Origin of the sequence: Putridiphycobacter roseus (assembly GCF_003234935.1) — a bacterium.
In the GTDB taxonomy this organism is placed as follows: Bacteria; Bacteroidota; Bacteroidia; order Flavobacteriales_D; family Crocinitomicaceae; genus Putridiphycobacter; species Putridiphycobacter roseus.
Map to the genome: position 1 here is coordinate 57,672 of NZ_QKSB01000008.1, position 57,671 is coordinate 115,342.

A 57,671-nucleotide genomic window follows, 5' to 3' on the forward strand; every position below is an offset into this window, starting at 1 on the left:
GGAACAATTCACTAAGCTTCCGGGTGAAATACATAATCCAAAGGGTATCCCCTCATTAAAAGAAGCCGAAAACTTGTTTTCGGTGATGGGAAGAAAGGAGAATCTAGAATCAAATTATCGTTCCTCAGCGGAAATTGTCAATTTTAACAATACATTTTTCACCGAGTTAAGTCAACAAATTTCAGCACCCTTGGCTTATATATACGACGGGTTAAATCAAGCCGTGACTAAAAAATTTAAAGGTTATGTTGAAGCTACTTTTTTTACCGATAATGATGAAGATGCACAATTAGAAAATGTGTTGAATACTGTAAAGAAAGCGGTAAACGCTGGCTTCTCTTTTAGTGACATTTGCATCATTACCCGAAACAATAGGAATGGGGCAAATATTGCCAATTACTTAACCGATCATGACTATCCTGTAATTTCACCGGATAGTTTATTTATTGGCAAGGATAAGTACGTTCAGTTTTTACATTATCTAATGCAATCGCTTACGAATTTTAACGATAAGAATGCCCAAGTAAAAACAATAGAGCATTATTGTGAGATTACAGCGGCAGTGGTTCCTGATTTTATTATTGACAAATCACTTCCATTCCCTAGTTTAGAAAATTATTTTGAAGCTTTCGGCATACATGTATTAGCGCCCGAGCACTTTCAAAACATATATGAATACGTAGAGTTTTTACTAGAAACATTTGATATTGATGCAACCGATAATGTTTATTTACAATTCTTCATGGAGTCTATTCATCAATTTGAGGTGAATAAAAACGTAAATATCCGTGCATTTTTAGATTGGTTCAAAGACAAGGGAAAGGAAAAATCAATCATCAGTCCAGAAGGTTCAAATGCCATTAGCATCATGACCATTCACAAATCAAAAGGCCTGCAGTTCCCTGTGGTTATCTGTCCTCTGTTTAATTGGAGTCCAAAATTAGACCGACAACAAATTTGGGTGATAGCACCTGGTGAAAGACTGCCTGCTTATTTTGTGAAAACGACAAAATATTTAGCTGAAACACCTTTAAAAGACTTGTATGAAATAGAAAAAGCTAAGTTTGAACTCGACACCATCAATATGCTATACGTGGCATTTACAAGACCAGAAATTGCCTTATTCATCACTGGTGACATGAGTAGTACCGTAGTGAAAAATCAAATTGAACCACTGGTCAAAAACATGCCTGACTTTAGTTTAATAGGCGACACCTATCGTTATGGAGAATTAATAAATTATAAGCCTGCAAAAAAAGTAAGCAAAGAAAAATTTGAAATTCAATTTTTAAAACAAAAAATGAATAAGCCAAGTTTAAGTTATAAAAGTGCATTAGAATGGGACATTGAATCCTTAGATGAGAAAAGAAATTTTGGCACCATGGTTCATCATGTTTTATCTATCTTAAAAACGCCACAAGAACTTCCTTCAAAATTAAAAGAATTAGCCATTAAACAGGGGCTCACCAACAAAGAAGTCATTGCTTTAGAACAATACATTAGTCCACTGTTTAAAAACGAAAGGTTTGCCGCTTATTTTACACCCGAAGCCATGAATGAAACGGCATTAATAGATAACCATGGCATGAAATTTATACCAGACAAAATCATACAAACAGCGACAGAAGTGTTGGTGGTTGATTTTAAAACAGGTCAAAATTCACCTGCACATCTCAAACAAGTAGGACAATACATTAAACTACTAAAAGACATGGGGCATGATAATGTAAATGGTGAATTATGCTATACGGAAGGTATGACATTTATAACAGTATAATTAAGCTGTTTTATCTAGCAACCACAACTATCCCCACCACAGGATTTTTTTGCTTTTTTCTTTCCAAAAAAACGCACACCTAGGTAAGTTAATGCTAAGGCGAAAAGACTATATACAATTATAGTTTGTATCATCAGGCAAGTAATTGGTAAACGATTAAAGACACTAGGTAAGCAAACACACTCATATAAGAAAACTGTACTACCGTCCATTTTAAAGACTTCGTCTCTTTGTAGGTCACAGCTACGGTACTAAAACACTGTAAAGCAAACGCATAAAACATCAACAAAGAAACCGAAGTCGCTAGGCTAAAAGTAGCCATACCAGTATTTGCATTTACTTCTCTTTGCATTTTTTCTTTGATCGTTAAAGGTTCTTCTGAATCAATGTTATAAATAATGGCCATGGTACTAATAAATACTTCTCTAGCGGCTAAAGAAGAAATTAATGCAATTCCTATTTTCCAGTCATAACCTAAAGGTTTAATTACGGGTTCAATTTTTTTTCCAATCCAACCTAAATAAGAATTCTCCAACTTAAAATGAGCCAATTCGCTATCAAAAGCGTCTCCCACCAATTTCACATCTTGGGCAGCCACCAATGTTTCTGCGTTTTCAAATTTATCGCCTCCATTGGTTGCAAGTACAAATAATATAATCGAGGTGGCTACGATAATTTTACCTGCATTAGTCACAAAAGAACTCACACTTTTCCATACTGAAATACCTATATTACGCATACTAGGCACCAAATACCGTGGCATTTCAAGTATTAAATTACTCTTATGTTTCGATTTAAGGATCATTTTAAATACCCAAGCCGATAGTAAGGCAGAAACTATCCCTAACAAATACATGCCTAGCATTGCTAGCCCTTGCAGTCCAAAAGGACCAATATAAGTGTTGGGTACTATTAAGGCGATTAAAATAACATACACAGGAATTCGAGCAGAGCAAGTCAATAAAGGGGCGACTAAAATGGTAATCAATCGCTCTTTTCTATTCTCAATCGTCCTAGTGGCCATTATACTTGGTATCGCACAAGCCATTCCTGAAATTAATGGCACTACACTTTTTCCTGACATACCAAAACGCTGCATTATTCGGTCCATCAAGAACACTATTCTGGTCATGTACCCCGTTTCTTCGAGAATGGCAAAAAAGAAAAATAGAATAGAAATTTGCGGAATAAAAATAACAACTCCGCCAATTCCAGGTATTAAACCTTCCGTTACTAAATCACTCAAATAACCTTCTGGAAGTAGATCTTTTAAAAAACTGCCAATAGCGGTGGTTCCCTCATCAATCCAATCCATAGGAAATGCTGCCAGGGTAAAAATGGCTTGAAAAACCAAAAACATAATCCCTAAAAAAATGGCATACCCCCAAATTGGATGCATTAAAATACGATCTAGTCTGGTTGAAAAATCGGAAGCCTTTGTTTTGTCTTCCCGGTAAACTTCCGTAAAGTAGGAGTTTATTAACTTATACCGAAGAATAGATTCGTTTACCCTTAATTTATGTGGTGTTGTATTTCCGTTAGAAAGTGCATGCACCAATTCTTTTTCTTCTTTAAATATTAATTGTAAAAAACCTGCATAGGTAGATGTTAAACCAGAATTTTGTGCAAAAGCTTTTAATTTTTCTTTATCTAAACTAAGGTTATAATTGCTAATTTCAGACTTTGATTCAGGTACTTTTTCAAGCATCATTTTCTTCAAATCTTCAATCCCTTCTCCCGTTTTAGCGGATACCCCCAGTACTGGACAACCAACTAATTTCCCAAGTTTTTCTAAATCAATAAAAATACCTTGTTTTTTAGCAGCATCTAACATATTGACCACTAAAACTACGGGCATTTCCAAATCTTTTATTTGGTGAAATAAGTATAAATTTCTTTTAAAGTTTAAAGCAGAAACAACTACCAGTATTTTTTCAGGTTTATTTACTGTATCTGTATTGGTTAAAAAATCATATACTACTCTTTCGTCCTCTGAAGTAGGAAAAATACTATTAATTCCTGGTAAGTCGATTAATTCTACCTCTTGACCTGCTACCTTAACAAAACCTTTTACTTGATCAACCGTAACCCCAGGATAATTCCCTGTTTTTTGATTCAGTCCGCAAAGTTTGTTAAACAAGGTAGTTTTTCCAATATTCGGATTTCCGATTAATGCAATTTGATGACGTTCTTCTTTCATTAATTTACGCTTCTAATAGAATGAAATATGCGTCTTTTTTTCTGATAATTATTTTAGTGCCATTTACCAGAACAGCTAAAGGACCATTAAAAGGCGCCTTGTTTTGAACCGACAAAAAAACACCTGGCATTATCCCTAACTCGACCAATCTAGCAAGCACCTCTTCACTTTCAATAGCAGTAATTTTAGCGGCAACTCTTTGCTTTAGTTTTGTCAGTCGAATGTTCATTTTGTTTATTTAGAACAAATATAAATAATAATTTACAACTGGTGAATTTAGAACAACTGATATTTATCAATTATTAAGAAATTGTGAAATTTTTAAGACCTTTAGTCTTTCGAAAAGAACAATAACTCATGTTGTACAATCCTTCAAAAAATAAAAACCCACTCTTTATTACAAGCCCAATTCCTTTCTAAGGACCGTATCTTTCACACTATTTTTATTCCAATAATCACTTCTTATACTTTTGATTCGTGTTGCGGTTGTCGTTTGTTTCTTGTAAGTTTCTTCCCAACCTTCAATTGCAAATGGAAAGATTTTTTCAAATTTAATAATGAGTACCCGATTTAATTCAGGATATGACAATTGGTAATAATTTAAGCTGTCTTTTTCTACTAATGTTGCATTGACCTGAAAAACTTTCACTTGCTGATGATTCATACCGAAAAATTCCAAAGAAGGAATCATTTTCAAGCTACCCAATGGTAAACTTTTTGGATCCATTCGAATATTCGTCCATATGTCATTTTCTAAGTAACTTTTTTTAATCTTGAATTTATCGTCTCCATTGCCTTCAAAGTAGGAATGAGAATTTACTTCGAATTTTTTTCGATTATTCAATTGAATATAAGTCTGACCGCACCATTCTTGGCTAGAAAAAGTGGCTTTAATCGCATGATCATTTTTATCTATAGGGGTAAAAACGCTCCCCATAACGGAATATGGATAAATGCCTGTCAAATACTTTTTTGTACTATTTAATTTCAAGACAGTAATATTTTCAGGACTGCTTTGGTCGGCTTTCACTTGTTTTTTTGGCAAAAACTGTTCCGTTACAAATATTAAAACGGCTTTACCTTCATGTATTTCACCATAACGGGCTTGACTCAACTCATATGCTGTCAGTTCAGCTGTGCCATTATACCAGTAATCGCTAAACTGTTTTTGGTTCTCTTTAGAAAAATCACTTTTGTTTAAATTGAAATCAACCAAAGCCTCGGAATTACTGCTACTTACGCCTAAGCAGGAACTCAAACTTATTGACAATAAAATAATATTTACAATTGTTTTCATAATTAACATTTATAAGGTGGGGTAAGCGACAACAAGCCCTTGATGCAGTGTTGACCAGTAATGCTGTACTGTTCTTCCAAATGCTGTACTGTTCTTCCAAAGGTAAACAATCGCCTGTTTCCACACCAAAGAATTAAAGAAAGAAAAGCCCACATTCTTGTATTCGGAACGTGGGCTTAACAAAATATAAGTAGGGTTTAGTTTGTCGTGATCTGAGCCATTTGTTATACCAAATTTCTTTCCATACTCCAATAAAACATGTACTTCCAAAGAGGTAGACATTTTCAATTCATGAAAATAGCAGCTTAATTTTTAACCATTTTTTTGATGATTGAGTTTCCTAACTGGTCTGTGATCTTGATAAAATACATGCCCTTAGATAGCATTTGTGTGTCTATCAAGTAATTTTGTACATCAATAGGGGAAAATTCAATAATTATCTTGCCTAATTCATCCATTACTACAATTTCTAAGTGGCTTTGATCCGTGGCTACCACCTCTATTAAGTCATTAAAGGGATTTGGAAAAATAAACATTTCATCCTTTTCATTTGCAGGCAGGCTTAAATAATCAATCTGGTAGGTAGCAGTAGCCTCACAATTGTATTGGTCAATAATAATTACGGTATAAATTCCATTTTTATCTACCAATAATTCAGCACTATTTTCCCCTACAATAAGAGTATCGTTGAAATACCATTGATAGGTATAATCGTTGTTGTCTAATACCTGAAGAAAACCGTTTACATGGTTAATGTTTGGATTTGGCGTATTGTAACAATCAATAATATTAAAGGTGTTATTGGTGAGAATTGGCGCATTGTAATCAAAATATATGTTGGCATTATTGACGATCTCTGTATGCGGCACTAGGGCAGGATATGGTTTAATTTTAAACTTTACAAAGCCTTTACTTCCTATTGGACTATTTGAACTATCGGGCAAATGAATACCATTAAAGTAAAAAGTAACCACATTACTATTTTGATTAATAAGGTAATGCATGTCATGACTTTTCCCTAGAACGGACAAGGTCGACAAATCAAGATGTGACGAAATACTATCACTTATCCTCACATTAACCGCTTCTGCATTGCCTGTATTTTGAAAATTGACAACATAAGTTAACGCGTCAGTAGGTAACACTTCAGCCGGTCCTTGTTTACCATTTGGAAAAACTAATTTATTATTTGGATCATAAGAGCAAGAAACAACAACATTGGATGTGTCAGATACTATGGTGGTAATACCAGAGCCGTCTGTGCCTGAATAATGCGCTACAAAAGTCAAGGTGTCATTTGCCACTACAGTAGTATCTAATAACAATTTATACCCTACAAATTGCGTTTGAAAGAGATTTAAATTATCTAGGGTAAAATACACATTATTATCTACAATAGAGTCAGCTAAAAGCGAGGAAGATACTAAGTTTTTAATATAATAAGCCATATTAAAGTTGGCATTCGTATCTAGCTCTAAACGCATATTTGTAGTTGTAAATTCTGATGTTCCCGTATTTTGAATTTCGACAAATAGTTGCCCCCCATATATGCAATGCATAGCTGTCCAAGGATTCACATGTTGTAAGTTAGCACTTGCCGCAGTTGTATTTGGGTAGATTCCAAAATCTAATGTATCCGAATGGTTATTAACAGAGTCTAAGGTTACCATAAAAGTACTGGCTGTACTGTGTGAAAATATAGGTGGAATTGGATGATCGATTGTATAATTTACAGCAGTATTAGAATAATGATGGTAATGAAAATCGTTACTTAAGTTTACTTGTGTATAAGTAGTATTTCCAAAATTTGAAATGGGGCTTATATTCACCTGAGAAAGGGGACTATTGATACTATACTCATTAGCATCTTTAATTCCGTTCAAATTCTGATCATAAAATACTTTTCCAGATAAATTATGAAAATGTTTCTGTAAAGTAGTATCTAGAGATCCAGTACTACTACTATCCACATTCAAGGAAATTAAAGTGTTCCATCCATAAGAATTCGTTACTAATATCAAGTAATGTTGTCCAGGCTGGGTTGGATTTAACACCACATTTAAATCACTAGCATTGGTCATACAATCCACAATTGGAGCCGAAGGCGAACCGAGCATTCCGCAACTCCCTAACATATCATTATAATCATTAAATGGTCCATACAGAATATAGGAGAATCCAGTGACCGAATAAATAATTTCTAAATCTATTAAGCCAGCGGAGTCTACTTTAATATATTGCCAAAATGGACTTTCTGTTTGAATAGAATCGTTTGGACTTATTAAACATCCATAGTTGTTATTTGGTGCCGATATTAACGCATTTCCTGCAGGTGGCAACAAAAAAGATGTAGTTAAACCCGGAATAAGTGGTAAAGGGTTAAAACAAGTTGAACCCGTATTTTGGGCATGCGAAACTAAAGTATAAAATAAAAAAGTTAATAACAGATTAATTTTTTTCATGGCAATATTTTTTCGTAAAAAAAATGGCATTATAAATTCTAGGTTAAAATACAAAATTAAATACTATTTCATCAAAAAAAATCCTTTATTCACTGTATTTTAAAACTATGGCATCAAAAAAGCCACTTTTCCCTGCGAAAAGTGGCCTAAATAAAATTTAGATCTCCAAACTATCTAGGTGATTTAATTTAGCATAACACTGCCTTAGAGATATACTTCCTCAACCCCTGCACCTATCCGTTGTTTTTAAGCACGCATGAGCTTTAGTTTAGTCCTGTTTATTATCTATTATTTTTTCCACTCAAAAGGTTGAAATGGAGCGTCTACTGGTGTATTTGCAATGTGGTTCGTATAGTTACTGATTATCTTTTGAGACAATCCTAAAATCACATCCAACACTTGTCTTTCTTCATACCCTGCAGCATAAAAAATATCCAAATCTGCTTGTGATACCTGTCCACGATTACGCACAATTTTTAATGTGAATTCATGTAGTATTTGTAGTTTTTCTGTTGGTAATGCAGTGCCATTTCTTAAAGCTTCTGTAATTGCATTATCCACTTTCATCATGTTCGCAATTGCTGTATGTGCAGGTACACAATAATGACATTCGTGTTCTACATTAATGGTTTGCCATACTACTGTTACTTCTTCCTTATTAAATGAAGAGGCTAAAAACAAGCGGTGAATCGTTTGGTAAGTCTCAAATAATCCTGGAGAACCAGCCAAAACACCATGTAAATTTGGTATCATACCATTGGCTTTAATTGATTTTTCTAAAAGTGCTTTGCTTTCTTCTGGTGCTGATTCAAGGGTGTTAATTTTTAATGTTGTCATGTTGTTTGTTAATTTATATGTTATTACTATTTGTTTATTCGTTCTTATTCAATCTAAACAATCGTTTAGTTTTAGGGTAAAAAAAAGCTATATGCTTTCAAAGGTCATTTCAATATAATCTTCCATTTCTTTTCTTGTATTTACACGGGACGCTGCAGCCAGTCCGTGTTTTGCTAACAATAAAAAATTCGCCTGTTTCAGCACAGTATCTTCATCCTTACTGCCATCCATTTTTAACTTTTCAATGATAATTTCTTTCAAGTTATCCATAAATGAATTCATTTCTGCTTTCACCATTTCGTCCTCTTTTACCGCAAACTCATTGTAAGTACTGGTCACCAAGCAACCCTTTTGACTACCTGGCTCATCATTTATAGCAACAGAATCGTAGAAAAATTGTTTGATGTCAGCCACGCCATTTTTTGCACTTTTAAACTTATCAAAAATGCTATTTATCTTTACTTTATAAGCATTTAGACTAGCGATAAACACACCGTGCTTATTTCCGAAACTAGAATAAATAGAAAATTTATTGATGCCCATTTCTTTTTCTAGCATTTGCATGGATGTGTTCTCATACCCATTTCGCCAAAACAAATTCATTGCTTTAGCAATCACTTCTTCTTCTATATATTGCTTTTTTCTAGCCATTGGTATTTAAATACCCGACAAAGCTAACCAATCGTTTAGTAATAAAAAAATATTTAGGCTAATTTATTTTCAATAAAAACACATAGCTCAGTAAATCAACCTGTTTACGTTTACTTATCCGCCAAGGCTTTAATAATTTCATCACTACTCCAAAGGTTATCGTATTCCACAATTCCCCTTTTAAAGTCTTCATTTAAAACCCTTTCTTGTTGTTCTAAACCTTTTCTTGCTTGAGAGATATAATTATCGTCTTCCCCTTTAGCTTCCTTGAATTTGCGGAGCATTTCTTCATCATACTTAATAAAGTTCTTCACTTGACGACTCAGCGTATATTTTCTAAAACCCATTTTACTTAATACATCACTAGCCAGCACCAAAGAGGTGTCTAAGGTTTCTCTATAAGTATTTTCTAAACCTAAATTAATTAATTCACGTGCTGAAGATCGATCCTTTGCTCGGAGCATTAACTCCACATGGGGATATTTTTCTTTTACCATGGAGGCAATATGTTTTGTAACATTTGGGTTATCTACAGTACAAATCAACATTTTTGCTTCCGCAATTCCAGCTGACTCCAATAAATCTAAACGAGTAGCATCACCGTAATAAGCTTCAAACCCCATCTTTCTTAAAAAATCAACATGGTTAGAATCATTGTCTAAAATAGTAGCCTCTACCCCATGCGACCTTAAAAACCGACCTACGGTACTACCAAACTGGCCAAAGCCGACTAGAATAATATTTTGAGCTTTTGCAATATGGTCCATTGGTCTTTCAATAGATTCCAAAGTTCCGATTTTAGGTAAAATAAATCTTTCATTAATCAAACTAATTATTGGCGTTACAGACATTGATAAAGCGGTTACCACCAACATCAAATCCATTTGTTCTTGTGTTAAGATATTCAAGCTAAAAGCAAATGAAAGTAAGACAAATGCAAACTCTCCAATTTGCGCCAGACTAAAAGTAAGCAACAGTTTTTGATCTAATTTGAGTTTGAAAACTTGACCAGTAAAAAAAAGCACCAACGCTTTTATGGCAATTATTGCGAGCAAGACCCCTAAAACGATAAGTGGATCGTTTGCAATAACAATAAAATTAATAGAGGCGCCTACTGCCATAAAAAACAAACCAAGAAATAAGTTTTTGAAAGGTTCGAGCGTACTTTCAAGCTCGTGTTTAAACTCACTATTAGAAAGGACTACACCACCTAAAAAGGCACCTAAAGCAGGACTCAAACCTACATATTCCATTAAAAAAGAAATGGCAAATACGATTAAAAACGCAGCAGCAATCAATAATTCTCTTACACCAGACTTAGCTACTTTTCGCAACATAGGTACAATTAAGTACCTACCTGTAATCACAATCAAAACCACCGAGAAAATAATGGCTAAGGTTTGAAATCCAATCGGTAAATTATCTAATAAATTCACCCGTTCATTAGGCGCATTTGCAAGTGTTTCTTCATTTGAATTAGACAACAATGGCAACGCACCGAGCATAAAAATCACGATAATATCTTGAAATAATAAAATTGAAAATGAAGCATTACCAAAGGAGGTCTCCATCAGACCTTTTTCCTTAATGGTTTGTAAAGCAATGGCTGTTGACGACAATGCTACAGCCATGGAAATTACCAATGCTATTTTCCAATCGAAACCTAAAAAAGTAAACAGCAAATACGAAAGCAACATGGTTCCACCTACTTGTAATCCACCCATACCGACAATGCTTTTACGCATGTTCCAAAAGTTTTTCGGCTCAATCTCTAAACCAATTAAAAACAACATCATTACCACACCAAATTCCGCAAAATGAAGAATATCAGACCCCTCTTCTCCGATAAAACCCAATACATATGGTCCAATTAACACCCCTGCTAATAGATAACCAATTACAGAACTCAAACCTAAACGCTTGGCAATGGAAACACATAAAATAGCACCCGCTAAAAAAACGATTGCTTCAAATAGTAAACCTCCTGTCATATTATTGTGTTTTTAATTGTGGTATATCATTTAAGAATGCACACTTTTTAAAGTCTCCAAGGCTTAATCCCTGCTGCAGTAAATCGATCAACTTAACATATTCCAAAGCATATTCCTTGACCTCGGCCTTACTTAAACTGTGCGTACCCATCACGGCAAAAGGCGGAAAATAATTCATCCCACATAAATTTGCCGATTGCTCGAAAGGTCTTAAAAATTCATTCACCGTATAACTATTAGATCCAGCTGAACAATAAACTTCCCTTGCCCCTCCAGTGGTGATCACATTCAACCATGTTTTATTTTTTAATGCTACGCCATTCGGACCATAAGCCCAGCCAAACTCGAGTACCATATCCATCCACTGTTTCATTATGGGCGGACAACTATACCAATAAAATGGGTGTTGCCATATGATAACATCATGTGCAGAAAGTAATTCTTTTTCCGCTTCAACGTCAATATGAAAATCGGGATAACACTCGTATAAATCTCTAAATGTTACACCAGGAATATCTTTAATATGATCGACCATCACAGAATTGGTACGAGACTTTTCAAACTTAGGGTGCGAAAACAGAATTAAAATTCTTTTCATTATAAAACAAAGATTTACTATTGAACCTATTTTTTACTATCGAATCTTCACTTGGTTTGTATTGCTATTTACATGTTTTCCAAGTTCAATTTCTCCCCCTAAAAATACAAGAAATTTTCATTTTATTTTATGGAAGAAGTTTTTAAGTACCAAAACTTATCATCCTACAAAAAAAATAGCCCCTTTCTTCAAGAAGAAAGGGGCTATTAATAAAAAAACTACTACTTATACTGTTTCACCAGACCAGCCCATCATACCACCTTCTAGGTTGTATATTTTCTGAAATCCAGCACCCATCATTTGCATACAAGCTTGTCCACTACGGGCACCGCTTCTACAAATCATCACATAAGCCTTATTAGGGTCATATGCTTCAATTTCTGACATAAAATCAGGACTAAACACATTATGGTGCTTAGCGTTTGGGATCATTCCTTCTGCTATCTCTTCATCTGTTCTCACATCAATAATAGTAATATCAGCATTTTCCTGAATCATTTTCTCTAATGTGTTTGCGCTTATAATTTCCATATTCTTTCTTTTTATTTCGACTACAAAGATCGATACATTTTTAATTTTAAATTGTAATCTTTATCACTTATGCTTCCAACGCGGCACTAGCGGTAGGGAATTTACGGTCTATTTTTTTAAATAATCCTTGCAATACCTTACCAGGTCCTACTTCCACTACTTCCGAACAACCATCTGCAATCATTTGATTCATGGTTTGTGTCCAACGAACAGGTGCTGTTAATTGCGCGATTAAATTCTTTTTAATCTCCGCTGGATCCGTCACCGCGCTTGCCGTTACATTCTGATAAATTGGACAACTTGGCACTCCAAAAGTTGTCGCCTCAATGGCTGCAGCTAATTCCGCTCTCGCAGGTTCCATTAACGGAGAATGAAATGCACCACCAACTGGTAATTTCAATGCTCTTCTCGCACCTTTTTCAGTCAACACTTCACAAGCTTCATCTATTGCACTTACACTTCCTGAAATCACTAATTGACCTGGACAGTTGTAATTTGCTGCTACTACTACCCCATCAATTGCTGCGCAAGCCTCTTCTACAATTGCGTCATCTAATCCTAAAATTGCAGCCATAGTAGAAGGCTCAGCTTCACATGCTTTTTGCATGGCTAAAGCTCTTTTAGAGACCAATTTTAAACCGTCTTCAAAATTCAGAACACCATTTGCAACCAAGGCAGACAACTCACCTAAAGAGTGACCTGCAACCATTTCAGGTTTAAAATCATCTCCCAATACTTTTGCTAAAATTACAGAGTGTAAAAATATAGCCGGTTGCGTTACTTTAGTCTCCTTCAATTGCTCATCTGTTCCATGGAACATGATGTCAGTAATATTGAATCCTAAAATTGAATTTGCTTGATCGAATAAAGACTTTGCCAACGGAGATTGGTCATATAAATCTTTACCCATTCCTATAAATTGAGCCCCTTGGCCTGGAAAAACGTATGCTTTCATTTGTTAAGTTTTGAAGTACAAAAGTAATATTAATTCTAAATCTTTGGAAAACATTTTAAAATCAAGAAAAGTAAGGTGAAATTAATTTAAAATGTCCCTTAAATTATTTACTTTTAAGCAAAGAAGAAAAATGATGAATCAAGAAGATATGTTAGTGTATATTTTAGGTGGCCTATTGTTAGTGGTCTTACTTTTTAAATCAATTATTTTAGTAGAAGAAAGAACTTATTTTGTGATTCAACGACTAGGTAAGTTTCAAAAGATGGCAGGACCGGGTCTTGGATTTATCATTCCTTTTATCGATTCCAAAGCAGGGGTGATTAATATGCGGGTACAACAATTAGATGTAGAGGTAGAAACAAAAACCAGAGATGATGTTTTTGTTCATTTAACCGTTTCCGTTCAGTTCCAAGTGATGAATGAAAAATTATGGGATGCTTATTACTCATTAGACAATGCGAGGCACCAAATTTCTTCTTACATTTTTGATGATGTAAGGGCAGAAGTTCCTAAAATGGAATTAGATGATGTATTTGCTAAAAAGGATGATATTGCTGTCGCAGTACGTCAAAACTTAGCAGAATCAATGGATAAATATGGTTACAATATTGTAAAAGCTTTAATCACCGACATTGATCCAGATGCAAGGGTAAAAGACTCTATGAATAAGATTAACGCGGCAAAAAGAGATAAAGAAGCCACTTTAGAAGAAGCCGAAGCAGCAAAAATCAGGGTAGTAAAAGCTGCCGAAGCAGATGCAGAATCCAAAAGATTATCTGGTGAAGGTATTGCACAGCAAAGATTAGAAATTGTACGTGGGTTTAAAGAATCCGTTGAAGATTTCCAAAAATCATTGAAATCCATTACACATGAAGAGGTGATGCAATTTGTATTGTTAACCCAATATTTTGACACCTTGAATAACATAGGCGCCAACGGTAAAAACTCTTCCATATTAATCCCACACTCTCCAAGTGCCATGGCAGATTTTCAGCAACAAATAGTAAATGGAACATTGGTGGGGGCAAAGCTAAAAGACGCATCTGAAGATAAGTCGAACACTGCCTCTACGGAAACATTCTAATTTTTGAAAAAATATAAATGTCTACAGCTAAAACCATATTATGCCTGACGGTTTTTATTGGTCAAGTATTTTTTATGCATGGTCAAAATCCACAAGCTTCAAAATCGGGTATTAGAATAATGTTTTATAATGTGGAGAATCTTTTTCATCCAAGCGACGACCCTTTAAAAAAAGATGAAGAATTTACACCAGATGGCACACGATACTGGACCAACTATAGGTATTGGACAAAGTTGAAACAAATTGCACAAAACATTATTGCTATTGGAGAATGGGAGCCGCCAGCAATTGTTGGATTATGTGAAGTGGAGAACATACAATGCTTAAACGATTTAGTACATAATACGCCTTTAAAAGCATTTGACTACAAAATCATTCACCAAGAGAGCAAAGACAATAGAGGCATTGATGTTGCTTTTATTTACCGACCAGCATTTTTCCCCCTAATTAATTTTCATTCTTTTGTATTAAACTTTCCAGACCAAAGTAGATCTAGCAGGGATATTTTAATGCTAAGCGGATTAGTAGGTAAAGACACCCTACATTGCTTTGTTAACCATTGGCCTTCCCGATATGGTGGACAATTAGCTACAGCGCCAAAAAGAGGGTATGCAGCTTTGGTTTTAAAATCCAAAATTGACTCCATACAACGCGGAAATCCAAATGCAAACATTTTGGCAATGGGCGACTTTAACGACTACCCAAATGATGTCAGTTTATCGGAAATTTTAGCAGCACATAAAGACAGTACAAGCCTAAAATATAATGAATTGATTAATTTAAGCTGGCAATTCGTCAGTAAGACTGGCACGAATAAATACCAGCACGAATGGCACGTTTTAGATCAATTTATCATCAATAAAAAGTTAATGACTGCAGGCAACAGTTTACATACTGACTTTGAACTAATCAAAATATTCTCCCCTGAATGGCTCCTAGAGCCCGAAAAAGATGGCTTTGGCAAAAAACCTTATAGAACTTATATGGGATATAAATACCAAGGTGGCTTCTCCGATCATCTCCCTATTTACTTGGATATTATGATTAATAAGTAAAGATTTTTCATAACTTAGTATGAATCGTTTAATTTCACTTTTGGCACGCTGTTTGTTTAAAGGAGAAATAGAATTTAAAATTTATACTATGAAAAAATTTACATTGTCATTATCAATGCTTATGTTGTCCTTAGGAACTGTGTTCGGACAAACGAGTGATCAAAAAATTGGACTTACCGTTGGTGTTGGACTTTCTGATTATTATGGAGATTGGAACACTTCTTTCTTTAATACAAACAAAGCATACAGAACCCAAGTAGGAATTGCTGGGGCTTATTACCTTAACCCATGGTTCAATCTTGGACTTGGTTTAAATTATGGTGCATATGGTTTCCACGTACCTGGTGTACCTGGAGATGGAACAAACCCAATTCCAGCGACTGGATTTAATTCGGATATGTTTACTGGAACTTTACAATTAAGAATGAAATTTAACAATGGTGTTATCTTAGCAGAAGACGCTATGGTTCGCCCATTCATTTTTGGTGGTGGTGGTGTTGCAAATTTTGCAAACAACGGTGCCCCAGGACTTGATTTTTCAGGAAATGCTGGTTTAGGCGTAGACGTCATGTTAAATGACAACCTTGGTATTAACTACACTGGAAATTATGGTTATACTACAGGAGACGATAGAGATTTAAAAGCAGATATTGCTGGTGGTCATGATCAATACATTATTCATACTATAGGTTTAACTTACTTATTTGGAAAAACAGTAGATACAGATGGTGATGGTGTTTCTGATAAAAAAGATAAATGTCCAACTACCCCTAAAGGAGTTAAAGTTGACCAATACGGCTGTGCATTAGATACAGATGGTGATGGTATTGCTGATCATTTAGATGATTGTCCAAAAATTAAAGGAATAGAAAAATTCAAAGGTTGTCCGGATACGGATGGTGATGGCATTAAAGATTCAGAAGATGCTTGTCCTACAGTTAAAGGTATTGCTTCTGCAAATGGTTGTCCAGATGCTGATGGTGATGGAATTGTAGATAGTTTAGATGCTTGTCCTGACGTAGCTGGAATTGAAAAATTCAAAGGTTGTCCAGATACAGATGGTGATGGAATTCAAGATTCAGAAGATGAATGTCCAACAGTTAAAGGTCCTGCAACATTAAAAGGTTGTCCGGATACAGATGGAGATGGTATTTTAGACAAAGCGGATAAATGTCCAACAATTGCAGGTGTTGCAGCTAACAATGGTTGTCCTGAAATTAAAGAATCTACAAAAGAAGTATTCAGAAAAGCGTTAAAAGGAATTCAATTTGAATCTGGAAAAGATATCATTAAAAGATCTTCGAATGGAATTTTAAATAATGTTGCTGAAATTATGAAAGAAAACCCAACTTATAAATTAAAAATTGACGGGCATACAGATGCACAAGGTAATGATGATAAAAACATGGAATTATCTAAAAAACGTGCTACTGCAGTTAAGAATTACTTGGTAAGTAAAGGTGTTGAAGCTTCAAGATTGACTTCTTTTGGATATGGTGAAACTGTACCAAAAGCAACAAATGATACTTCAGCTGGTAGAGCTGAAAATAGAAGAGTTGAATTTACTGTTGAATTTTAAGAAAAAATTCTCACTTATGAATCCCTTGGCAATTTGTCAAGGGATTTTTTTTGCGCTAAACTTTACCAGATTTCAAACAGGGAACAATGGTTTGGTACACCGAAATATCTTTCCCATTGTCTAATGCTTGAAAATAAGCACGGGCTACATCCCCTTGTTGTTCTAAATTAAAAGATTTAAGCGGTGATTTAAGCCAAAGTTCATCATAACTATATCCACCATTTTTTTGCGCCCTGAGCGCCATTGGAATATAAACAATTCCAAATTGATTGTATTGAATAATATGTATGTATTCGTGTACTAACCAGGCCATGTCTTGATCATTATCTAATGCCGTATATATGTTCCTACTAAAGTGAATGGTATTACAGAAAACAAATCCTAAATGGGGGGAACGAATAAATTTTGTGCCAAAAATGGCTAAACGGGAACACTCCAAAACCCTTACTTTATAATACCAGGGAGAAACGCCATACACCCTTTCTAACTTCCTAACCTCCTCTTTATTCAGCTTACGAGTTGGATAAATAAGACGAACCAGAAAATGTACAGCATTAAAAAGACCAAGACTATTGCACACGGAAAGGGGTACAAAAAGAAGCCAAAGTAAAAAAGAAACAATTGGATAATACCAGGCATGTAATTTTCGATTTAATTGATTACGGTCACGCACCAACAATTCGAGTCCCAGTATTTTTTTAATTAACGCCATTGCCTATACAAATATGCAAAAAAAAAGAGCAACTCAAAAAGTTGCTCTTTAGATCGGAATAATAATTCCTTTTATTTTTGAAGACTTTTGATCAAGTTCAATGCAGAACCATATCTAAACCATTCGATTTGTGCTGCGTTATAAGTGTGGTTCAATTTTACCACATCTTTTGAACTATCTGCATGTTCAATTTCAACAGTTAATTCTTTTCCCGGTGCAAACTCCATCAAATCAATAAAGTTAAATTTATCTTTTTCTTGAATTAAATCATAATCTGCTTCGTTAGCAAAAGTCAACCCTAACATTCCTTGTTTTTTCAAGTTTGTTTCGTGAATTCTAGCAAAAGATTTAACGATTACTGCAATTACATTTAAGTGACGTGGCTCCATAGCTGCGTGCTCTCTAGAAGAACCTTCTCCATAATTATGATCACCAACAACAACACTTTGAATGTTTTTTGCTTTGTAAGCTCTTGCAACAGCAGGAACTGCATCATACTCACCAGTCAATTGGTTTAACACTTTGTTGGTTTCTTTACCAAAAGCATTTACTGCACCAATTAAACAGTTATTAGAAATATTGTCTAAGTGTCCTCTATATTTTAACCAAGGTCCAGCCATTGAAATATGATCGGTAGTACATTTACCAAAAGCTTTAATCAATAATGGTGCGCCTAAGATATTTTTACCATCCCATGGTTTAAAAGGTGTCAATAATTGAATACGGTCTGAAGTTTCACTTACAGAGATATTAATTCCTGAACCATCCGCTATAGGTGCTTCAAAACCATTATCCTTCACATCAAACCCTTTTGGTGGTAATTCCCAACCAGTAGGTTCGTCTAATTTTACTTGTTCTCCGTTTTTGTTTGTCAAAGTATCCGTTAAAGGATTAAAATCTAAACGTCCTGAAATTGCAATTGCTGCCACCATTTCAGGAGAAGTTACAAAGGCATGTGTATTTGGGTTACCATCTGCTCTTTTAGAAAAGTTTCTATTAAAAGAATGCACGATACTATTTTTAGGTGCATTTTTAGGATCGTTATATCTTGCCCATTGTCCGATACATGGTCCACATGCATTGGTAAAGATCGTTGCATCCAAATCTTCAAATGCTTTTAATATACCATCTCTTTCTGCAGTAAATCTTACTTGTTCTGATCCTGGGTTAATACCAAATTCAGCTTTAGTCACTAAACCTTTATCGGTAGCTTGTTTTGCAATGGAAGCCGCTCTTGATAAATCTTCGTAAGAAGAGTTTGTACAAGAACCAATCAATCCCCATTCCACATCTAATGGCCAACCATTTTTAGTTGCTTTCTCATTCATTTCACCAACTGTAGTTGCTAAATCTGGAGAAAAAGGGCCATTAATTTGTGGTTTTAATTCTGACAAGTTAATTTCAATTACTTGGTCGAAGTATTTTTCTGGATTAGCGTAAACTTCAGCATCACCAGTTAAATAATCTTTTACTTCATTAGCTGCTTCTGCAACATCTGCTCTATCTGTAGCCTTTAAATAACGCTCCATAGAAGCATCATATCCAAAAGTAGAAGTAGTTGCACCAATTTCAGCTCCCATATTACAAATGGTCCCTTTACCAGTACAAGACATAGATTGTGCTCCTTCACCAAAGTATTCTACAATGGCACCAGTCCCACCTTTAACGGTTAAGATTCCAGCTACTTTTAAGATTACATCTTTAGGCGCTGTCCAACCTGATAATTTTCCTGTTAATTTTATTCCGATTAGTTTTGGAAACTTTAATTCCCAAGCCATACCTGCCATTACATCCACAGCATCAGCACCACCAACTCCAATGGCAACCATTCCTAATCCACCTGCATTCACCGTATGAGAATCGGTTCCAATCATCATTCCGCCAGGAAATGCATAATTTTCTAAAACTACTTGGTGAATGATACCAGCTCCTGGCTTCCAAAAACCAATACCATACTTATTTGAAACTGAACCTAAAAAATCGAATACTTCGCTTGAAGTATCTAAGGCACTTTTTAAATCGGTTGCTGCACCTGATTTTGCTTGAATTAAATGATCACAGTGCACTGTAGTAGGAACTGCTACCTTTAACTTACCAGCTTGCATAAACTGAAGTAAAGCCATTTGTGCAGTTGCATCTTGACAGGCAATCCTATCTGGGGCAAAATCAACATAGTCTTTACCGCGGGTAAATGCTTTTGTTGCGTTTCCCTCCCAAAGGTGAGAATACAATATTTTTTCAGATAAGGTAAGTGGTTTACCTGTAATTTCTCTTGCTTTATCAACACGTTCTACCATGTTTTGATAAACCTTCTTGATCATTCCAATATCAAATGCCATAAAAATAGTTTTCAAATTTGTCGCGAATATAGGCATTAACAAGCATATTTTAAAGTATTTTAAACGATAAAATTGGTGTTTAAGTTTATTTATACTTGATAAAAATAGCGGCAAAAATGAAATTAATACCAACGTACATTTACAGAAGACAACTTGTAATCTTGAGAAGGATAAAAGTTAAAACGCACTTTTGTACCTCCATCCTTAGATAAATATAAAATAGTTCTCACAGGAGTTTTTTCATGTGCATCCTGCAGGTTATCCATCTTTGGTGTTCCAAAAATCTCTAAAATTTCTTTTGGCTGTTTGCCAAACAATTGCAGATGACAATTATCGATTAAATAATTAGCGTTTGCCGCTTCCACATCTATTAGAAAGTTGTCCTTTAAACCTAGCACCTCCATTAAAATAGATTTTACTTCTCCAGATGCAGCGTTTACATTTACAACAATGGGTACTCGTGAGATCTGCTTAAATTCGTAAATAAATGTTTTTTTGTCTGCCGAATAATTACCACCAGTTGACTTTCCCAATTTGTCCTTCAATAAAACTTCAGGCGTATTTTTTGAAATATCCAAAAACTGATCAAAAGAGGAGATAGTTTGCTGCTCGCAAATTCCACTTAAAGCATCTCGCTTTGTTTGGCAACCCGACAAGATAAAGAGTAAGAGTCCAGAAAATAAGAATAGTTGCTTTTTCATAAAATAATGCATCTGAAAAGTTTCATTTACTAGCCACTTATATATGTTAAGCAAAATTAGAAAATATTTCCTTAAGCAGATAAAATGGCTCTCTCTAAAAATAATCCTTCATCCGCAAATAGATTCAATCAATAGGTGTCATACACAATAGCTCGTACATAAGCCAATCCAATGAAGTCCTCAAGACCTTTAAATAATCAATAACATGAACAGTTAAAATATAATTGTTGATTCGGCACATATTTTGAAGTACCTTGAAATAAAACTACAATTATGAAAAATTTAAACGCCACAAAAGTAAAAGACGAGAGAAAGTTAAAAGGAATTGATTTAGGATTACTAATGATTGGATACAAGCATTTAGTTCCCAAAAAAAAGACCGTAAAAACAGCTTAGCTTAAAGGAGGCATGATATCCATCTTGTCTGCAAAATGCAAGCAATAGTCACGTAAATCTTCCGTGATATTTTTTTCTCCCGTAGCGCGCTCAAAAGAATCGGCCATGGTCAATAAGGTTTGGTGAAAAAATTGCTTCATTTCATCTACCGTCATTTCTTCGGTCCACAAATCGATTCGCATGGCATTTTGTTGTTTTTTATCCCATAGCGATAAAATCATAGCTTTTGCTTCTGCCCCTTCAACACCGCCATCTTCGGCACTCCAATGCATTGTTTTGGGAACATTATTTTCATTTGTATTGATGTCTATTTTTATTTGTGAAGATTTGTCCATTACTTTTTCGGTTTATATGTTTTTAATATTTTAGTGGTGTTTTTTTCAGCAATCAATGACTTTAAGGTCGTTTCCGGATATTTTTCCATGTAATTTTCAATAATTTTAAAACCAATAAACTGCCCGATTCTATCAGGAGAACCATCTAAACCAGAAGTATTTGGTCCTTCTTTAAAAAAGCGCATATTTAATTTTAATTCTGAAGCATACACCCAGTTTTCTTGAACTATGTATTGCCACACATCATACTCACTGGCTACAGCCCATTCGTAATCCGATTTTGAATAACGCATAATAATATTGTTTTCAGCATTTGGCATCATGGCTTTAATCAAGTACAACATTTTTCCGTTATAGATTAAATTGGCTAAAAAAGTATCATCCAAAACCCCTTCTATCACATTAGAAACAATCCAATTTTGTGCGATATCAGCCATTAAAAATTCCGCATTCATTCGTTTTTTTAAATAAAGGGGAAAAGGTACTTCTTTGACAATTTCATCTTCAGACCCCAAATACATTTCCAAGCCAATCCCTATCCTACTTGGGGTAGAAATTACACCATTGGTAAATGTAGAATTATAAGTCATCACGCTTACAGGAAGTAAAGCGTTTGGTATATGGTACTTCAAATGTTTAAACATGTCACTTATCTCTTCCATTTCTGTATGAAAATCACCAAATTTACTTTCTATTTTATGATGGACAATTTGCATGATGGAATCGGCCAAAAAAAGTTTTAAGAATGCCACAGTAGAATCTTGCATTGGCATACCTACACGCAACATTTCTTTGGTGTAATAATCATATAATTCGCCACCTTTTGAAGAAAGGGTTTTATTGACGGTTGACAAATCACCATTTTTCCATCCATTTTTATAAGCCTCCACCACATTTTCATGTGTTATTTCGACGGAAACATTACTTACATCTACCGCCAATGGATTTTGATTACAAGCAATAAAAAGGACTGGAAATAGCATTAAATAGATAAATCTATTTTTCATTTGGTATTATTTAAGTATAATTGTAGTACAAAGATAAAAGCATAAACTATGAAAAAAATATTTTCTTTAATTTTAATTGCAGGTATAGCTTTTGGTGCTGAGGCCCAAGATAAAAAAATACGCGCTGGATTAGTGATGGGAACAACTGCGAGTTGGATAAAAGTGCAAACTACCAAAATTGAACGAAACGGTATTGGTTCTGGTTTTACCATTGGCATGGTGGGAGATTATCGCATTAATAATAATATTGCTTTTTCAACGGGTGTACAGTTTGACTTAGAATCATTTAAATTAAATTACGGTAGTGCTTCAAACACCAACTTAGGAAATGTGTTTTACGGATTCAATGATACGGAAATCTACAAATACAAAGATGGTTTAGTAGAAGACTATACAGACACAGCTGCTTTCGAGTTAAGCACAAGAAACTTTAAAGGAAAGTACATTACCATTCCTTTATTCTTAAAATTTCAAACCAACATGATTGGTACCATGAGTTATTACGGGAAATTTGGATTTAGAACTAGCTTTTTAGCTGGTGTAAGATATACAGACGAAGGGTATGCTGCAAAATACAATCCAACAACCGGGGCTTTTGATCGTGATGCTAACACGATCAGTACTAAAGAAAACATGAAGCCAACCACCTTTAAAAAAGGATTGTCTTTTGTAAGATCAACAATTGGCATTTATGGTGGAGCAGAATGGAACTTTACAGGAAATACTTTTTTATTCGGAGAAGTAGGCTTCAATTATGGTGTAACGCCTATTGTTTACCAAAAATCTGAGCATTTAGCAGACAAAATTGCTGACGGTACGACTTACCGTTATGAGAATTTAAATGTAAAAAGTAACCCACAACACATGTTTGAATTAAAAGTGGGCTTATTGTTTTAAGATGCAGACAGTTAAAGTAATTGATTATATTTCAGATTGGCTTAAAACTTATGCCAACAATGCTGGTGTCAAAGGATTCATCATAGGCATTAGTGGTGGTATTGACTCTGCGGTAACCTCCACCCTTTGTGCTAGAACAGGACTGAAATTAATTTGTCTTGAAATGGATATCCATCAAAACGACAATGAAGTGGATAGAGGGCTAGCACACATTAATTGGTTAGAAAAAAAATACGCAAATGTAAGTCACCATAGGGTAAACCTTACCGATTCATTTGAAACCATAAAAGCAAGTTTTCCAGAAGGGGTAGAAAACCATGGGCTATCTATGGCAAACACCCGTGCCAGACTTAGAATGACAACTTTATATGCCGTTGGACAAGCCAATGGATTATTAGTCGCTGGGACAGGGAATAAAGTGGAAGATTTTGGCGTAGGGTTTTACACCAAATATGGTGATGGCGGCGTAGATTTAAGTCCGATTGCCGACCTGTTTAAAAGCGAAGTATTTGCCATAGCTAAGGAACTTGACATTGTTCAGTCTATTCAAAATGCTGCACCAACAGACGGCTTATGGAAAGATGAACGCACTGACGAAGGACAAATTGGTGCTACTTATCCAGAACTGGAATGGGCCATGACATTTGAAGGTAATCCTAAAGATTTAACAGATCGTCAAAAAGAAGTCATTAAAATTTACCATAGTTTTCACCGAGCCAATAAACATAAAATGGTTCCTATTCCTATTTGTGAGATTCCAGAAAATTTAAAATAAAAAAAAGCCTAACACTATCTTTAGTTTAGGCTTTTTTTATGCATTAAAGCCAATTAAAACTGCTCTCTTTCAACAATCAGCTCCAGTAAAAACAATTCTCGCACAATAGACATGCCTTTTTTATCACTATTGGCAATGGTATTTTTATTGTGCTGAATGGCATCATGAATATTTACCCAAACTGCACGCATGCCATTTTTTGTTTCGTAGTCCTCCATTTTAGCAACACCTAATTCCTTGTCAATCTCACAAGTATAGCAATAAGAAATCATGTGCTGTATGTCGAAATCCGGTTTATGCCATGGACGATACTCTTCGTAAGTGCCAAAAGGCTGAATATTTCTAATGGACTTAGCACCTGTCTCTTCTTCCAATTCCCGCACCATCCCCGTCAGCTTATCTTCTCCCAAATCTAAACCTCCACCAGGCAAGCTATAATCTTCATACCTTTCGGTGTAGAGCAATAAAATATCCTCTCCTTGAATGGCAATACTTCGGGTAGCATGCCTAGTAAAAACAGTTTTATTCGTCAATGTTTTTACTTCGGGGTGGTAGTGCGTTTTTAAATTTTGCATGAAGGCAGTCCTGTATTTATTGCAAAAGTAGCTTAATTATTTAAAATGGAGAATGGTGTTTGGCTCGATTATTTTAACTGATTTTATTAAAAATAAACCAATCTGTACCTCGAAAATGATTTTTTTTAGAACATATTTAAACAGCTTAAATAAGTATAATTATTGAATGGTTTTTTAATGGTGAAAGGTGTAATCTCACTCAATTTTGAATGCTTTTAAATTTTATACACTTAGCTCATTCGAAGGAGATAAATCCTTGCTGATAAAATTTACACTTGTAACTTTTTAAGCATTCCAAATGTTCTACTAATGAACCTAAGTCATTTAAAGTGATTGAAAGTGAATCATTAATCTATTTTATTATGAAAAAATTAGTCCTATCCTTCTTCGTCCTTTGCCTGTCAACTACAACGACTTTTGCCCAATCAGACCCGAATTTTGCAAGTGATGGCTTTTCTCCATTTTGGAACAATCCCGCCGCTACTGGAAGCGCAAACTCCTTTTCGACAAATCTAATTTATCAAAATTTATGGCCATCTATACCAAGTAATTTTCAAAATTTTGCTTTCAACATTGAAGCAGACACTAAATTTGGATTAAAAAATTCCATGGAAAAATTAAATCTACCCATAGGTTTGAATGTGGTCCATCAACAAATGGGTCTTCTAGACATGCAGACAATTAACATACCCATTAGTTATCCTATAAAACTAAAAAACTCCACATTAGCCATTGGAGTCTCGGCAGGTATAAAGCGAATTACATATAAATTAGAAGGCACATCATACTTTGGTGAACAGTTCAATTATGTAGATGGTAGCCGTTTTGATTTAAATGCAGGTCTTTTCTGGACAGGTAAAAATCATTACTTAGGACTATCTTCTACCAACTTGACGCAACCAACTTTTGATGGCTATCAAGCAAGTCGACATTACAACCTGCAGGCAGGCTATCGCTTTAAGGTAGGAAAACATCACATCTATCCTATGCTAAACAGCGTTACTGACTTGGTGATTATAAACACTAGGATCATGACCTACTTTCAGTTTAAAGAAGACATTTTTTCCATTGGTGCGGGAATCAGTTCCCATAAAAATTATTATTTAGGTGCCACTATAAAGATTATGAAGTTCAAATTAGCTTATTTATATTATGAAAATCACAGCACATTAAGTAACTATAGCGCAGGCTCTCATGAAGTAAGACTTTCTTTTGCTATTGCGAAGTAGTTTTCAAGTCAGGGATGGATTTAACAGACTTTTTCTAATCGTTCACCGTTAAAACCACCTTACCTTCTACTTTATAATTTTCGACAAGACTATGCGCTTCAGCTGCTTGATCTAAGCTCATTACTTTTCCAATAACAGGTTTTATCTTTTTGGCTGACAATAGTTCAAATAATAACTTTAAATCTTCTTTGAACCAATCTGGATGTTTTTTACGGAAGGAAGTGATGATATAAAATTTTGCAGATGGCTTGGTTGGCATTAAGTTCCAGAATAAAATCTTAAAAAAATCGAGTACTACATGACCATCTTTTCCACTTGCCGCGTTTTGATAACCGTATGCAACCAAGGTTCCTTTCTTTTTCAATACACTTAAAGAGCGTGGAAAATAACTACCTCCAATAGGGTCAAAAACAAAATCAATTCCATCAGGTTCACTCCTTTTAATAACCGCAGCGAAATCTTCCTTATTATAATCAATTGGAATGGCACCCATTGCTTTAATAAACTGGTGTTTGCTTTTAGAAGCTGTACCATACATTTTAAGGTTCATTAATTTACCCAATTGCAACAGTGCAGTACCCACAGCACCCGAACAGGCGTGAATCAAAATGACATCCCCTTCTTTTACCTGTATAAAGCGGTGTAGCATTTGGTAGGCAGTTACGTAAGTCAAAACCAAACTAACTGCTTCTACAGGGGGTATATCTTCCGGCACCACAACTACAGAATTTGAGTCAAGACAAATGTATTCTGTATATGCACCAATCACCGTTAAGTCAGCTACCTTCTGTCCAATGGTTAAATTATCTACCCCTTCACCAAGAGCATCTACCACACCTACCAAGTCGTAACCAGGCGAAAAAGGCGGCTTATCTCTCACAGCTGGATAAATTCCACGGCGAATAAGTGTATCAGTATAGCATGCACTTGTGGCTAAAACTTTAATTCTTACCTCCCCTTTTTTAGGAACGGGCAGCTCCTTTTCTCTTACTTTTTTTAATTGTTCAGGAGCTCCGAACTTTGATATCACAATTCTATTGTACGCCATTATATTATTTTAAATTGCTGACTAGACCCATAAATAATTCAAGTTTAAAAATAGGTAAAACATTGCAATTGCTACAATTGTTTTTTTAAAATATTTCAACCTAATTGTAAACAAACGCCATCTTTTACTATAGACTTGAAAGGAAAAACGCTCTAGAAAGAAAATGCTACGTTAAAATTCGAAACATAGCCATATTGGAAATTCCAAATCACCTATGCTAAGATTAACTCTCCCTCCCCATATTTCAAAACCATATTTGTAACGCCTAAGCCGCAAGGCAAGTTTTGATGGGTTTATTTTTTTTCCGCATTATTCTCCAACCAATTCATGGCATACTTAAGCACATCTGTTGCCACTTCAATATCGGGATAAACGGGAGCCATTATCGAATCATTTCCATTTGCTCCAATATCATAAGTTGAGCTAATATTAACTTCACTTTTAGTGTTTTTTAAGACAAAGCTTATTTGCTCACCAAAGTCATTCGTGTACTCTCCGGTTGGACTGCCGATTAAGGTTGTAATTTGATATGTTTTTACAGCATCAGCTAAAAAATTAGCACTAGAGAAAGTACTCGGACCTATTAACAAACAAGTTTTTCCTGTAAAATAATAAGGAGGTTTTTCTGGCTGAACAAGCCCTGTTGAGTCCAAATCAACAATCACTGTTTGGTTTGGGGTTTTCATGTATTTAACCATAAAATCTTTACCAAATAGCTTTGTGTAGACTTTGTTATTAGCGTAAGCTTTTTTTGATTCCTCACTCACCTTCCAATACCTACCACTCGCCTGCTGGTATGGCTTGGTGGTGATATACGACAAAAGCAAATCGTTTAAACTTGAATTCCCGCCTCCGTTCGCTCGAATATCAATGATCAATTTATCAATATGCTTTGCTTGTATCGTCTTGAAAGTCGCCTTCAAAAATTGATTAAATTTCTTGTAATTATTACTACTATTGTATGCCATTAAACCAATATTATTATCTAGTATATCGAATGAATAATCAACCTGTTTTACACTTGAATTTAAAATTTTTGCGAGTTCGGCAATTCTTATACCATCTGTTGTAAATAGCTCGTCTGAGTCAGCAATCGCAATAGAATAAGGCGCTTTTAAACTGTCGTTAAAGAATAAGTAAACGGGGAATGCCCTTTCAACATTAGCAATTTTATAAGCATCAATCCCGCCGCTATACGCCATACATTCTTTAAATAATTTGACGACACTGATACCATTAATCGATTTAATTTTCATGCCAGGCACGATAACAGAAAGACCAGACTTTGTCACTATAAAAATCCCATCCTCTTCAACCAGCTTACCTGTAAAAGGAAGATAAACATGTGCCTTTATTTCAGGAATCAATTTAGCATGTTGCCAATTCATCCCAGAATGACCGCCACTCATCATAGCCGTTAACTTCATACAAATCCCAATAAATTGTCGCATAGGAACTGAGTCATTTTTCCAACTGCTCAACTGCTCATCTTTTATGGTATTGATTACTTTTTTTGAAGTTTTGAAGTAAGGATTGTAGTGCACATTTTCAAATGTAGCAATCAGCTGTTCAATATCCGCAATGGCTTTATCGGTTGTAATATAAGCAGGAGACTGTGTAAACGCATGGTTAAAAACCATCAATAAAAATAAGCTCAATAAATGTTTCATAAATGTAATGGGTTTCAACTTTGGAATAACAATATTACTGAGTCCAGCATCATTTAAAAACACTAATCAAATCAATGCTAACGCCTTACTTAAGCTAAAGTAATTATTTTTTGTAAAAGACTATCTATTTACTTCTTTTTTAAGCTTCGAATTCATTGACTGCTATTCATAATATAAAAAGACGCCACTTTATTACACCAACAGTGATAAAGTCATCATTCAAGTCAATAAAATAACACAGTGCGTTGAAAAGTTTATAAAACTGTATAGATTTCTCCCTTTATTTCAACGCATGGTTAACTGAAAATTACACCTTAAAACACTTCAAAATAACACACATAATGTCAACTAATTAAACCCATACCACTTCAAAAATAACTCATTACTTTTTTATAAATAAATAGATAAATAGTTGCCGCCCCAAAAGAGATTAAGGTACCTAAATAAATACCAAATAAAGGATATACTATAGACACGGTTAAAGAGTAAATTATTAAGGAGAACATACCAATAGGAACATTTTTTATTATTGTATGCACGTGTTCTTTTGAATAGGTAAAATGAATAATTAACATTAACGGAAACAAAGTTGTGGGAAAAGCTGAGAAAAGACCAGACAATGTTGGCCCAAAAAATCTTGGGGCACTTGTTATTAACAATATGATAAAAGCTGCAAAAATTGCCCTTAAAAAAAGTGTTTTGTAGTTGAGCTTAGCTTTAGTTTGGATGCTAATATTTTTTATTTTTCTAAAAAGAAATATGCACAAAAAAGAACATACAATAGGGATTAAAACGGCAATGAATTTGTTAATCTCTATAAAGTGTAACAGCCAAACAACGACAAGGTATCCTAAGAGAGAAATGAGAGATGAAAAAATAATATTGTATCGGGTAAAATACTTAGAACATATATAATAGATATAAACAAATGATAAAGCCGCCGTCAACCCAATCATGTTATAAACCGCGCTTTTTGCAGCAAACTCTGGACTAGCTTCTAACCCAAAGAAAAATAATGTTATTGCAGAACCTGTTGGATAACCGGATAAAACTCCTGCAACTTTTGGACTGACATTTTCAGCAAGCAGTGACAAACCAATCACAAATGAAATGGCTACAATTAATTTTACTAAGAACAATAATTCAGTCATCTATTTGCCAAATATTTTACGCAAAGAAAGTAGAATTCAATAAGATTACTATCCTAAAATTCAAAAAATATTCCCCTTTAAACTATATGGCTTCAAAACGGGCTCATAATAAATGACATGTGATTATCTATTCATTACAATAAAGTAATTACCAAGGGAAAATGTATATGTAAATTAGTCTTGCCCATTTAAAATTGAGCTTTGCAAACAACACTAAGGTCATGGTTATTATGCCTAGCAGTAATGCAATAGAAATGGAAGGCCATAACATATTGGTAAGCAAGTAAGCTACAATTGCTTGAAAGGTAGACAATCCATAACTGATATACATGGCGCCAATAAAGTAACCAGGCTCTCTTTCAAATTTATACTGACAGGCATCACAAGCCACATTCATTTCGGGAACAGCAAAAAGTTTAGTCCCTTTTTTAAAAGCATACCCTTGTTTACAACTAGGACATTTCTCAGAATAAACATTATTGACAAACTGGAATATTTTTCTCACACTTTTCATGTGTCAAAGGTCGTGGAATTATCTTATTTAGGAATATACTACTTACGCATACAATAGCACAATTAAGACATTTTTTGTATATTTGATCATGAACAGTGCATTTCCAATATACAGTATTAAGGAATTTCAATCTACCCAGCATGACAATGATTTTTATGCGAATTATGCCAACGTACACATTAAAGGACATCATTTCACCAAATTACCTCATAAGCATGACTTTTACTTAATTATTTTATTTACAAAAGGCAGTGGAAAGCACGAAATAGATTTTGAAACCTACCAAGTGAAACCTGGCACATTATTTATACTTAAACCAGGAGAAATGCATTACTGGGAACTTTCTGATGATATTGATGGTTTTGTATTTTTTCACACCAAAGATTTTTACGATAAAAGGTATGTCACTTCTAGTTTGAAAGATTTTGCCTTTTTTGCTTCTTTTCAAAGTTCACCAATCATCCATGTGAGTGAAGCGACACAGTTACAATTAGAAGGATTAATGTTAGAGCTGGTACTTGAAAGTCAAAAAAACGAATTACTCAAATGGGAAAAAATTCATGCCTTAATTACCATGGTTTACATTAGTATCTCACGAGAATATATCCCCACCTACAAAGTAAAAAGTGTGGTGTATTTGAAAAAGGTGAGGGAATTTGAGGACGTGATCGAATCAAATTTTAAAAGCATTAAGTTTGCAAAGGAGTACGCGGCAATGCTGAACATCACAGAAAAACATTTGAACAGAGTAACCAAAGCCTGCTTTAATAAAACCAGCACCCAGTTAATTAGTGAGCGCATCATGCTTGAAGCCAAAAGAATGTTAATGCACTCGGAATATAACGTCAATCAAATCAGTGAAGCATTAGGCTTTAATGAAACCTCCTACTTTATTCGATTCTTTAAAAAGCATACTGGCTTAACACCTCTCCATTTTCTTCATGCATACCTTGAGAAAAAACAATAATAATTTTACGCATCCGTCATCATAAGACCTTACCTATTATCTAAAAAAGATAAACATTTTGCGTGCAAAGAACCCCACGTCTGTAAGCTGAACTCTCTGTTATGGATAATTCGAAATCATGTTTTTGAAAAGTAATTCTAACTGCCCATTTTTCGTACCCAAATGTTTTACTAGACCGAACAGTAATGTCTTTGATTTCAAGTTTTGAGAGGTCTACCTTATTCTCTTTCACTTTAAACATAATGGACTTGAAATTATCGTGTGGGTTTTTGGCGTATTTATTTTTGTAATTATTTAAACCTGCCATTAATTTATTTTCGACGTCGCTTGAATAAGCATGATCCTTTAAATTTTCAAGACGGTCGGCATAACTGGCATAATAAGTAACAAATTTATCTTCGTCGTTTTCCTTTATCGAATTAACAATGGCTTCCGCAAGCAATTCAGGTGAAGCTGGATCAAAAGAATTACAGGAGACATGGAACAGTATTGGCAGTAATAGAATTAAAACTATTTTTTTCATCTTACATTTTTTATTCAACTTGTTGGTATCAGTTTTTATAATACGACAACTTTTTTTGTGCTTATTTCATTGTCTTGAAACACAACTGAAACTAAATACAAGCCGGAATCGATTCCTTCAATTTTGTTCACATTTGAAATTTCCATTGGCCTAATTTGTCTAATCATTCTACCCTGGTTATCATATATTTTAATCGATTTTATTTTTAATAAATCAGCTGCTATTTTAATTTCAAAACTATCGCTTACCGGGTTTGGATAAACTGACCAATATGGAGAGTTCTCAACTTCTTCAATGCCAACGGTTTGATAATTACAATCATTATTAGGTGCATTCATATATTTTAAACTGTCATTTTCGTGGAAGCACATCAGTTGAAAGCCATAATCGAAAATATAATATCCAGAATAAAACAAGCCATTGCTACTACCAATCCCTGCTATCCAAACTTCAGGAAAACCGCCACCAACAGCGTCTAAATGCAACCTATCCCTATACCCTCCCTGAATCAAAACGGAATCTATGCTAGTAATTAATGACTGGACAGGACCTGAAGCCCAAGGGTTGTCAACATTAATGGTGTCGCCAACAACGACATCAAAATCATATAACAAATAGGCCTGAGTATTGCCTTTCGGTATAAATAACCAAGTATCATTTTGCTGTCGAACGGCACAAAAGTAATCGTTGTCCATATTACTCCATGCAGGGTTATTTGATTGATATATTTTTTTGTAAGTATTACCATTGATTACAGTATCTCCGAGAACACCTTATGGATTTTGCGTATAATAGTCCCCAAAATCAATTATACCAATATTCCAAAAGGCATTCGTATCTGGAATAAATAGACTTTGTTGACTGAAAGCTGCTGTCCCAAAGAAAAATACAGTAATAAACATTAGGAATTTCATGGCTTGACGTTTGAGGATATTTGGTTGCTTACCCAAGGAGAAGCAATGCAACACTTACACCTTTTTATTTTCAAGATACTAATTTTTAACACGCTACAATCTTTTTAGATGTAGTTTTTTTACTGTTTGCTTGAATATAGTGTACCTGGGTTTATTAAAAAGTGGGAGAACAATTGAATATAAATCAGTATTGGTTTATATCTTTTAATTACATCTATTTTGTTTTTACTTAAATATTACAATGCTACTATAAGCCACAAATTAAAATTTGTTTTTGAATTATTAAGCGCAAAAAAACCAGACTGGATTTGTCTGGTATAATAAAACTCTATTTTTTCTAGTTTTAATTTCCTTCAGGGGCTAATCTTAAAGTAATGCCATCAATTGCTTCGGTAACATGAATCTGGCAGCCTAAACGGCTATTGTCTTCTACAAAAAAAGCTTCATCTAACATGTCTAATTCCATGTCAGATTGTTCCGGCAATTCAGTGTCAGACTCTAAATAACATTGGCAAGTGGCGCACATAGCCATTCCACCACAGCGTCCTTCAACAGGTAACTCGTAGGACTTGCATACTTCCATGATGTTCATGTTCATGTCCGTTGGTGCTTCCAGCTCGTGCGTTTTACCTTCTCGGTCAATAATATTTACAATAATTGTATTTTCCATTTGGATTCCGTATTAAAACACAAATTTACATTTGTTTATTTTTTTGCAAATTTAAATCTAAAATGAAATATAACACAATCTTTCTCATAAAAATATAATTCGACCAGTTTGTAGTTTCTCTCCATCTTTCATGAGTGCATATACCAATACAGCACCTTTAAAGTTAAGCGCTGGTAACCAATTATTTTCATAATTGTTAATTTTTTTAACCTGCGACCCCTTTAAATCATAGATAAATAAATCTCCTTTTAAATGATCATCAAATATGAGCGGAAAGGGGTTATTATTAAAGTCGTAAAGTATATCTTTATTTGTATTATTTTGGGTTGGCAAAAGTTCTACTTTAAAGGTTTTAACAGAAGAGCAGCCATTTTCGAATAAAACTTTCACCCAATGTTCACCTGGCCTATAAACCTTATAGTTAAGGTCGGTTCGTCCATCAGCCCAATATGCTTTTTTAATGTCAACTCCCAAATTAATCTCTGGAAACTGGGAACTGTCCCGCAAATAATACACCGTATTTACTTCTTCTAGTTCTCGTGTTGGACAATTTACGGCTACATACCGTCCAGCAATTCGTTCCAATACAACACTTGTAGAGAAAGGAGAAGCGATTAGCCTATAACTCGAACCCTGGAATGGAAGATTACTTAAAAGGCTATTTTGAAAACGCCACTCAAAACCATTATAAAAAGGCATAGTTTCATACCCTTGACTTGGCAAAGCTATCGAATTTAAAGTACGTTCTCGATAAATATTGCCATACCAGTCATGTAAATAACTACCATTGACACCCGTATTAACATTTGGCGCTTTCACTTCATAAAAAATAGAATCCTCAAAAGTCATTCTGTAAAGTTTAGGACCTTCGTTAAAGGAATAAACTCCTATGTAAACGTTACCTAATAAATCGTAACTGGGATTAAACAAAGGTAAAGCCACATTAAAACTTTGTATTTTTTTAAAGGTATTTGTACTCGGATAAAATGCGTAAATAGCATTAAAAGAAGTAACAAATATTTTTTCATTGACTTTAAAGGCTTTTTCAAGAGAATCTTCTGGCACCGAATAAAAGAAGTCCGCAGCCCCCTTATCTAAGTGATATTTTAATTTTCCATTTACAATACTATAACCACCAGTTGCTGTTTTGAATCCTTTATGATAAATCACAGAATCGAATATCGATTGGTTTACAACTGTGTATTGATAAGTTTTGGCATTCACTTTAATGTAAAAATTAGTATCTAAGTAGTTTAATTCATATTTGTAATCATGGGTTATTTTACCATAAACGTTTCCACCTGCGTCTTCTCCAACAAATCCTCTGTAGATACTTAGCTTAAAATTGGATTCTTTTTTCAGAAAGTCATGTTGCAGTAGAAACTGACTAAAACTACCGTCTATATTTATAGCATAAGAATTATGGCCCATCAAATAAAGTGCATTATCTCTATTGAGGTATCCATAATCCTGGTAATAGTCTTGGATATTTTTTAAAGGGGAGGTATGAATTGCCAAAGTAGTATGATTTGTTTTAAGTTGATAGAGTCCTGGCTCGTATACTTCAGCAGGGAAGGAATATGTATTTATCAAGAGTGATTCTTTATCTGAATGGGGCATTATACTACTTAAACTTCCGTTAATATTTAAATCTTGTAAATAGTTAATTGTCTTTACATTATCACTAGTGTCAATTATCACTATTTCCTGATTAGCAGCATAGGAAATACACAGTGAGTCTCCAATAAAAAAGCGTCCTCCTGCAGATTGATCAGGTAAATTAAATTCTGTAGAAAAGTTCCTAGAAAAACCGGTTGTATCCATTAGACCACAAATATTGCCAGCTGTATAAAAAGGAAAAGAATAGTTATTAGGCTCAAAAAAGTAGGGCGTTTCAGAAAAGCTATAGGGAAGTATTTTTATTTCATTATGATTATTAATTTCCCAAAAAATAACTCTATCTAAACTGGTATAGATAGCCATAACAGAATCGGAACTACCAAACGACCTAACCGTTTCCGAAGGCTGCAGTACGGCAGCTAAACTACTTAATTCAACCACCTGAAAACCATGGATAGGATTTAATTGAAGTAGGATTGGTCTTGCATCCATATAAGAAAGTCGAAACACATACAAATTACCGTTTCCACTTCCAATAAACTGTGTCATTAAAGCAATAGATATTTGGTCTTCTCCTGCAAAATCAGCCAAATAATCAGTCCAATTAAAAAAGTGCTGTTCTTTAGAATTCATATTAAAGACTAGCACCCCAGAATAATCAGCAAAAGTCCTTTCGTCATTCAATATCACTAGGAAACTATCTACTTTAAACATCCTTGCATTTCCTCTAATAGGAAAGCCATTGTAGATACTGTATTCCTTAATAACATTCGTACCTTCCTCAGTCTCCCTTAGTACATTATCCCTTGAAATATTATAAATTTTATGGTCGTAGGAAAGGGTATAAAAATGAATATTATTGGCATCAAAATTAATGGGATCGTACTCAAATTGAGAGATCCCATTAATTGCTAATAATATATATACAATGGCTGCTATTATCTTATTCATCCCTTAATTTTACACATTAAATCTAATATGTAAACAAACGGATAATAAGCATAAACGGTTGGCGAAAAGTAAATTAAAATCCGTTTACGCCATTTACGGTAGTATATTTTAAGACGTTCTTTTTGTCTGGGTGAATTCTAGCAAAAGCAGATTGTACTGCAATAGTACCTTCGTGGAAGCCACATAAAATCAACTTCAATTTACCCGTGTAAGTATTTACATCACCAATGGCATAAATACCTGGTCGGTTGGTTGAATAGTCAACAGTATCTACTACAATCGCATTCTTTTCAATTTCTAATCCCCAATCAGCAATAGGACCTAAAGTTGGTTTTAAACCAAACAATGGTACAAAGTGATCTGCTTCTTTTTTAAACTCTCCTTGCTTGTTGTGTTTAATGGTTACACTTTTTAAAGCATCATCACCATCAATCCCAATTACCTCAGCTTCGGTAATCAAATTTATTTTTCCAGCATCCGCTAAATCCATTACCTTTTGAACTGAATCTAAATGTCCTCTAAAAGAGTTTCTACGGTGGACCAATGACAATTCCTTGGCAATTTTATTTTCAATCAAGTAAATAGACCAATCCAAAGCTGAATCTCCACCACCGGCAACAACTACCGACTTCCCTCTGTAAAACTCAGGATCTTTAATGATGTACTCTACACCTTTGTCTTCGTATTTTTCTAAATTTTCAACAGGTGGTTTCCTTGGTTCAAAAACACCTAATCCGCCCGCAACCATTACAATTGGCGCCTTGTGTTTTGTCCCCTTATTGGTCGTCACTACAAATTTATTATCTTCTACTTCATCAATTGACACCGCGGACTCACCCAAGGTGAATTCAGGTTTAAATGGTGCAATTTGTTCCATTAAATTATCCACCAATTCACCAGCATCCACTGTTGGATATCCTGGGATATCATAAATTGGTTTTTTTGGATAAATTTCAGTTAACTGTCCGCCAGGTTGTGGCAAAGAATCAATTAAATGACATTTCAATTTTAATAAACCTGCTTCGAACACGGTAAACAATCCTACTGGTCCGGCTCCTATGATGATGATGTCTGTTTCTATCATTTTAATCTTTGAATTAAATAACGGTGCAAAAGTAATTAAATACTTTTAAATTTAATAGACTTTCAACGGGGACTTATAGGCTGAACTTTATCAGTTTTAAATGGACAAAGTACACTTACAATTGTGTGGCCAATACCCCAACTAATTTATACTGCTTTACATTGCCTGCTAAATCGAATATTCGAACAGCTACAATATATGAACCCACATTGGCTTTTTGCCCGTTGTCGTCAATGCCATCCCAAATGATCACCCCACTTTTTCCCGCATAAAAATTATCTTTTAATTCTTTTATTTGTTGTCCTACACTATTGTAGATCACCACATCCATTAAGGCATCCACCTGTGTTATTTCGTACGAAATTTCAAGAAAATCTTGATAACCGTCGTTATTGGGAGAAAAAATAGCTTGGGTTAATGTCACCTGTCCTTTTGCTATCGCCTGTAAATTTTGAGAATTTTTATAGCCTGGTGTTCCCCAGTTTTCCAATTCTGAAGCGGTGTGCCAATTATCCATGGATTGGGTAGGTAAATCAAATGACAGTCTTTCCAAGGCCTTTCCGTTTTGGTCGTCAATCAACACAAACTGCATTTCTTCCTGATAAGAAAACTGATCCAAAACCATATTGTCTTCCCCCAATAAAACTATGGTACCGGAGTCATTGCCGTAAGTAGGTAAACTAAGCGGAATAAAACAACCTGGCGCATAATTAGGAAAAGCAGTAATTACGGAATTAGAGTCGGGTGTAAACACTAAATACTGACCTGGATGCCACAAGATTCCAAAATTGGAAAGTGCTTTAATATTACCTACGATTTCATCCTCAATATTAGCAATTGACAATTCATTTAAGGCAATGGTTTTGTCGGAAACATTAACCAACTCCAAATAATCATCTCCACCAGTAATGGGATTAAACAATATTTCATTGATCAAAACATCTCCCTTTTCCGCTTGCTCAGGCAATTGAAAAGTATAACTATAGGCATCCATTTCGTTGCCCCAGCAATCCATAAAACCAGACAGCGTAACCTGATAAGTTTGTTTTATCACCAAGGCATTAAAATCAAGTACGAGCCAAGCGCCTTGGGTATTTTGTGTAAATGGAATATTTGGTTTAACTACAATATCCCCTCCCGAAACAGATTTTGAAAGATGGATATATAAACTAGAGTCAGCAGCTAAATAAACCTGTGAGACGGTTGGTTTTTCAGTATTATTTTCCGTGGTAAAAATAGAATTTTCGTAACCCGGTGTTCCACCAGATTGGGCAATAGCAGCCGACCAATTACTAGCATCATCACACAGCCCATTAATATTTTTCAACTCTAAACTCCAACCGCCTTCTTCCTTATCTTCGTCTTGATACCAAGCCTTGGTGTACAGCAAAGAATCGACTACGTCGCCCAATTCATTTTTTAGTATAATTTGATCTCCTGTATTGTTTAATGAGGGCCAACTGCCTTCCAAAACATTGAAAATACCATAACTGGCACTACTACCACTTGCACACAAAAGCACATAAGAATCGGGATAAATAACATAACTTGAAAGCGTACTTGAACCAGAACCATCCGCAATGGTCCATCCATTTAAATCGATAACGCCATTGCTATTGTTGTAAATTTCTATGTATTCCTCTTCAGGCAAACCAACAACCGGACTTGGGTCAGCCATAAATTCGGTAATAATCACATCTTTAAAAGCGGTTGAAAAAGGTTGGCTGTACAAAAAGTGAATGGTAGAAAGCAGCATCACATTGCTCGAATCATCTGCTACATTTTCTACCGTCAAAACATTGTCGACTTGGTTTTGAAAAGCAGTGCCAAAGGTCAGGTCAACCGCTTGGTGATTACTGGCTAAAATTGTTGCCGTACTCGGTTGCCCCAATCCATTATCCGCCGAATAATTACTGGTATTTTCTGCAGTGGTAACACTTACGTTTTCGGTAAACCAAACCCTTAATATTTGATCAGACATCACTTCCACCGAACTCAGCTGTGGTTTAACCGTGTCGACCGTCACTAAATTACTGACGAACACATCATCAAAGAAGAATTTTTCGGAACGGGTTGAAGTATACTTACAGAAAAAGCCAAAGTGATTAGTATTGTTATGAGTAATATCGTTTACACTTCCCATATTGGTAAATGAACTTCCTCCTGTATTATCAGCCGACAAGGTCCAATCACCATTGGTCAATCGACTTGCTTTTACGTTTACATCTACAGTAGACTGCCCTACAAACCCATCAGTACCATCTATTATTTTTGTGGTACTTAAACCATCTTGACGGTATAAGGAGACCTCATCATCAGAACTACCAATTAACACAAAATAACCATTTAATGCCCCCCTTAAATCTGCTTGGTCGGACACCAAATAAACCCGAGCTAAATTGGCAGAGCTGGTCCCAAAATCTAATCTCACTTTAAAAAACCATTCGGCATCATCAATCAATGTTGAATTCGTGCTCAAATAAGCAGTATCCGTGGCTGGAAAGGAAAATAATTGCAATTCATTATTTGCATTGACGATAAAACTACTATCCTGACCGGTCCATATTGGATTCGCAGAGAAATCTCCATCAGAGAACGGATCGTTTATCTGGGAAAATAGAAAGAAGTTAACAAATAAAAAAAGAGATGTTAAAATATTCTTCATGGGTTATTTTATATGTTGTAAATATAGTAATTTTGCATTGCAAATAAAAAGCAGGGATATGAAATTAGCAATTGTAGGTGTTACTGGAATGGTTGGTCAAGAAATGATTAAGGTATTGGAAGAGTTCAATTTTGAAGTGACAGAATTGATACCAGTAGCTTCAGAAAAATCAGTTGGAACAACGGTCACCTTCAAAGGAAAAGAATACACATGTGTAGGACTTGAAACTGCTGTATCCTTGAAACCACAAATTGCTATTTTTTCAGCTGGTGGAGATGTTTCTTTGGCTTGGGCAGAAAAATTTGCGGCTAATGGCACTACAGTGATTGACAATTCATCTGCTTGGAGAATGGATCCAACTAAGAAATTAGTAGTACCAGAAATCAATGCACATTTATTAACGGCAAACGATAAGATTATAGCTAATCCAAATTGTTCTACCATTCAACTGGTATTAACCATGGCCCCATTGCATCAAAAATACGGCATTAAAAGAGCGGTAGTTTCTACTTACCAATCGATTACTGGTACCGGTGTAAAAGCAGTTCGTCAATTAGAAAACGAAATGGCAGGCACTCAAGCCGAAATGGTTTACCCTTACCCTATTCACAAAAACTGTTTACCGCATTGCGACGACTTTACAGAAAATGGATACACCAAGGAAGAAATGAAGTTGACCAATGAAACGAAAAAGATTCTAGACGAAAGTATCAACGTTACTGCAACAGCAGTGCGTGTACCTGTAGTTGGCGGTCATTCCGAGTCTGTAAACATTGAATTTAACCAAACGCCAAACATTGCTGAAATCAGACAATTGTTACACCATACTGAAGGCATTACCTTAAAGGACAACCCTGAAACAAACACTTATCCCATGCCTATTTATGCAGCAGGAAAGAATGATGTTTTTGTAGGGAGAATTCGTTTAGACGAAAGCCAACCCAACACGATTAATTTATGGATTGTTGCAGATAACATCCGAAAGGGTGCAGCGACAAACGCGGTGCAAATTGCAAAGTATTTGGTAGAAAAAGAGTTGGTCTAGGCGTCTGCTCAGCTTATAGTTAGCCTGCGCTTCTTGATACGGATGTAATTTGGTCTTCCTCCGCCTTCGATTGCTATTCAAGCGAATAGTATAAACTTTGGTAAAAATTAAAGAAACGTCCCGCTTTCTCCCGCCCAATTAACATCAGGAGAGACAAACACAAATAAACATTTTAGTTCTGCAATACTTGAAGGTATACGCCATTATTTTACCAAAGTCGCCCGCGGAATGCATGGAGTGGAAGTCTATGGTTAAATTAAATGATCAATAGTGGTTTTTTGCTGTGCATGGCTAATTTTTTAGTCACACTACTATGCATTAACCCCTCAAGAAAAGAATAGCTTTTTTTATGAAGGACAATGATATTAGAGGCGTGGTTTTCTGTATAATTCAATACACCTTCAACCACACTATCATTTTCTTCTGTATGAAAAGAATATTGCGCATTATATCCATCTAAACCTAGAATCAAAGTTGCATGATCTGCTTTTTGCTCATTTTTAGGAACAACGGATACAATATCCATATTTACATTTTCCAAACCAACAATATCATTCAATTTTTGTGCAACAGCCAAAATACTATCGTCTTCATTAGAAGCCAAAATAACATTTTTCCAGGCAGAGAATTGTGTTTCTTGTGGTACAACTACTATTGGGTAGTCAACCACTTTTATAGTAGCCAATGTATTACTACCAAATATTTTATTTTTTATGTTACTAGCTCCAGTGGTTCCCATAACAATTAAATCAATGCTATGATTCTTCGAAGCTATTTCGATCGTTTGTGTTAAAAAGCCATAACAACTGAATGGAATATATTCTACACCTTTAAAATCTTCAATGTTTTTTAATTTATCTAGGAGTTTGGCTAAATCTTCTTTTGAATCCTTCTCCAAAATATCTGCAAAATTGATCATCACATTGGAAGTCCCAGATGGGATTTGATAAGAATTCAACACCACAATTTTAGCACCTATTTGGGAAGCCAAATAACTTGCGTATTCTAATGCTTTATAAGCATTTTCTGAAAAATCTGTAGGTACTAAAATTGTCTTCATCTTTAAATAATTAATCTTTCGATTTTCAAAATTAGAAAAATTTAAGTCAAACGAACTGCACATTGGTCAATTTACAAGATGATAAATATCATATCTTAAAAACTAGGTGCTGAAATAGTACGGTATTTTTTGACCGTTATATTTCTATTTTTCGGATACTTGATTGTAAAAGAAACCTTATACACCTGTTGTTGTCCAGGTTGTAAAGCAAGTTTCCAAGATAAAATACCGGTATCTTCATTTTGAAAAGCACTGGATATTTCATTTACACTTACAGTTATATCACTCTCTTGAGAAATTGGTATTTGATCAAACAAATCCATATTCAATGTAGTCCCCATGTTATTCTTTACAATAATCTCATAAGTGTAAGTATCTTTTTTATTTGCGCCAATCATTTTAGTATTAGAAAATTCTTCCATTAATTTCTTCTCAACAACCACTTTATTATCTCTTCCAAAAGACAAGCTCAAAGTATCATCCACATTACAAGTATTCAAATAAGATTCGCCAACATAAACCCCTTGATAGTAGACGTTAGATGGACCAGGGATTAAGTTTAACTTTTCCCAACCAACAATATTTGCCATTAGAAAGGCATCTTTGTCTAGTTTAGGAACTGCTTTATGTGAAAAAGTTGCAGGTAAATCAAATGCATCAATAGCCACCAAATAAGGCTTGGAGTTGGAAGGAATGGAATAAGGTATTTTAATAGGGAATTCACTACTCAATTGTGGCACTTCTATGGATGTTATTTTTACTGCATCCCCTACTTTATCTGCACCAAGTTTTCCACCTACGCCACTCAAATTCTGACTCATTTGAGGTACAGAAGCATTGGAATACCATTGATCGTACCCTCTATTTTGTGGAACAATCACTGCCTTCCTTTTTGCAAATGCACTAGAAACTGTTCTATTATTTAAAAACCAAGCATCTAAAATAGGTGCAGACGCAGATAAATTAGGATTGGAAGACGAAAGTGTTAGTTTCACCTCCTCCCAATCATTACCGGTATTATTAAACACCTTTGCTTTGTATTTAAGATTAATTATCCCAGAAACATCTTGGGCAGACAGGTCGTAATTTGCTTGCCAACCGCAGTTTGAAATAACGTACTTTAATTCCGTATTAATAGTTCGGTCAGACTTTGAATCTACAATTACAACAATTTGATTACTGTGCGTTTGTTCTTTATAATTCAATTCTTGCAATTGACTAGATAAAGCATGAATTCTCGTTTGAACTTTCTTTTGTTTCCCTTTATAACTGCTAATTATTTTATTGAGTTCCATGGTTCTTTTCAAATGGTAATCGGCCATGGCTTTTAATTCACTGGCCAGCAATGTAGCTTGATTACCCTTGATATTCATATTGGTTTTTATCAATTGCAATTCTGATTGGTAAGCATTAACTTCGTCTTGGAAATTTTGTTTACTTTCATGGTACATTCTTAAAGAGTCGTTTATTGCTTTGAAAATCGGATTATCGTCCGTAAATTTCAAATAATCAATGGCGGTACTTACCGAGACCATGGTGACACTTTTATCGGCAATAAATTGAATGCTTTTTTGATCCACCACGGTACTAATTCCAGTATACGTTAAAATATTTCGTCCTTTTTTCACACTAACGGGAGTGGTTCTTTTAACCTCTCCTCCTGTTATAAAAACAGTCACTTCTTTTATTTTTGTCGCAATAGATTGTTCAAAATCTTTTTGGGCAAACAAATGCGCGTTCCAAAAAAAGATGGTGAATAAGAGTACACTTTTCATAATTTCAATTTTACATGGTCAATTTAATCAAAATAGCCTGAAACTAGAGACAAATTAACAAGATTTACATCTACTAAGTCAGCAACCAACATTACTTACTTAAATATTTTAAAGATGGTTTGGAAGATGATTTTAAAGTCAGTGCCCAGACTTCTTTCCTCTAAGTATTTTTTATTCAAAGCCAATTTTGCAGGCATAATAATTTCAATGTAGGTTTTATCCGGATCTTCCGCTTTGCCTAAAATCTCTTGTTCATTGATAAATTCGAGAGAAGCAAAATCGGTTAAGCCTGGCCGCACAGACAAGACATTAAGCTGTTCTTTGTTATACAACTGTACGTATTTCGCTACTTCAGGTCGTGGTCCAACCACACTCATATCGCCTTTAATAATATTGATTAATTGTGGCAACTCATCAATTTTATATTTTCGAATAAACCGTCCAACTTTTGTAATTCTGGCATCAGCACCAATCGTAATTTGGCCGGTTTTATCGGCATTGGATTTCATGGAACGAAATTTAAAAAGACCAAATGGTATTTGGTCTTTACCAATTCTCTCCTGTTTATAAAACACACCACCTTTGCTATCCAACACAATAACGATTGCAATTACAATCATGATTGGTGCTAATAAAACCAGGACAAAAAATGCGGAAACTATATCAAAAATTCTTTTTAAAAAGGGATACATATTAACTATTTAAAGCTTTTTTCAAAGCCATAATGATATTATTACTTGCCTGCCCATTGCCGTATAAATCCATGCTAAAATCTGACGCTTTATTCAGCATTTGTTGGAAACTTGCTTTAATTTTTTCAGTATCGGCACCCACTAACACATTCACGCCATTCTCAATCAACTCAACCCATTCCGTTTGGTCGCGCATGGTGACACAGTTTTTCTTAAAGAAGAAAGCCTCTTTTTGCAATCCCCCACTATCGGTCATAACCAAAGCGGCATGTTTAATCAATTCAATCATATCAAAATAACCAACTGGATCAATAATTTTCACCTTTAAATTTAAGTGCGCAGTTTCAAGTTTACTTTTTGTTCTAGGATGTAAAGGCAAAACAATTGGACAAATTTTTTCATGAATGGCATTCAAAGCAGATACAATTGCAGTTAAACGACCAATATCGTCGGTGTTTTCTGCACGGTGTAAAGTTACCAAAGCGTATTGGTCTAAACCAATTGATTTTAATACTGTTGATTTTTCAGCAGATATACCCGCATAAAACGCAGCGGCATCTTGCATCACATCACCCGATTTTATCACTTGACAATTTATATTTTGATAACCTTCTTTCCTTAAATTATCGACGGCTGTTTGGGTGGGACAAAACAAAAAATCAGAAATCCTATCCGTTAAGATACGGTTTACTTCTTCGGGCATGTCCATATTATAACTTCTTAAACCCGCTTCGACATGTGCCACCTTAATGTGAATTTTTTTTGCAGCCAAAGCACCTGCAATGGTAGAATTTGTATCGCCATAAACCAACAAAACATCTGGTTTTTCTTTCAACAACACCTCTTCAATCCCCTCCAGCATTCTACCCGTCATAGCGCCGTGACCCAAACTGTGGATTCCTAAATTATAATTGGGTTTTGGAATTTCCATTTCAGAGAAAAATATTTCACTCATATTTGCATCAAAATGCTGTCCAGTATGAACAATTATTTCCTCAACATCATCATGTTTTGCAATTTCACGACTCAATGCAGCAGCCTTAATAAATTGTGGACGGGCACCAATAATAGTTAGGATTTTCATTGATTCAATATGCTTTTCAAATAATTATCAAAAGTAATAATTTATCAATTGCAAGTTCCAAAAATCAATTTTAATAGCAAATTAGGGCAGACATTTAATATTTATTTCGTCCATTAATCCTTTAAAATTGCTCAAAAAAAAGTAATTTTGACTGAACTATTTCAAAATAATAAAGTAAGATGTCGAAAAAAGTATTGGTAACCGGAGCAGATGGTTTTATTGGAAGTCATTTAGTCGAAGAATTAATTCTTCAAGGATATGATGTAAAAGCTTTTTGCTATTATAATTCATTTAATTCTTGGGGTTGGTTAGATAGCTTTCCAAAATCTTTATTGGATAAGATTGAAATATTTACTGGAGATGTAAGGGATCCAAATGGGGTAAGAACTGCTATGAAAGGTTGCGATATGGTATTTCACCTTGCGGCATTAATTGCAATACCATATTCTTATCATTCACCAGATAGTTATGTAGATACCAATATCAAGGGGACATTAAATATTATTCAAGCCGCCAAAGATTTAGAAATTGAACGTGTTTTAGTCACTTCCACTTCTGAAATTTATGGTACTGCGCAATATGTTCCGATTGATGAAAAGCATCCAAAACAACCACAATCACCATATTCTGCTTCCAAAATTGGTGCCGATTGTATGGCCGATTCTTTTTACCGTTCATTCGACATGCCAATCACTATAGTAAGACCGTTTAACACTTACGGACCTAGACAATCGGCTAGAGCAATAATACCTACCATCATTTCTCAATTATTAAATGGCTATGAGGAGATTAAACTAGGAGATTTAACACCAACAAGAGATTTATTATTTGTAAAAGATACGGTAAAAGGATTTATCGAAATATCGAAAAGTAATTTCTTAATTGGGCATGAATGTAACATTGCAACCAATTCAGAAATTTCCATGCAAAAAATGGCGGATACATTGATTCACCTCATCAATCCTTCTGCAAAAATAATTCAAGATACGGATAGATTAAGACCTGAGAAATCGGAGGTATTTAGATTATTCGGGGATAATAAAAAAATTATTGAACACACGAACTGGAAGGTAGAACACACATTAGAACAAGGACTACAAGCGACAATTGATTGGTTTTCGGAAGCAGAAAACTTAAAACAATACAAAGCCGGAATTTACAATGTATAATCGAGATATGACGGAAGCATTAATTCAATTTATCCGCGAGACATACCATGAACCTACAAAATTTATTCCCTTACACGAACCACGTTTTATTGGGAATGAAAGAAAATATGTAATGGATGCAATTGACTCCACCTTTGTTTCTTCTGTAGGCCAATACGTTGACAAGTTTGAGCAAATGATGTGTGAAATTACAGGCAGTAAATTTGCAATTGCTACAGTAAACGGGACCAATTCATTGCATTTGGCAATTGTTTTAGCTGGAGTTCAAAAAAACGAAGAAGTAATAACGCAGCCATTAACTTTTATTGCAACAGCCAACGCCATTTCCTATGCCAACGCCATTCCTCATTTTGTGGATGTGGACAAAGAAACCATGGGACTTTCGCCAACAAAATTAGAAGCGCATTTATTGGCTACAACCGAAATGAAAAACGGTTTTTGTTACAATAAAGTAACCGGAAATAAAATTTCGGCCTGTATACCAATGCATACTTTTGGTTTACCGATTGAAATAGACAAAATGTTAGCTGTCTGCGAAAAATTCAACATCACACTTATAGAAGATGCTGCAGAATCACTGGGTAGTTATTACCAAGGAAAACACACAGGAACTTTTGGCAAAATGGGTATTTTCAGTTTTAACGGAAACAAAACAGTTACTGCTGGTGGCGGAGGTGCATTAATTACCAACGACCCAGAAATAGCGAAACGCGCAAAGCATTTATCTACCCAAGCGAAAATTCCACACCAATGGAATTACGAGCATGATGAAGTTGGCTACAATTACCGTATGCCTAACCTTAACGCCGCATTAGTTTGCGCACAGCTTGAACAGCTTCCAGCATTTGTACAAAACAAAAGAGATTTATCGGCAATGTATGCGGATTTTTTCAGCAATTATCCAGAGATACAATATGTAAAAGAAATACCAGAAGCAAAAGCAAATTACTGGCTTAATGCGATAATACTAAAAGACCGCGCTGCAAGAGACTTATTTTTAACAGAAACCAATAAAGCAGGTATAATGACCCGACCAATTTGGGCTTTAATGAACAAGTTAGAAATGTTTAAACAAGCACCATCCGGAGACTTAACCAATGCAGAATGGTTAGCAGACAGGGTAGTAAATATCACTTCAAGTGTAAGAATAAATGAATAAAAAAGCAATTATATTAATTGGTGGTGGTGGACACTGTAAATCCTGCATTGATGTCATTGAATCGACCAATGAATTTGAAATTGCTGGTATTGTAGACAGTCAACTAGCCTTGGGAGAAACAGTTTTTGGTTACCCAGTTTTAGGTAAAGATGAAGACTTAGCTACCTTGAGAAAAAAATACGAACACGCCTTAATTACGGTTGGACAAATTCGTTCAGCCAAGGTGCGCATTAAAATATTTGAACTCCTTCAGTCATTAGAATTTAACTTACCAAACATAGTAGCCGCTACGGCACACATTGGAAAAAACGTGCAATTAGGACAAGGCACTATCGTCATGCATCAGGTTTTGGTTAATTCCGACACAACCATTGGCGATAATTGCATTATTAACTCAAAAGCATTAGTGGAACACGACTGTAAAGTTGGCGACCACACCCACATATCCACCGCGGCCACCATTAATGGAACCGTAACCATAGGGAGCGAATGTTTTATTGGTTCTCGCGTAAGTTTTGTAAACAATATTGACATCACCGACAATGTATTTATAGGCATCAATTCAACCATCAGTAAATCGATTACTGAACCAGGAATGTATTTGAGAAACCCAGTAAAAAAACAGAACAAATGAGTAAAACATTAATCATAGCAGAAGCAGGCGTTAACCATAATGGAGACATTGAAATTGCCAAGGAGCTAATTGATGTTGCAGCCAAAGCAGGAGTTGACTATGTGAAATTTCAAACTTTTAAAGCAGCTCAATTGGTCAATAAAGCAGCTAAAAAAGCAGCATACCAACAAACGAATACCAAAAATAAGGATTCTCAATTTGAGATGTTACGGAAACTAGAATTATCAGAAAGCGCCCATTTTGATTTAATAGATTATTGCGAAAAAGTAGGTGTCAAATTTTTGTCTACTGCTTTTGATTTTGATAGTATTGAGTTCCTAAAAAATAAAATTGACTTTTATAAAATCCCATCCGGAGAAATTAACAACCTACCCTATTTGGAAAAAGTAGCCGCATTAAAGCTACCGATTGTCATGAGTACTGGCATGGCAGACATGGCAGAAGTAGAAGCTGCATTTAATGTACTCTTACAAAATGGCATTCCAAAAGAAACCATTAAAATATTACATTGCAACACCGAATATCCTACCCCAATGGAAGACGTCAACTTGAATGCCATGTTGAGCATCCAACAAAAACTAGGGGTCGAAGTTGGTTATTCAGACCATACCTTGGGGATTGAGATTCCAATTGCCGCAGTAGCTTTAGGCGCAACTGTGATAGAAAAACACTTTACTTTGGACAGAAATATGGAAGGTCCCGACCATAAAGCATCTTTAGAGCCACAACAATTAATGGACATGGTTGCTGCCATCCGAAACATTGAAAAAGCCATGGGGAACGGCATTAAAACACCTTCGGCAAGTGAGCAAAAAAACATTGCAGTAGCCAGAAAAAGTATTGTAGCGGGACAAGTGATAAAAAAAGGAGATTCGTTTACGGCCATTAACCTAAGCGTTAAAAGACCAGGAACAGGATTATCCCCCATGAAATGGCATCAAATAATTGGTGAAAAAGCAACACAAGATTATCAAATAGATGATTTAATAAAAGAACAATGAAAATAGGGGTACTTACCAGTTCAAGAGCAGATTTTGGGATTTATCTTCCATTATTAAAAAAACTGCAAGCCGATACTTATTTTGAGCTTGAACTCATCATTTTTGGAACACACCTTTCCAAAGCGCATGGGGAAACCATTCAAGAAATAATACAATACAACTTTAATCCAACACATCAATTAAACACTTACTTACCTTCCGATAGTCCATTAGCATTATCTAAAGCAATAGCCCATACCAGTAATCTTTTTGCCGATTTCTGGGCCAATCATACTTTCGACATGGTTATTTCCTTAGGGGACCGTTACGAAATGTACGCTGCAGTAAGTGCCGCCAGTCCATTCAATATAAATATTGCGCATTTACATGCAGGAGAAACCACATTAGGTGCCATTGACAATGCATACCGCCATTGTATTTCCCTTTTTTCAAAATACTTATTTGTCACTACTGAAAAATACAAAAAAAGGGCAGCAGAAATTGTGGAAGCAAGTACCCAAATTTACAATGTTGGCGCATTAAGCGTAGACAATTTAGCCAACATTCCATACTTATCCATTCCCGAGTTTAAAGCTAAATTTGGCATTGATTTAAGTAAGCCAACCATACTTTCCACATTCCATCCCGAAACGGTATCCTTTGAAAAAAACGAAGCATACATTGATGCGTTATTAAAATCATTTGAGCAATTAATAAGTCATTATCAAATAGTAATCACCATGCCCAATACAGATACCATGGGTCAAATGGTGCGGGATAAAATATTAGCATTTCAACAAAAACAACCCCTTTTAAAAGTGGTGGAATCATTTGGCATGTTAGGCTACCTTTCCTGCATGAAACATGCAGCTTTTTTATTGGGTAATACCTCCAGTGGATTTGTAGAAGCCACCTATTTTCCTAAATATGTTATTAACTTAGGGGAAAGACAAAAGGGAAGGTTGGAAACTAAAAACATTTTAACTACTCCTGTAGAAGCTTCGGCTATTCTTGCAAAAGTAGCCCAAATAGAAAAACTACCTCTTCTTAAAAATTTGAATATCTATGGAGATGGAAATACGGCAGAAAAAATCATTACAATACTTAAATCACTATGAGTAAACCAACAATTATCATTCAAAAAGAAGACACCCTTGAAGCTGCATTAGTGAAACTAGACGCAAATCCAAGAATGCAAACCTTAATGATTGAAGAGAATGGCAAAATTATTGGAACCCTCACAGATGGTGACGTAAGAAGAGGACTAATCAAAGGTTTGGATAAATCGAATACAGTAAAAGATTTTATGCATCTATCATTTACCTTTTTAATCAAAGGCAAATATGAACCGGAAAAAATCAAATTCATTAAAGAAAATAAAATAAAAATTGTTCCTGAATTACATGAAGACCATAGCTTGAGTAGGCTGATAAACTTTAATGAAGTAAAAACAATTTTACCCATTGACGCCATTATTATGGCTGGTGGTAAAGGAACAAGGTTAATGCCTTTAACGGAAAACACACCAAAACCAATGCTTAAAATTGGGGAGCAACCAATAATGGAATATAATGTCGACTTGTTAAAACAATTTGGCATTTCCCACTTGACCATTTCTGTCAAATATTTGGCTGATCAAATTAAAACTTACTTCGGAAATGGCCTAGAAAAAGAAATAGACATTCAATATGTATCCGAAGATGTACCACTAGGAACTATTGGTGCTGTAAAACAGATTAAACATTTTTATAATGATTACATATTGGTGATGAATTCGGACTTATTGACCAACATCAATTTGGAAACCATGTTTAAGGAACTGAACAGTAAAGACGCGGATATGATTGTTGCCACTACCGACTATAAAGTTCAAATTCCATATGGTGTTATAGAAGCAGAAGGCAATCAAATTAAAGCATTAAAAGAAAAACCAACCTACACCTATTATTCAAACGCAGGTATTTATATTTTTAAGAAGGAGTTAGTGGCGTTAATTCCAGATAATAGCTTTTTTAATGCCACTGATTTATTAGAAAAATTAATTGAATTGAATAAGTTGGTATTGCACTACCCAATTAAAAATTATTGGCTAGACATTGGCAAACATGTCGATTTTGAAAAAGCACAAAATGACGTGAAAAACATTAATTTTAAATGAAAATTTTAGGACTCATACCTGCACGTGGTGGCAGTAAAGGCCTGCCAGGTAAAAATATCCGGCCCTTAAACGGTAAACCATTAATTGCCTGGAGTATTGAGTCGTCCTTGGCTTCGCAACAGATTGATACTACAATCGTTTCTACCGACGACAAAGCTATTGCTGACATAGCTGTAGCCCATGGCGCAAGCCTTCCATTTATGCGTCCCAATCATTTGGCAAGCGACCAATCGACTAGCAAAGATGTGATTATTCATGCTCTTGAATACTTTAGAGAAGCGGGACAAGCATTTGACTACTTGGTTTTATTACAACCTACCTCCCCATTCAGAAAAGCAGGTGATATTGACAAAGCCATTGACCTTGCTAAAGAAACAGGAGCAGACTTAGTGGTTTCTGTTAAAGAGACGGCGAGTAATCCTTATTACGTATTGTTTGAAGAAGATGAAAAAGGAAACTTAAAAAACAGTAAGGCGAGTACATTTTCACGTCGACAAGACTGCCCTAAAGTCTACGAATTAAATGGCTCCATCTATGTCTTCAAAGTAAAATCAATTCTTGAAAAAGATAGTTTAAAATTTGAAAACACCATCAAATTTTTAATGGATAGCTATCATTCCATTGACATTGACAACTTAGAAGATTTTGAATACGCTGAATTTCTACTTCAAAAGCAGCAATCAAAGTAAACCATTAACAGCCTTAGTCACCGCTTTAATGATAAACTGCACACTTTCGTCACTCAAGTCGAAATAAACAGGTAAAGTAATTTCATTTTCATATTTTGCCCAAGCAACTGGATAGTCTTCCATTTTATAACCTAGCGACTTATAAGCCGTTAATAAAGGCAAGGGCTGAAAATGTACATTCACGGACACACCAGCTTCAAAAATTGCTTGCATGATGGCATCCCTTTTCGGTTCATCAATGCCTTTTATTCTCAATAAAAATAAATGGTAAGAAGTTTCTTTTTCCGCTGTCAAATAAGGCGGAATAATTGCCCATTCCTCATTTTCAAATCCAGCGACATATTGATCAAAAATTACTTTTCTTCTTGCTAAATTAGATTCATAACGCTCCAATTCAATTAAACCAATAGCCGCTGAAATGTCCGTCATGTTACATTTATAGCCAGGATACAACACATCATATCTCCAGTTTCCAACTTGAGTTTTAGCCAAAGCATCTTTAGATTGACCGTGTAAAGAATTAATATTTAAATGCTGATAAATTTCATCTATGTCAAATTGATCTGGCAAGTTTAAACAGACACCGCCACCTTCGGAAGTGGTTAAGTTTTTTACGGCATGAAAAGAAAAAACGGAAACATCCGTTAAGGCCCCTGACATTTTCCCATTCATTGTTGCCCCAAAACTATGTGCAGCGTCAGAAAGTATTAAAATTCTACCTAATTTTTTTTGTTCGGCACCATTTGCTAGAAAAACTTTTTTGATCTTTTCAGCATTTACCAATGCATTTAAAGCGTCATAATCTGCTGGAAAACCAGAGATATCTACAGGCATAATCACTTTTGTTTTGGCAGAAATTGCCTTTTCAACGGCGGCTACAGAAATATTAAAATCCTTTTCGTTAATATCTACCATTACAGGAGTAGCACCACAATGCATCACTACATTTGCCGTGGCACAATAAGTATAAGCAGGTATTATAACCTCGTCACCTGGTCCTACGCCAAACCATCTTAACATCAACTCCATTCCCGCAGTTGCAGAATTTAAACAAATTGTTTTTCGACAACCAACATATGCCGTTAATTTATTTTCAAACAACTTAGTTCTTGGTCCAGTCGTAATCCAACCAGACAATAATGCTTTGGATACTTCGTCAACAATAGCTTGGTCAATTCTGGGTGGTGAAAATGGAATCATGGTGTTTTAATTTTCCCCAAAAATACAATTAATTTTAGTAATTGTTAACTCGGTGACAAATCATACAATTGATATTTTTATTTAGGTTTATATTTGTATAAAACAAAAACATGCTCCAATATATTTTCAATACAATTTCTGGAAGTTTCAACTGGGTTTGGCGTCAAATTACATTTGATGTAAATTGGAATGAAAACTATTTTTGGGGATTAATTATCATTTCCTTGGTAGTATTTTTTCTAGAGATTCTTTTTCCTTGGAGAAAAGACCAAAAAATTATTAGAAGAGATTTCTGGTTAGATGCATTTTATATGTTTTTTAACTTTTTTATTTTCACGGCCATCATCAGTGGTTTATACGCGTTAATTTCAAAATACTCTCCAATTTCTAATGAGACACTAGCAATTCTAAATCTAAGTGCATTGCCTAAGTGGGGACAGTTAGTCATTTTCTTTATACTTAATGATTTTGTACAATGGTTTACCCACGTAATGTTACATAGATACAATTTTTTATGGCAGTTTCACAAAGTCCATCATTCCGTTAAAGAAATGGGGTTTGCAGCGCACTTACGTTACCATTGGATGGAAAACATTGTATATAAGCCTTTAAAAACCTTGGTAGTTTTAATCATTATTGGTGGGGAACCACAAGATGCTTTTATTATCCATTTTATCGCCATTGCGATTGGACACTTAAACCATGCAAATATCAGAATCACATGGGGACCATTAAAATACATTTTCAACAATTCAGTCATGCATTTATGGCACCACGCCAAAGCCTTACCTAAAGACCACCAAAACGGTGTTAATTATGGCATTAGTTTAAGTTTGTGGGACTATATTTTCAGAACAAATTACATTCCAAATGATGATGCGCATATAGAATTAGGATTTGAAAATGATGAAAAATTTCCAATTTCCAATTTTTGGAAACAACTTATCTATCCCTTTGGTAGAAAAGATTAGATCTTTTTATTCAAAACAATGAAATGGTGATCAAAAGGAATATTTACATTTTATGTCAGTATTCCTATCCTTTTAAATCAAACAATTTAGCACAAGTTAAAAAAGACAAATAGCCATGCCACTTTAGCCTCTAGAAGTTGTCTTGCTTTTTTGAGAAGGTTTTTTTCCAATAAAGATAAAATCATAAATACCTTTTAGGTAACCACTTCCATAACTAAAATGCAGAATAGGGAAAACCGAACTAATTTTTAGCCCTTCCGTAAAGTGGTCACTCACTTTTTGTCCAAAGTATAATGCTAAGGCTGCATACATAGAAACACCAAGTAGCATAATCCACCAAAACAAAGGAACCAAGAGGGAAATAAAAACACCAAACAATAAGCCCAAGACAAATAGCATAGGCACTAATTGACGAACAGTAGTGATAGTACCATGCTTTTTATTGACATAAACTTTCCAATATCCATACTGATAATATTGCTTAAATAATTTCTTAATAGAACCACGCACGTAATAGTAAGAAGTAATGTCGGGATTAAAAAAAATCTTATAACCCGCTTTATTTACTTTATAATTGTATTCGTCGTCTTGATTTCTAACCAAATCTTCATCAAACTTGCCAATTTCATAATGCACCTTTTTATAATATGCTCCAAAAGCAACAGTATCCACATAACCGGTCTTACCGCCCGTTCTAAAAGTAGCATTACCTACGCCAAAAACAGACCCCATAGCTTTAGATATGATAGCGCCTGTCTCGTTTTCAAAAATATTAACTATTTTTCCTCCTGCACAACCTACTGATTTATCCTTTTGCAAGGCCTCCACATTTAACTTTACAAAACTCTCCTCTAAATAAGCATGGCCGCCTAAAATGATAAAAATATCACCTTCGGCTGCATCTACCCCAATATTTAATGCATCTGGAGTAAATTTATTTGGGTTATCTATTAATTTAACCAGGGCATGGTCATACTTTTTAATTAAATCTCTTGTTCCATCATCACTGAATCCATCCACTACTAATACCTCTATTTCGCCAGTATAATTTTGACTTAAAATAGAATCAATATTTTTCGCTATATACTTTACTTCATTCCTGCATGGAATGATGATGCTAACTTTTGGCTTATTCAAATTCAGTATTTTTATTGGTGAATAAAATATTTTGATTAGTCAATGACAAAAATAAGCCGAAAAATATAGTTCCTGCTTGATTTTCTAGAATAGATTCCGGCAACATAAAAACAATACTGATAATCAAAAAGCTGAATAAATAATAATTATGCATTTTTAGTCCCATCCCTATACCAAATATAAAAATGGACAGGAATAATAGAAGCCCTAGGAGACCGAGTGCAATAGTCGTTTGCAGGAATTGATTATGGGCATTTAATTGTTTGTCATAGGCGGAAAGATTGCCATCCACTAAGTATTGATCTCTTAGCACACTTTTAACATCCCCAGTGCCATAACCAATAATTGGCTTCTCTTGAATAAGTGCCATACTACTATTCCAAATTTTAATACGAATACCAGTAGACCCCTTGCTAAAATTCCCACTTTTCGCAGATAACCCTTTACTAAACTCCACTACCCTTTGTTGTATATACAGGGAGTTGTGATACGCGGCAAAAAAAACCACTATCAAAGCAGAAAAACCTATGATGATAATCCCAATTTTTTTTCTTTGAATGGCAAACAAAATAATAAAAAGCAACACTATAAAAGTAGCAACCACAATACCAATTTTGGAAAGGATTAAGATGTTAAATACAAAGAAATAACAAACAAGGGCTACTGCTATTTTTTTATTTAAACTAGATTTAATTCTACCTTGATATAAAACTATCAACAGGAAAGCAAGCCCTATTACAAAATAAAATGAAAGGTAACTTGGGTGAATAATGGGCGATAAATACGCATAAAAAAACTTATTTACACTACCTGTATTGCTGTATTGCCAAGCTGCCTGCCCTAATAAAAAAAGACTACCAATAGTTAACCCCAAATAAAAGGCTTTCAAAATTAATTTCATTTCATTTTCACGATACTGAAAAAATGCCATTACCAAAGGGAATAAAAATAGCGACATTTTCACTTCTAAGTCAAAAACGCCTACCTTCAAATTATCGGTCCAAAAAAGGCCAAAAATCAACAAAACATAATAGGTAATAATTAAAACAATAGGCCATTTAAATTGAGGCTTCCGCTTAAATCGAATAATTAATACAATACTAGAGATAATCCACAAACCAATTATTGGTGCAATAAATTTGTGGTGAATGGGGATTAAAAAGGTAATCACCATTAATAAAAAAACGTTTATTTTTTGAAGCATGGACATCTTAAATTACTCTTTTTTTAGCTTAAACCAAGGCATGGGATAATAAAGATTACTGATATACCAGGTTACTATAAATTGCACGAAAAAGGAGAGTGCCGAAGCATAGGCTGAACCAACCAACCCAAACTGTTTAATGAAAACGATATTCAGGCCAATATTCAACACTGCTATTCCTAGGGTAACGATAGAGATGATTTTAGTTCTCTCGGCAAAAAACAAGTAGTTTACCATCATTTTATACATCCCATTAAAAGCAAAACCAAGTCCGACAATAGCTACTAGTGACATGCCCGATTTAAATTCACTTCCAATAAATAGGTACAAGATTGGCGCCACTAACCATAAAATAAAGACCAATACCATCATGGCAGCCATATAAAGGTAGGTGATTTTCACTAATTTTCTATCTTCATCCTTAGACCTTAATGCGAGCTTTTTAAACAACCAAGGTACCCATGCTTGATTAAAGGAATTTTGCAACAAACTAATCACCATACCCAAAGTAAAGGCGACACTATACAAACCATTTTCTTCTATCCCTATCATTTTGGTAATTACAATTTTATCAGAATAAAAAATTATAACACCACTAATAGAATGTGGAATTAAAGGTAAACCATAAGTTAAAAACTGCTTTCGATACTTTTTGGTGATTTTGGCTTTAAATACGCCCATTTTTACCAAATAAAACAAAGCAAACAAACTACAGGCAAAAACACCTATACAAAGTCCAATAAACCTACCTTGCCAGTTATATTCTAAACCAACGACTAAACTGACGGAAATAGTTACTTCAATTAAAGTTTTTGAAATGCGTAAAATGCCATAATGAAATGGTTTTTCCTCCATCCGCCATAACGTCAACAGACCTTCCAACACCACATTTAACAGCGCATAAATGGAAATGAATCGAATGATATAAATAGGTATAGCGGTAAATTGATAGAT

Annotated in this window: 54 protein-coding genes (2 of these 54 cut by a window edge); 18 read left to right on the forward strand and 36 right to left on the reverse strand. The window is 34.8% G+C overall.

Going from position 1 to position 57,671, the window contains the following annotated elements:
- Positions 1 to 1,777: the 3' portion of a UvrD-helicase domain-containing protein gene (locus DNU06_RS12835; RefSeq protein ID WP_111063846.1), read on the forward strand. Its footprint begins 1,337 nt before the window's first position; 1,777 of the gene's 3,114 nt are visible here — the last part of the coding sequence; its start codon lies off the left edge, out of view; it ends in the stop codon at positions 1,775 to 1,777.
- 133 nt (positions 1,778 to 1,910) lie between these two features.
- Here DNU06_RS12835 and feoB read toward each other — a convergent pair whose 3' ends face one another.
- The 11 genes from feoB to fabD form a co-directional block, all read right to left on the reverse strand.
- Complete coding sequence (feoB, locus tag DNU06_RS12845; RefSeq protein ID WP_111063848.1) at positions 1,911 to 3,977, reverse strand: ferrous iron transport protein B; 2,067 nt, start codon at positions 3,975 to 3,977, stop codon at positions 1,911 to 1,913.
- Between the two features lie 4 nt (positions 3,978 to 3,981).
- Positions 3,982 to 4,206 carry a FeoA family protein gene (locus DNU06_RS12850; RefSeq protein WP_111063850.1) on the reverse strand — a complete coding sequence of 75 codons (225 nt, stop codon included), beginning with the start codon at positions 4,204 to 4,206 and terminating at the stop codon, positions 3,982 to 3,984.
- A gap of 168 nt (positions 4,207 to 4,374) precedes the next feature.
- Complete coding sequence (locus DNU06_RS12855) at positions 4,375 to 5,274, reverse strand: septum formation inhibitor Maf (protein WP_111063969.1); 900 nt, start codon at positions 5,272 to 5,274, stop codon at positions 4,375 to 4,377.
- A gap of 9 nt (positions 5,275 to 5,283) precedes the next feature.
- A complete protein-coding gene (locus tag DNU06_RS12860; protein ID WP_111063852.1) occupies positions 5,284 to 5,556 on the reverse strand; it encodes a hypothetical protein in 273 nt (90 codons plus the stop codon).
- Positions 5,557 to 5,579: 23 nt separating this feature from the next.
- Positions 5,580 to 7,736, reverse strand: a complete 2,157-nt coding sequence (locus DNU06_RS12865; RefSeq protein ID WP_158526892.1) for a T9SS type A sorting domain-containing protein — start codon at positions 7,734 to 7,736, stop codon at positions 5,580 to 5,582.
- Between the two features lie 288 nt (positions 7,737 to 8,024).
- Positions 8,025 to 8,573, reverse strand: a complete 549-nt coding sequence (locus tag DNU06_RS12870; protein WP_111063856.1) for a carboxymuconolactone decarboxylase family protein — start codon at positions 8,571 to 8,573, stop codon at positions 8,025 to 8,027.
- Positions 8,574 to 8,660: 87 nt separating this feature from the next.
- On the reverse strand, positions 8,661 to 9,224 hold the full coding sequence (locus tag DNU06_RS12875; protein ID WP_111063858.1) for a TetR/AcrR family transcriptional regulator: 564 nt from the start codon (positions 9,222 to 9,224) through the stop codon (positions 8,661 to 8,663).
- Positions 9,225 to 9,334: 110 nt separating this feature from the next.
- Positions 9,335 to 11,215 carry a monovalent cation:proton antiporter-2 (CPA2) family protein gene (locus tag DNU06_RS12880; protein WP_111063860.1) on the reverse strand — a complete coding sequence of 627 codons (1,881 nt, stop codon included), beginning with the start codon at positions 11,213 to 11,215 and terminating at the stop codon, positions 9,335 to 9,337.
- Position 11,216: 1 nt separating this feature from the next.
- Positions 11,217 to 11,813, reverse strand: coding sequence for a glutathione-regulated potassium-efflux system oxidoreductase KefF (gene kefF / locus DNU06_RS12885; RefSeq protein ID WP_111063862.1), 597 nt, complete (start codon positions 11,811 to 11,813; stop codon positions 11,217 to 11,219).
- A 225-nt stretch (positions 11,814 to 12,038) separates the two neighbouring features.
- Positions 12,039 to 12,344 (reverse strand): rhodanese-like domain-containing protein, encoded by a 306-nt coding sequence (locus tag DNU06_RS12890; RefSeq protein WP_111063864.1) that lies wholly within the window; start codon positions 12,342 to 12,344, stop codon positions 12,039 to 12,041.
- 67 nt (positions 12,345 to 12,411) lie between these two features.
- Entirely contained in the window at positions 12,412 to 13,299 is an 888-nt protein-coding gene (fabD, locus tag DNU06_RS12895; RefSeq protein WP_111063866.1) for an ACP S-malonyltransferase, read from the reverse strand.
- Between the two features lie 91 nt (positions 13,300 to 13,390).
- On the opposite strand from fabD, the gene DNU06_RS12900 reads away from it, so the two are divergent.
- From DNU06_RS12900 to DNU06_RS12910, 3 genes are all read left to right on the forward strand, one after another.
- Complete coding sequence (locus DNU06_RS12900) at positions 13,391 to 14,383, forward strand: SPFH domain-containing protein (RefSeq protein ID WP_199399027.1); 993 nt, start codon at positions 13,391 to 13,393, stop codon at positions 14,381 to 14,383.
- A 17-nt stretch (positions 14,384 to 14,400) separates the two neighbouring features.
- Positions 14,401 to 15,438: an endonuclease/exonuclease/phosphatase family protein gene (locus DNU06_RS12905; RefSeq protein ID WP_111063868.1), complete on the forward strand. Its 1,038-nt coding sequence runs from the start codon at positions 14,401 to 14,403 to the stop codon at positions 15,436 to 15,438.
- An 88-nt stretch (positions 15,439 to 15,526) separates the two neighbouring features.
- Complete coding sequence (locus tag DNU06_RS12910; RefSeq protein WP_158526893.1) at positions 15,527 to 17,017, forward strand: thrombospondin type 3 repeat-containing protein; 1,491 nt, start codon at positions 15,527 to 15,529, stop codon at positions 17,015 to 17,017.
- 55 nt (positions 17,018 to 17,072) lie between these two features.
- Here the strand turns inward: DNU06_RS12910 and DNU06_RS12915 are convergent, their stop codons facing one another.
- The 3 genes from DNU06_RS12915 to DNU06_RS12925 all read right to left on the reverse strand — a co-directional run bounded on the left by DNU06_RS12915 (position 17,073) and on the right by DNU06_RS12925 (position 20,769).
- Positions 17,073 to 17,729: a hypothetical protein gene (locus DNU06_RS12915; protein WP_111063872.1), complete on the reverse strand. Its 657-nt coding sequence runs from the start codon at positions 17,727 to 17,729 to the stop codon at positions 17,073 to 17,075.
- Between the two features lie 71 nt (positions 17,730 to 17,800).
- Complete coding sequence (locus DNU06_RS12920) at positions 17,801 to 20,068, reverse strand: aconitate hydratase (protein ID WP_111063874.1); 2,268 nt, start codon at positions 20,066 to 20,068, stop codon at positions 17,801 to 17,803.
- A gap of 122 nt (positions 20,069 to 20,190) precedes the next feature.
- A complete protein-coding gene (locus tag DNU06_RS12925) occupies positions 20,191 to 20,769 on the reverse strand; it encodes a hypothetical protein (protein ID WP_111063876.1) in 579 nt (192 codons plus the stop codon).
- 273 nt (positions 20,770 to 21,042) lie between these two features.
- Here DNU06_RS12925 and DNU06_RS18120 point away from each other — a divergent pair, with 273 nt between their 5' ends.
- Positions 21,043 to 21,165, forward strand: coding sequence for a hypothetical protein (locus DNU06_RS18120; RefSeq protein WP_262510052.1), 123 nt, complete (start codon positions 21,043 to 21,045; stop codon positions 21,163 to 21,165).
- Here the strand turns inward: DNU06_RS18120 and gldC are convergent.
- Together gldC and gldB are read right to left on the reverse strand one after the other, a co-directional pair.
- Positions 21,162 to 21,500, reverse strand: coding sequence for a gliding motility protein GldC (gene gldC, locus DNU06_RS12930; RefSeq protein ID WP_111063878.1), 339 nt, complete (start codon positions 21,498 to 21,500; stop codon positions 21,162 to 21,164). The genes DNU06_RS18120 and gldC overlap by 4 nt on opposite strands.
- Positions 21,500 to 22,507, reverse strand: coding sequence for a gliding motility lipoprotein GldB (gldB, locus tag DNU06_RS12935; RefSeq protein ID WP_111063880.1), 1,008 nt, complete (start codon positions 22,505 to 22,507; stop codon positions 21,500 to 21,502). Before gldB ends, gldC begins: the two co-directional genes overlap by 1 nt.
- Positions 22,508 to 22,555: 48 nt before the next feature.
- Between gldB and DNU06_RS12940 the strand changes: the two genes are divergently transcribed.
- Together DNU06_RS12940 and nadE are read left to right on the forward strand one after the other, a co-directional pair.
- Positions 22,556 to 23,404: an outer membrane beta-barrel protein gene (locus tag DNU06_RS12940; RefSeq protein WP_111063882.1), complete on the forward strand. Its 849-nt coding sequence runs from the start codon at positions 22,556 to 22,558 to the stop codon at positions 23,402 to 23,404.
- Position 23,405: 1 nt separating this feature from the next.
- Positions 23,406 to 24,179 (forward strand): NAD(+) synthase, encoded by a 774-nt coding sequence (nadE, locus tag DNU06_RS12945; protein ID WP_111063884.1) that lies wholly within the window; start codon positions 23,406 to 23,408, stop codon positions 24,177 to 24,179.
- Between the two features lie 53 nt (positions 24,180 to 24,232).
- Here nadE and DNU06_RS12950 read toward each other — a convergent pair whose 3' ends face one another.
- On the reverse strand, positions 24,233 to 24,754 hold the full coding sequence (locus DNU06_RS12950; protein ID WP_111063886.1) for an NUDIX hydrolase: 522 nt from the start codon (positions 24,752 to 24,754) through the stop codon (positions 24,233 to 24,235).
- A 362-nt stretch (positions 24,755 to 25,116) separates the two neighbouring features.
- On the opposite strand from DNU06_RS12950, the gene DNU06_RS12955 reads away from it, so the two are divergent.
- Positions 25,117 to 25,983 carry a PorP/SprF family type IX secretion system membrane protein gene (locus tag DNU06_RS12955; protein ID WP_111063888.1) on the forward strand — a complete coding sequence of 289 codons (867 nt, stop codon included), beginning with the start codon at positions 25,117 to 25,119 and terminating at the stop codon, positions 25,981 to 25,983.
- 34 nt (positions 25,984 to 26,017) lie between these two features.
- On the opposite strand, the gene DNU06_RS12960 is transcribed toward DNU06_RS12955, so the two are convergent.
- The 4 genes from DNU06_RS12960 to DNU06_RS12975 all read right to left on the reverse strand — a co-directional run bounded on the left by DNU06_RS12960 (position 26,018) and on the right by DNU06_RS12975 (position 30,366).
- On the reverse strand, positions 26,018 to 27,031 hold the full coding sequence (locus DNU06_RS12960) for a medium chain dehydrogenase/reductase family protein (protein WP_111063890.1): 1,014 nt from the start codon (positions 27,029 to 27,031) through the stop codon (positions 26,018 to 26,020).
- A 293-nt stretch (positions 27,032 to 27,324) separates the two neighbouring features.
- Positions 27,325 to 28,701, reverse strand: coding sequence for a S41 family peptidase (locus DNU06_RS12965; protein ID WP_146239242.1), 1,377 nt, complete (start codon positions 28,699 to 28,701; stop codon positions 27,325 to 27,327).
- 368 nt (positions 28,702 to 29,069) lie between these two features.
- Positions 29,070 to 29,852: a hypothetical protein gene (locus DNU06_RS12970; RefSeq protein WP_111063894.1), complete on the reverse strand. Its 783-nt coding sequence runs from the start codon at positions 29,850 to 29,852 to the stop codon at positions 29,070 to 29,072.
- Positions 29,853 to 30,000: 148 nt separating this feature from the next.
- A complete protein-coding gene (locus tag DNU06_RS12975; protein ID WP_111063896.1) occupies positions 30,001 to 30,366 on the reverse strand; it encodes a DUF983 domain-containing protein in 366 nt (121 codons plus the stop codon).
- Positions 30,367 to 30,454: 88 nt separating this feature from the next.
- On the opposite strand from DNU06_RS12975, the gene DNU06_RS12980 reads away from it, so the two are divergent.
- Complete coding sequence (locus DNU06_RS12980; protein ID WP_111063898.1) at positions 30,455 to 31,333, forward strand: AraC family transcriptional regulator; 879 nt, start codon at positions 30,455 to 30,457, stop codon at positions 31,331 to 31,333.
- 40 nt (positions 31,334 to 31,373) lie between these two features.
- Here the strand turns inward: DNU06_RS12980 and DNU06_RS12985 are convergent, their stop codons facing one another.
- The 7 genes from DNU06_RS12985 to DNU06_RS13010 form a co-directional block, all read right to left on the reverse strand.
- Positions 31,374 to 31,856 (reverse strand): hypothetical protein, encoded by a 483-nt coding sequence (locus tag DNU06_RS12985; RefSeq protein ID WP_111063899.1) that lies wholly within the window; start codon positions 31,854 to 31,856, stop codon positions 31,374 to 31,376.
- A gap of 35 nt (positions 31,857 to 31,891) precedes the next feature.
- Entirely contained in the window at positions 31,892 to 32,551 is a 660-nt protein-coding gene (locus DNU06_RS12990; RefSeq protein ID WP_111063901.1) for a T9SS type A sorting domain-containing protein, read from the reverse strand.
- Between the two features lie 78 nt (positions 32,552 to 32,629).
- Positions 32,630 to 32,770, reverse strand: a complete 141-nt coding sequence (locus DNU06_RS17850; RefSeq protein ID WP_158526894.1) for a hypothetical protein — start codon at positions 32,768 to 32,770, stop codon at positions 32,630 to 32,632.
- Positions 32,771 to 33,113: 343 nt separating this feature from the next.
- Positions 33,114 to 33,440 (reverse strand): 2Fe-2S iron-sulfur cluster-binding protein, encoded by a 327-nt coding sequence (locus tag DNU06_RS12995; protein ID WP_111063903.1) that lies wholly within the window; start codon positions 33,438 to 33,440, stop codon positions 33,114 to 33,116.
- An 84-nt stretch (positions 33,441 to 33,524) separates the two neighbouring features.
- On the reverse strand, positions 33,525 to 36,011 hold the full coding sequence (locus tag DNU06_RS13000) for a hypothetical protein (protein WP_111063905.1): 2,487 nt from the start codon (positions 36,009 to 36,011) through the stop codon (positions 33,525 to 33,527).
- Positions 36,012 to 36,084: 73 nt separating this feature from the next.
- Positions 36,085 to 37,095, reverse strand: coding sequence for an NAD(P)/FAD-dependent oxidoreductase (locus tag DNU06_RS13005; RefSeq protein WP_111063907.1), 1,011 nt, complete (start codon positions 37,093 to 37,095; stop codon positions 36,085 to 36,087).
- A 115-nt stretch (positions 37,096 to 37,210) separates the two neighbouring features.
- Positions 37,211 to 39,760: a lamin tail domain-containing protein gene (locus DNU06_RS13010; RefSeq protein ID WP_111063909.1), complete on the reverse strand. Its 2,550-nt coding sequence runs from the start codon at positions 39,758 to 39,760 to the stop codon at positions 37,211 to 37,213.
- Positions 39,761 to 39,818: 58 nt separating this feature from the next.
- On the opposite strand from DNU06_RS13010, the gene DNU06_RS13015 reads away from it, so the two are divergent.
- Positions 39,819 to 40,805, forward strand: a complete 987-nt coding sequence (locus tag DNU06_RS13015; RefSeq protein ID WP_111063911.1) for an aspartate-semialdehyde dehydrogenase — start codon at positions 39,819 to 39,821, stop codon at positions 40,803 to 40,805.
- A gap of 256 nt (positions 40,806 to 41,061) precedes the next feature.
- On the opposite strand, the gene DNU06_RS13020 is transcribed toward DNU06_RS13015, so the two are convergent.
- The 4 genes from DNU06_RS13020 to wecB all read right to left on the reverse strand — a co-directional run bounded on the left by DNU06_RS13020 (position 41,062) and on the right by wecB (position 45,416).
- Positions 41,062 to 41,865, reverse strand: a complete 804-nt coding sequence (locus DNU06_RS13020) for a universal stress protein (RefSeq protein ID WP_158526895.1) — start codon at positions 41,863 to 41,865, stop codon at positions 41,062 to 41,064.
- Between the two features lie 95 nt (positions 41,866 to 41,960).
- Positions 41,961 to 43,640, reverse strand: a complete 1,680-nt coding sequence (locus DNU06_RS13025) for a DUF4139 domain-containing protein (protein ID WP_111063915.1) — start codon at positions 43,638 to 43,640, stop codon at positions 41,961 to 41,963.
- A gap of 95 nt (positions 43,641 to 43,735) precedes the next feature.
- On the reverse strand, positions 43,736 to 44,332 hold the full coding sequence (locus DNU06_RS13030) for a sugar transferase (RefSeq protein ID WP_111063917.1): 597 nt from the start codon (positions 44,330 to 44,332) through the stop codon (positions 43,736 to 43,738).
- A 1-nt stretch (position 44,333) separates the two neighbouring features.
- A complete protein-coding gene (gene wecB / locus DNU06_RS13035) occupies positions 44,334 to 45,416 on the reverse strand; it encodes a non-hydrolyzing UDP-N-acetylglucosamine 2-epimerase (protein WP_111063919.1) in 1,083 nt (360 codons plus the stop codon).
- A 179-nt stretch (positions 45,417 to 45,595) separates the two neighbouring features.
- Here wecB and DNU06_RS13040 point away from each other — a divergent pair, with 179 nt between their 5' ends.
- Genes DNU06_RS13040 through DNU06_RS13070 form a run of 7 tightly spaced genes read left to right on the forward strand, consistent with a single transcriptional unit; the run spans position 45,596 to position 52,205 of the window.
- Entirely contained in the window at positions 45,596 to 46,585 is a 990-nt protein-coding gene (locus DNU06_RS13040; RefSeq protein ID WP_111063921.1) for an NAD-dependent 4,6-dehydratase LegB, read from the forward strand.
- On the forward strand, positions 46,578 to 47,744 hold the full coding sequence (locus DNU06_RS13045; RefSeq protein ID WP_199399028.1) for a LegC family aminotransferase: 1,167 nt from the start codon (positions 46,578 to 46,580) through the stop codon (positions 47,742 to 47,744). Before DNU06_RS13040 ends, DNU06_RS13045 begins: the two co-directional genes overlap by 8 nt.
- On the forward strand, positions 47,737 to 48,378 hold the full coding sequence (locus DNU06_RS13050; protein WP_111063923.1) for an acetyltransferase: 642 nt from the start codon (positions 47,737 to 47,739) through the stop codon (positions 48,376 to 48,378). The genes DNU06_RS13045 and DNU06_RS13050 overlap by 8 nt, the downstream gene beginning before the upstream one ends.
- A complete protein-coding gene (gene neuB, locus DNU06_RS13055) occupies positions 48,375 to 49,379 on the forward strand; it encodes an N-acetylneuraminate synthase (protein ID WP_111063925.1) in 1,005 nt (334 codons plus the stop codon). The genes DNU06_RS13050 and neuB overlap by 4 nt, the downstream gene beginning before the upstream one ends.
- Positions 49,376 to 50,476, forward strand: a complete 1,101-nt coding sequence (neuC, locus tag DNU06_RS13060; protein WP_111063927.1) for a UDP-N-acetylglucosamine 2-epimerase — start codon at positions 49,376 to 49,378, stop codon at positions 50,474 to 50,476. The genes neuB and neuC overlap by 4 nt, the downstream gene beginning before the upstream one ends.
- A complete protein-coding gene (locus tag DNU06_RS13065; protein ID WP_111063929.1) occupies positions 50,473 to 51,516 on the forward strand; it encodes a nucleotidyltransferase family protein in 1,044 nt (347 codons plus the stop codon). Before neuC ends, DNU06_RS13065 begins: the two co-directional genes overlap by 4 nt.
- Positions 51,513 to 52,205, forward strand: coding sequence for an acylneuraminate cytidylyltransferase family protein (locus DNU06_RS13070; protein ID WP_111063931.1), 693 nt, complete (start codon positions 51,513 to 51,515; stop codon positions 52,203 to 52,205). The genes DNU06_RS13065 and DNU06_RS13070 overlap by 4 nt, the downstream gene beginning before the upstream one ends.
- Here the strand turns inward: DNU06_RS13070 and DNU06_RS13075 are convergent.
- A complete protein-coding gene (locus DNU06_RS13075; RefSeq protein WP_111063933.1) occupies positions 52,197 to 53,405 on the reverse strand; it encodes a DegT/DnrJ/EryC1/StrS family aminotransferase in 1,209 nt (402 codons plus the stop codon). The two genes, DNU06_RS13070 and DNU06_RS13075, sit on opposite strands and share 9 nt — an antisense overlap.
- Before the next feature lie 110 nt (positions 53,406 to 53,515).
- Here DNU06_RS13075 and DNU06_RS13080 point away from each other — a divergent pair, with 110 nt between their 5' ends.
- Positions 53,516 to 54,376, forward strand: a complete 861-nt coding sequence (locus DNU06_RS13080) for a sterol desaturase family protein (protein WP_111063934.1) — start codon at positions 53,516 to 53,518, stop codon at positions 54,374 to 54,376.
- A 123-nt stretch (positions 54,377 to 54,499) separates the two neighbouring features.
- Here the strand turns inward: DNU06_RS13080 and DNU06_RS13085 are convergent, their stop codons facing one another.
- The 3 genes in view from DNU06_RS13085 to DNU06_RS13095 are tightly spaced (at most 12 nt apart) and all read right to left on the reverse strand, a layout consistent with a single transcriptional unit that may run on beyond the window.
- Complete coding sequence (locus tag DNU06_RS13085) at positions 54,500 to 55,513, reverse strand: glycosyltransferase family 2 protein (RefSeq protein WP_199399029.1); 1,014 nt, start codon at positions 55,511 to 55,513, stop codon at positions 54,500 to 54,502.
- Positions 55,506 to 56,717, reverse strand: coding sequence for an O-antigen ligase family protein (locus DNU06_RS13090; RefSeq protein ID WP_158526896.1), 1,212 nt, complete (start codon positions 56,715 to 56,717; stop codon positions 55,506 to 55,508). Before DNU06_RS13090 ends, DNU06_RS13085 begins: the two co-directional genes overlap by 8 nt.
- A gap of 12 nt (positions 56,718 to 56,729) precedes the next feature.
- Positions 56,730 to 57,671: the 3' portion of a lipopolysaccharide biosynthesis protein gene (locus DNU06_RS13095; RefSeq protein ID WP_111063937.1), read on the reverse strand. 324 nt of this gene lie beyond the right edge of the window; only the last 942 of its 1,266 coding nucleotides appear in the window; its start codon lies beyond the right edge, outside the window; the stop codon is at positions 56,730 to 56,732.

Excerpts from the sequence above, each read along its gene's own strand:
- feoB (WP_111063848.1), bottom strand. The coding sequence starts at position 3,977 with ATGAAAGAAGAACGTCATCAAATTGCATTAATCGGAAATCCGAATATT.
- DNU06_RS12850 (WP_111063850.1), bottom strand. The coding sequence starts at position 4,206 with ATGAACATTCGACTGACAAAACTAAAGCAAAGAGTTGCCGCTAAAATT.
- DNU06_RS12855 (WP_111063969.1), bottom strand. The coding sequence starts at position 5,274 with ATGAAAACAATTGTAAATATTATTTTATTGTCAATAAGTTTGAGTTCC.
- DNU06_RS12860 (WP_111063852.1), bottom strand. The coding sequence starts at position 5,556 with ATGTCTACCTCTTTGGAAGTACATGTTTTATTGGAGTATGGAAAGAAA.
- DNU06_RS12865 (WP_158526892.1), bottom strand. The coding sequence starts at position 7,736 with ATGAAAAAAATTAATCTGTTATTAACTTTTTTATTTTATACTTTAGTT.
- DNU06_RS12870 (WP_111063856.1), bottom strand. The coding sequence starts at position 8,573 with ATGACAACATTAAAAATTAACACCCTTGAATCAGCACCAGAAGAAAGC.
- DNU06_RS12875 (WP_111063858.1), bottom strand. The coding sequence starts at position 9,224 with ATGGCTAGAAAAAAGCAATATATAGAAGAAGAAGTGATTGCTAAAGCA.
- DNU06_RS12880 (WP_111063860.1), bottom strand. The coding sequence starts at position 11,215 with ATGACAGGAGGTTTACTATTTGAAGCAATCGTTTTTTTAGCGGGTGCT.
- kefF (WP_111063862.1), bottom strand. The coding sequence starts at position 11,813 with ATGAAAAGAATTTTAATTCTGTTTTCGCACCCTAAGTTTGAAAAGTCT.
- DNU06_RS12890 (WP_111063864.1), bottom strand. The coding sequence starts at position 12,344 with ATGGAAATTATAAGCGCAAACACATTAGAGAAAATGATTCAGGAAAAT.
- fabD (WP_111063866.1), bottom strand. The coding sequence starts at position 13,299 with ATGAAAGCATACGTTTTTCCAGGCCAAGGGGCTCAATTTATAGGAATG.
- DNU06_RS12900 (WP_199399027.1), top strand. The coding sequence starts at position 13,391 with ATGTCCCTTAAATTATTTACTTTTAAGCAAAGAAGAAAAATGATGAAT.
- DNU06_RS12905 (WP_111063868.1), top strand. The coding sequence starts at position 14,401 with ATGTCTACAGCTAAAACCATATTATGCCTGACGGTTTTTATTGGTCAA.
- DNU06_RS12910 (WP_158526893.1), top strand. The coding sequence starts at position 15,527 with ATGAAAAAATTTACATTGTCATTATCAATGCTTATGTTGTCCTTAGGA.
- DNU06_RS12915 (WP_111063872.1), bottom strand. The coding sequence starts at position 17,729 with ATGGCGTTAATTAAAAAAATACTGGGACTCGAATTGTTGGTGCGTGAC.
- DNU06_RS12920 (WP_111063874.1), bottom strand. The coding sequence starts at position 20,068 with ATGGCATTTGATATTGGAATGATCAAGAAGGTTTATCAAAACATGGTA.
- DNU06_RS12925 (WP_111063876.1), bottom strand. The coding sequence starts at position 20,769 with ATGAAAAAGCAACTATTCTTATTTTCTGGACTCTTACTCTTTATCTTG.
- DNU06_RS18120 (WP_262510052.1), top strand. The coding sequence starts at position 21,043 with ATGAAAAATTTAAACGCCACAAAAGTAAAAGACGAGAGAAAGTTAAAA.
- gldC (WP_111063878.1), bottom strand. The coding sequence starts at position 21,500 with ATGGACAAATCTTCACAAATAAAAATAGACATCAATACAAATGAAAAT.
- gldB (WP_111063880.1), bottom strand. The coding sequence starts at position 22,507 with ATGAAAAATAGATTTATCTATTTAATGCTATTTCCAGTCCTTTTTATT.
- DNU06_RS12940 (WP_111063882.1), top strand. The coding sequence starts at position 22,556 with ATGAAAAAAATATTTTCTTTAATTTTAATTGCAGGTATAGCTTTTGGT.
- nadE (WP_111063884.1), top strand. The coding sequence starts at position 23,406 with ATGCAGACAGTTAAAGTAATTGATTATATTTCAGATTGGCTTAAAACT.
- DNU06_RS12950 (WP_111063886.1), bottom strand. The coding sequence starts at position 24,754 with ATGCAAAATTTAAAAACGCACTACCACCCCGAAGTAAAAACATTGACG.
- DNU06_RS12955 (WP_111063888.1), top strand. The coding sequence starts at position 25,117 with ATGAAAAAATTAGTCCTATCCTTCTTCGTCCTTTGCCTGTCAACTACA.
- DNU06_RS12960 (WP_111063890.1), bottom strand. The coding sequence starts at position 27,031 with ATGGCGTACAATAGAATTGTGATATCAAAGTTCGGAGCTCCTGAACAA.
- DNU06_RS12965 (WP_146239242.1), bottom strand. The coding sequence starts at position 28,701 with ATGAAACATTTATTGAGCTTATTTTTATTGATGGTTTTTAACCATGCG.
- DNU06_RS12970 (WP_111063894.1), bottom strand. The coding sequence starts at position 29,852 with ATGACTGAATTATTGTTCTTAGTAAAATTAATTGTAGCCATTTCATTT.
- DNU06_RS12975 (WP_111063896.1), bottom strand. The coding sequence starts at position 30,366 with ATGAAAAGTGTGAGAAAAATATTCCAGTTTGTCAATAATGTTTATTCT.
- DNU06_RS12980 (WP_111063898.1), top strand. The coding sequence starts at position 30,455 with ATGAACAGTGCATTTCCAATATACAGTATTAAGGAATTTCAATCTACC.
- DNU06_RS12985 (WP_111063899.1), bottom strand. The coding sequence starts at position 31,856 with ATGAAAAAAATAGTTTTAATTCTATTACTGCCAATACTGTTCCATGTC.
- DNU06_RS12990 (WP_111063901.1), bottom strand. The coding sequence starts at position 32,551 with ATGGACAACGATTACTTTTGTGCCGTTCGACAGCAAAATGATACTTGG.
- DNU06_RS17850 (WP_158526894.1), bottom strand. The coding sequence starts at position 32,770 with ATGAAATTCCTAATGTTTATTACTGTATTTTTCTTTGGGACAGCAGCT.
- DNU06_RS12995 (WP_111063903.1), bottom strand. The coding sequence starts at position 33,440 with ATGGAAAATACAATTATTGTAAATATTATTGACCGAGAAGGTAAAACG.
- DNU06_RS13000 (WP_111063905.1), bottom strand. The coding sequence starts at position 36,011 with ATGAATAAGATAATAGCAGCCATTGTATATATATTATTAGCAATTAAT.
- DNU06_RS13005 (WP_111063907.1), bottom strand. The coding sequence starts at position 37,095 with ATGATAGAAACAGACATCATCATCATAGGAGCCGGACCAGTAGGATTG.
- DNU06_RS13010 (WP_111063909.1), bottom strand. The coding sequence starts at position 39,760 with ATGAAGAATATTTTAACATCTCTTTTTTTATTTGTTAACTTCTTTCTA.
- DNU06_RS13015 (WP_111063911.1), top strand. The coding sequence starts at position 39,819 with ATGAAATTAGCAATTGTAGGTGTTACTGGAATGGTTGGTCAAGAAATG.
- DNU06_RS13020 (WP_158526895.1), bottom strand. The coding sequence starts at position 41,865 with ATGAAGACAATTTTAGTACCTACAGATTTTTCAGAAAATGCTTATAAA.
- DNU06_RS13025 (WP_111063915.1), bottom strand. The coding sequence starts at position 43,640 with ATGAAAAGTGTACTCTTATTCACCATCTTTTTTTGGAACGCGCATTTG.
- DNU06_RS13030 (WP_111063917.1), bottom strand. The coding sequence starts at position 44,332 with ATGTATCCCTTTTTAAAAAGAATTTTTGATATAGTTTCCGCATTTTTT.
- wecB (WP_111063919.1), bottom strand. The coding sequence starts at position 45,416 with ATGAAAATCCTAACTATTATTGGTGCCCGTCCACAATTTATTAAGGCT.
- DNU06_RS13040 (WP_111063921.1), top strand. The coding sequence starts at position 45,596 with ATGTCGAAAAAAGTATTGGTAACCGGAGCAGATGGTTTTATTGGAAGT.
- DNU06_RS13045 (WP_199399028.1), top strand. The coding sequence starts at position 46,578 with ATGTATAATCGAGATATGACGGAAGCATTAATTCAATTTATCCGCGAG.
- DNU06_RS13050 (WP_111063923.1), top strand. The coding sequence starts at position 47,737 with ATGAATAAAAAAGCAATTATATTAATTGGTGGTGGTGGACACTGTAAA.
- neuB (WP_111063925.1), top strand. The coding sequence starts at position 48,375 with ATGAGTAAAACATTAATCATAGCAGAAGCAGGCGTTAACCATAATGGA.
- neuC (WP_111063927.1), top strand. The coding sequence starts at position 49,376 with ATGAAAATAGGGGTACTTACCAGTTCAAGAGCAGATTTTGGGATTTAT.
- DNU06_RS13065 (WP_111063929.1), top strand. The coding sequence starts at position 50,473 with ATGAGTAAACCAACAATTATCATTCAAAAAGAAGACACCCTTGAAGCT.
- DNU06_RS13070 (WP_111063931.1), top strand. The coding sequence starts at position 51,513 with ATGAAAATTTTAGGACTCATACCTGCACGTGGTGGCAGTAAAGGCCTG.
- DNU06_RS13075 (WP_111063933.1), bottom strand. The coding sequence starts at position 53,405 with ATGATTCCATTTTCACCACCCAGAATTGACCAAGCTATTGTTGACGAA.
- DNU06_RS13080 (WP_111063934.1), top strand. The coding sequence starts at position 53,516 with ATGCTCCAATATATTTTCAATACAATTTCTGGAAGTTTCAACTGGGTT.
- DNU06_RS13090 (WP_158526896.1), bottom strand. The coding sequence starts at position 56,717 with ATGCTTCAAAAAATAAACGTTTTTTTATTAATGGTGATTACCTTTTTA.